Raw genomic sequence first — 47,722 nt, 5'->3', positions numbered from 1 at the left:
AAAGGATTAGATATAGCAAAGGCAGGTCCTTTATTTTGTGGAGGTATAACCGTATTTAACCCCATTGTATTGTCTGGTGTACAACCAACCGATAAAGTTGGTGTGATTGGTGTTGGTGGACTTGGTCATATGGCTATTAAATTTTTAAAAGCATGGGGGTGTGAAGTCACCGCCTTTAGTTCAAACCCAAAGAAAAAAGAGAGTATTTTAAAAATGGGTGCTCATCATGTTGTGGATTCTACAAATCCTGAAGCATTAGAAGGTATTACAGGTACTTTAGATTTTATATTAAATACAACAAATGTTAGTTTAGATTGGAATTCGTTTTTAACTGCCTTAGCTCCACAAGGAAAATTGCATACCGTAGGTGCTGTTTTAGAACCTATGGCAATTCCTGCATTTAGTATGATAATGGGAGAGAAATCTGTTGGAGGAAGTCCTTTGGGAAGCATTGCTTTAACACGAAAAATGTTAGAATTCTGCGTTAGACATAACATTTACCCAACGGTTGAAGAATTTAAGATGGAAGATGTGAATGAAGCTTTGCAACATCTGGAAGAAGGAAAAGCAAGGTTTAGAATTGTTCTTAAAGCATAAAAGTATTCATTAATAAACAATAATTATGGCAAAGTCACTTGATTCAAAAAAAAATGTAAAAAAAGAAGCTGTATTAAGTCCAAAGGAGAAAAAAGCAGCAAAACTAGCTAAGAAGGCGAAGCGCACTTAACTAGTAATGGTATCCATCTACAAATAAAAACCACTTTCTAAAGGTGGTTTTTACTTTATTAAGAGTTCCCTATTAAAATTAGTTATTTTTGCCATTTATTTCTGTATATAAATATATTAAATGCAACACCTAAAAGAATCTTCAAAACATAAATCGAAGCAAAAAGTGACCATGGCGCAGGCCTTTAAAACCATAATCTGGCCAAGAAGGAATTTAGTTTTTATTGGTTTAATCTTAATTATTATAAAAAGCTTAGCTGGTTTAATTTTACCATGGCAAAGTAAAGTATTGTTAGACGAGGTAGTACCAAATAAAGATTATACTCAACTTTATTATTTAATAGCGATTGTAATAGCAGCTATTTCTGTACAAGCGGTGTCGTCATTTTTACTAACGCGAATATTAAGCGTACAAGCACAGTATTTAATTAGTGAATTACGTGCTAAAGTGCAAAAAAAAGTACTGTCTTTACCTATTAGTTTTTTTGATAATTCAAAATCCGGTGCTTTGGTATCTCGTATTATGAGCGATGTAGAAGGTGTTAGAAACTTAATAGGAACGGGTTTAGTGCAATTAGTTGGAGGCTCATTTACTGCCATTATCTCTTTAATTATTTTAATAAATCTAAATCCTTGGATGACCCTTTTCGTGTTTGTACCACTTTCTGTTTTTGGATATATCGCACTTAGGGCGTTCAAATATATTCGACCCATTTTTAGAACAAGAGGAAAAATAAATGCTGAAGTAAAAGGAAGACTTACAGAAACTATTTCGGGCGTAAGGGTTATAAAAGCATTTAATGCTGAGGGGCAAGAGAGTGAAGTATTTGAAGCAGGTGTTGATAGATTATTTCAAAACGTTAAAAAGAGTTTAACGGCTACAGCCTTTATGACGAGTTCATCAACTTTTTTAATTGGGGTTGCAACTACAGGTATTATGGGTATTGGAGGTTATTATATGATGCAAAGCGAAATGACTACAGGAGACTTTTTATTCTTCACATTGATACTTGGTTTTATGATAGCGCCAATAGTGCAAATGAGTAATATTGGGAGTCAACTTACTGAAGCATTAGCTGGTTTAGATCGAACAGAAGAATTAATGAATATGACCGCTGAAGAAGATAATGAAGAACGAATCATAAACTTAGAGCGTATAAAAGGTGAAATAGAATTTAACGATGTATCGTTTGCTTATGAAGAAGGCAAAGAAGTATTACATCATATAAGTTTTAAGGCAGCAGCAGGATCGGTGACGGCCCTAGTAGGAAGTTCGGGTTCAGGAAAATCGACTATTGCCGGGTTATCAGCAACATTTTTAACCCCTAAATCAGGAACAATAACCATTGATAATCAAGACTTATCGAAGGTGAATTTAAATAGTTTCAGGAAGTATTTAGGCGTTGTATTACAAGATGAGTTTTTGTTTGAAGGCACTATAAAAGAAAACATTATGTTTCCTAGACCTAATGCTTCAGAAAAAGATCTACAGAATGCCGTTAAAGCAGCTTATGTAAACGAATTTACAGACCGTTTTGATGACGGTTTAGATACATTAATAGGAGAACGAGGTGTTAAATTATCGGGAGGTCAACGTCAGCGATTGGCAATTGCTAGAGCTATTTTAGCTGATCCGAAAATTATTATTTTAGATGAAGCGACTTCTAGTTTAGATACAGAAAGCGAAGCGTTGATTCAAAAAAGTTTAACCGAATTAATAAAAGATAGAACAACTATAGTGATTGCGCACAGGCTAAGTACGATTAGAAAAGCAGATCAGATTTTAGTGATTGAAGCGGGCCATATTGTTGAACAAGGAAATCATGACGAATTGATAGCAAAAGAAGGAAGATATCATGATTTATATACCTATCAAGCAAAAATTTAAGCAATGATTATAGGAGATTTACAACCAACTGAATTTTCATCATTTTATAGTGGTTACATTAATAAAATAGGAAAAAACACGAGATTAATTGTTGGGTTAGAATCTGGTCTTATTAGAGTGTCAACGTTTTTTAGAGAGATTCCAAAGGATAAATTAAATTACAGATACGCTAACGATAAATGGACTATTAAAGAAGTCTTTCAACATATTATAGATACAGAGCGTGTCTTTATGTATCGATGTTTCAGAATAGCTCGGCATGATAATACGTCTTTGGCTGGTTTTGATGAAAACGATTATGTAGAACCTTCAAATGCTAATCATAAAACAATAGAATTGTTACTGGAAGAATATCAAGTTACTAGGCAAAGTTTTATCGTTTTGCTTAAAAGTTTAAGTGATACCGATTTAAAATGTATGGGCAACGCTGATGGAAATAATTTATCTGCCAGAGCAGCAGCCTTTATAGTCCTTGGCCATGAACTATGGCATGAAGATATCATAAAAGAGCGTTATTTGTAAAGTTTTTGGGCCGTTTGAAAGCCGGGTTTTTTTCTAATAATAATAAAAACGATTAACGACAACACTCCAAAAATTGAAAAGCCAATGAATAATGGTAAAACAGAAGTTTTTACAAAATTACCTATGTAATTAGCAATGGGGACTGCCATAACGGTAGATACAAACCCATTGATAGCCGCTCCAATACCCGCAATATGACCTAAAGGCTGCATCGCCAATGCCCTTAAATTTCCAAATAAAAATCCTATGGCAAAGAACTGCAATGCAAAAAAACTAACTAAAACATAAATACTAGGATTGTTCCCTGACCAAAATAAGATCACATACAAAACGGAAACACAAACATAGGCTATGGTTGAAACAAATGCCATACGCATCATACCGAATTTAACAACAAAAACACTATTTAAATACGTCGCTAGTCCAATAGAAATGGCTAAACTGGCAAAAATATAAGGAAACTTATCAGCCAAATCATATTGGTTTTCAAAGATTTGTTGAGAAGTGCTTAAATATACCATAAACGATCCTGTGATAAAACCAGAAATAAGTGTAAATCCAATGGCGTGTTTATATTTAAAAAACTCTTTAGCTCCATCAATAAACAGGTGTGATGAAAATCGTATTCTCCTTTCTTTTGGTAAGGTTTCAGGTTGTCTTTTCCAAAACCAAACCATCACTATAGATCCAAAAATTAGGTTAAAATAAAAAATAGATTCCCAATTATAGAAATGAAGTAAAAATGTTCCTAAAGACGGCGCAATTACTGGTACTATAATAAACGCCATGACAACTATAGATAATATTTTGGCCATATAATCACCGCTATAGGTGTCTCTAACCATCGAAATACTCAATGTTCTAGGTGATGATAATCCTATGCCTTGAAGAATTCTCCCAAAAATCATCACTTCAAAACTTTTTGTAGTCACACAAATAATGCTGGCAATAATAAATACAAAAAATCCAATAAATACGATGGGTTTCCTACCAAAACTATCAGATAATGGACCAAAAAAAAGTTGACCACAGCCTATACCTAAAAAAATCATGGTAATTATAAGTTGATTGTTAACCACTTTAGTGACACCTAGTGAACGACCTATATCTGGCAAAGCAGGTAACAGAGCATCTATAGTTAATGCTACAATGGCCATTAATGAAGCCATTAAGCCTATAAATTCAAATTCAAAGGTGTCTTTATTTTGCATGCTGCAAATGTAATGGATTCAACAGAGTAATTTTTTTTATAAATATTAAATAAGTCTTAATTATCATTAAATTTGTCAAAAGTCAATAAAAGTTAAATCGCAACAATGAATATCGCTCCACTTTTAAAATACATGAATAATTACATTTCTTTAAGCAAGGAGGAAGAAGACTTTCTTACATCTAAATTAACGTATAGAAAATATTTGAAAGGACAATATATAGTTCAACAGGGCGATATTTGTAAATATGAATGTTTTGTTATAAATGGTTGTACAAAAATGTTTTATATGGATGATGATGGACAAGAACATATTATTATGTTTTCTATTGAAGATTGGTGGACTGCCGATATGGGTAGTTTTATTACACAAACCCCCGCAGATTTTAATATTCAATGTTTAGAGAATACTGAGTTGGTTATGTTTCCATATGATATTATAGAGGAATTGTACGAAAGAATTCCAAAATTAGAACGTTTTTTTAGACAAATTATAGAGAGAGCTTTTGTGGCTTCGCAAAAAAGAATTGTTAGAAATTTTGCACTTACAGCAAAAGACAGATATCTCTATTTTAGAAAACAATACCCAAAAATAGAACAGCGCATTCCGCAATACATGATAGCTTCTTACCTTGGTATTACTAAAGAATTCCTGAGTAAAATAAAAAGTCAGCTTATCTTGGAGCAGTAAATGTTAAACTAGATTAACATGATTTAATAATCTACGTTATTTTTATTCCAACTCTTATTATTCAAATTTGCATTGTAATATTTGATATCAATTGTGAATACATTAATCGAGAAAATTAGCACTGTTAATGATTTGATTTTACAGGGAAAATCCTTGGAAGCTTTTGAAGAATTTTATCATGATGATGTGGTGATGCAAGAAAACGATAACCCAGCATTTATTGGGAAAGACGTTAACAGAAAGAGAGAGAAAGCATTTTTTGAGGCTATAATTGAGTTTAGGTGTGCAAAACCGTTAAATATTGCTATAGGTGAAAAAACCACGATGGTTGAATGGTATTTTGATTATACACATAAAGAATTAGGACTCAAAAAATATACACAAGTAGCTGTTCAACAATGGAAAGATGGGAAAATTATCAAAGAAAAATTTTATTACCAATCATAAATAAAACAATTAAATAAAAAGAAAACAATGAAAAATTTAGTTAAAGCAACATTAGTATTAGTAGCGTTTGTAACATTTTCGTTTACGGCTATGGAAAAAGAAACCAAGGAAGTAAAAGCAGAAGAGAGTAAAGTAGTTTGGAAAGGATATAAAGTGACTGGCTCTCACGAAGGAACTATTGAAATTGAATCAGGTTCATTAGAATTTAGTGAAGACAAATTAGTAGGAGGACAGTTTGTAATAGACATGACGTCTATAGTTTGTACAGATTTAGAAGGTGAATATAAAGGTAAATTAGAAGGACATTTAAAATCTGATGATTTTTTCGGAGTTGCAAATCATACAACTGCTTCTTTGGTATTTACAGATGTTAAAACCTCTGGAAAAAATTCATATGACGTTACAGGAGATTTAACGATTAAAGACATCACAAATACAGTATCATTTAAAATTTCTATTTACGGCAGTAAAGCTACTGCCTCGTTAAAAGTAGATAGAACAAAATATAATGTAAAATATGGTTCTGCGAGTTTCTTTGATGGATTGAAAGATAAAGCTATTTATGATGAATTTGATTTAGTATCAGATTTAGTATTTTAAAAATAGTGACTAATTAATAGCCATAAAAAGCGTTCAGAAATGAACGCTTTTTTGTTTTTAATAAAGGTGTTTTTAAAGTACTACCTTTACAACATATTATTGAAAATATTCTTATGTCATTTAAAAAGCTAATTGAGCCATTAAAGATTATACTTAAAAAAAACGGATTCGAACATCCGTTACCTCTTCAAAAATTAATCCTATCTAAAATAAAAGGCGGGGCTAGTATGTTTTGTATAGCCCCAAAAGGTGCCGGTAAGACAACAAGTATTATTTTAAGTGTTATTCAAAAGTTAAAAGGAGAAGCTTTTGAAGATGCTCCTAGAGCATTAATTTTTGTAAAAGACAAGGAAGCTGCATTAGAACTAGAAATGGCGTTTAAAACCTTTACAAGAGGAACCGATTTAAGAGTGTATTGCGCTTATGATGAACATAATATAGAATTACAGCGTGAAGAAATTTATTTAGGAATAGATATCGTAATTGCAACACCAAAGCGTTTAAATAAGATCTTTTATTTAAATGGTATTAATTTAAATGAACTACAGCTATTTATAGTTGAAGATGCCGAGTTTTTATTCAGGAATAATAATTTTGCCGAAGTGTCAAGAACACCGCAAAGTATTGAAAAATGTCAGTATTTGGTTTTCACAGACACGTTTGATGCACGATTAAAACGTTGGCAGGAATCCTTTATGTATAACGCCCAAGTAATCACACTTAAATAGTCTTTTCTTCGTATTTTTATATTTTTTTCGAATAAATTTTCTTTAATTATTTTAATAATTGGTCAATAATTTGAATCAAATAAGCTAAAATAAAATATCTGTGTATTTAGTTTTTGAAAATTAAGTAAATATGATTTCTATTATGATATAAACAATATAAACAATGCTATGAATAAAATAATTTTCATTTTCTTATTATTCGTTATTAGTATTCATAAAAAAAAGAACCCCAAAAAGAAACAAGAACAACAAGGCTTTTGTATTCATTTTATTTAAGAAATGAATTTAGGGTAAAGGTATTTAAATAACTTATTATTAGAGTGTTAATGTTTTAAATCCAACCAAAATTGATTGCTGGATCAAATATGATAATTAACTACTTTCAGACTTTTAATATTGTTTAATTTTTAAACGAATTTTAAAAAAAAATTAAAGTGGAATATTTCCATGTTTTCTTTGAGGTTTTACAACAACTTTGTTTTCTAGCATGGAGAATGCTTTTATAAGTTTTCGCCTGGTGTCTTTTGGCATAATAACTTCATCTATAAATCCACGTTTTGCAGCGCTATACGGATTGGCGAATGTATCAGCATATTCCATTTCTTTCTCTGCTAATTTTTTTTCTGGATTTTCGGCATTATCAATTTCATTTCTAAAAATAATTTCACTGGCTCCTTTGGCTCCCATAACCGCAATTTCTGCACTTGGCCATGCATAATTTAAATCGGCACCAATATGCTTAGAATTCATAACGTCGTAGGCCCCACCGTAGGCCTTACGAGTAATTACCGTCACTCTTGGTACCGTAGCTTCACTTAGGGCATATAATAGTTTGGCACCGTTTACGATAATTCCATTCCATTCCTGATCTGTACCAGGTAAAAATCCTGGAACATCAACCAATACTAATAAGGGAATATTAAAGCTATCGCAAAAACGTGTAAAACGCGCTGCTTTTTTAGAACTATTAACGTCTAAAACGCCAGCTAAATACATGGGTTGATTTGCTATAATACCAACACTCCTTCCTGCAAGTCTAGAAAATCCAACAATAATATTTTCTGCATAATCTTTATGAATTTCATAAAAAGAATCGATATCAATAATGCCTTTGATTACCTCATGCATATCATAAGGTTTATTCGCATTGTCAGGTATAATATCTGTTAAGACATCTCTTATTTCATCTCCAAGTTTGAAAGTTAGCTGTTGGGTTGTTGTAGTATTGTTTTGCGGCATATAACTCAATAGAGTTTTTACATCTTCCAAGCATTGAATATCATTCGAAGACGTTTTGTGAGCTACTCCAGATTTTGTAGCATGTGTTACCGCACCACCAAGTTCTTCTGAACTTACATTTTCATTGGTAACTGTTTTTACTACGTTAGGGCCTGTAACAAACATGTAACTACTGTTTTCTACCATCAAAGTAAAATCTGTCATAGCCGGTGAATACACGGCACCTCCGGCACATGGACCCATAATAGCGGATATTTGAGGTATAATACCAGACGACTGAACATTTTTATAAAAAATTTCAGCATATCCGCCTAATGACCGAACGCCTTCTTGTATTCGTGCTCCTCCAGAATCATTTAATCCAATTATTGGTGCTCCAACCTTTAGAGCTAAATCCATGATTTTGCATATTTTTTCTGCATGGGTTTCTGACAGTGAACCACCAAATACTGTAAAATCTTGGGCATATATATAGACTAATCTGCCATTGATTGTACCGTAACCGGTCACTACACCATCACCAAAATAGATATCGTTTTGCATTCCGAACTCTGTAGTTCGATGTGTTACTAAAATACCAATTTCTTCAAACGAACTTTCATCTAATATAAAATTAATACGTTCTCTTGCGGTTAATTTTTTCTTAGCGTGCTGTTTTTCGATACGTTTTTGGCCACCACCCAAATGAGCCTGGGCAATGTATTCGTTAAGCTTATTTATTTTTGAATCCATATGTTATTGATTTGGAAGACGTACTAATTTTTGATCTTCTAGATATTGTTTAATGGCTATGACAGCAGCAATTTTTGCTTCAATTTCAGACTGTTTCTTTAAAATTTCAGGGGCATAATGTTTTTTTACAAAATTGGTATCGAAATTGCCTGAACGAAAGGCTTCATGTTCAAAAACATATTTACCAAATGGAAGTGTTGTTTGTACGCCTTCAACATGATATTCGCTAATGGCTTTAATCATTACTTGAATCGCCTCTTCACGTGATTTCCCAAACGTGATTAATTTAGAAAGCATTGGGTCATAATAGATGGGAATATCCATACCTTCTTCAAAACCATTATCAACCCTTATGCCATCACCAACAGGTAGTTTATAAGTATCAAGATGACCAACACTGGGAAGGAAGTCATTTAAAGAATCTTCAGCATACACACGTAGTTCTAGAGCATGGCCATGAATCTTTAAATCCTCTTGTTTCATGTGTAAAGCCTCACCACGGGCAATACGAATTTGAAGTTCAACGAGGTCTACATTTGCAATAATTTCAGAAACAGGATGTTCTACTTGTAACCGTGTGTTCATCTCTAAAAAATAGAAGTTATGATCGGCATCTAGTAAAAACTCAACGGTTCCAGCACCTAGATAATCACATGATTTAGCGACTTTAATGGCAGCATCTCCCATTTTTTTCCTTAATTCTGGTGTTAAGACTGATGAAGGAGCTTCTTCAACTACTTTTTGGTGGCGTCTTTGTATACTGCATTCGCGTTCAAAGAAATGTAAAATATTACCGTGGCTGTCTGCCATAATTTGAATTTCAATATGTCTGGGGGACGTGACATATTTTTCAATAAAAACAGATCCATCACCAAATGCAGATGTTGCTTCACTGATAGCGCGATTCATTTGAGATTCTAAATCACTTTCTTTTTCAACAATCCGCATACCTTTTCCGCCACCACCAGCTGATGCTTTTATTAAAACAGGAAACCCTATATCTTTTGCTATTTTTTTTGCTTTTGAAACATCCGTTATCGATTCGTCAATTCCGGGAACCATTGGGATATTATATTTTTTAACGGCATCCTTAGCTGCTAATTTACTTCCCATAATTTTGATAGCTTTTGAACGTGGTCCAATAAATACAATATTGTTTTGTTCACATAACTCAGCAAAATCAGCATTTTCGCTTAAGAAACCATAACCAGGATGAATAGCATCAACATCTAATTTTTTTGCTACTTCAATGATTTTATCACCCCTTAAATAGGATTGATTTGATGGGGGTTCACCAATACAAACTGCTTCATTAGCAAATTTAACATGGGGTGAGTTCCTATCTGCAGTTGAGAAAACTGCAACAGTCTTGATGCCCATTTTTTGAGCTGTTTTCATAACTCTAATAGCTATCTCACCACGATTTGCAATTAATATTTTTATCATTTAATTAAACTTTTTTTAAAATGAAAAGATTGTATTTTCAAGGGTATATCTATAATGATATGTTTAATCTTTTAATTGATAGACTCTAACATAATCCACAAGCATTGATTGTGGCCAAATAGTTCCGTCTACACCTTGTTTTCCGCCCCAATTTCCACCAACGGCTAAATTCATAATCAAATAAAACGGTTGACTATAAGCCCAATTATCTTTATTTTTTTCTTGTGGATAATAGGTGTTTTTAATATTCTTCGGATGGTCTAAATAAAAGTTAATAGCATCTTTAGTCCAGATGATTCCATACATATGAAATGCTTCTTCTGCTGTTTTTAAATTTAAAGTCGCTTTGTTGTTTGTATACCCATAATCGTTTTGGGTATGAATATTTGAGTTGGTGGTATTAGGTTCATAACCAACATATTCCATAATATCTATTTCACCACATCTTGGCCATCCTACTTCGTCATGATTAGAACCCAACATCCATAGTGCCGGCCAGGTACCTCTACCCGTTGGCATTTTTGCTCTAAACTCTATTCTGCCGTATTTGAATTCATTCTTGCCTTGACTTGATAAACGTGTAGATTCATAACCACCTTTTATATTGCCACCTGTTTTTGTGGCCGTAATTGATAAGATGCCGTTTTCGACTTTATAATTATCTCTATTTTCTACATATTTTTGCCACTCGTTATTAACTCTTCCCTCGTCCCATAAAACGAACGACCAATTATCTAGATTTATGCTGTTACCATCAAACTCGTCAGACCAAACTAATTCATACTGTTCTGATTCATTTTTAGAATGTTTTTTGATTTTACATGCCGATACCAGTAAAAGACTCAAAAATATGGATAGAAGAAAAGGATATCTGTGCTTAAACATCATTAAAACAGAAGTTTAGTTTTTTAATTAGTTATTCAAATTCAATTAATAAGGCATTCTTATCTACGGCATCACCTTTTTTTACAGCTATATATTTTATGATGCCTTGGCGAGGCGAGGACAACACATTTTCCATTTTCATAGCTTCCAGAATAAGTAAGGGGTCATCTTCTTTCACTTCTTGACCAACTTTTATATTAATTTCTAAAATTAATCCTGGCATTGGTGCTTTAATGAAATCGATATGCTTGGTTGATCCTAAAGAAAAACCCATATCTTTTATTAGTAAATCTAGATCGTTAAAAATGTTAATATTAAATGTATTATTATTAACTATTACTTTATATGATTTATCAAGGAAATTTGAGTCGGCAATTTGAGCGTGATACGATGTATTATTGTAAAGAATATGATACGCGGTGTCTGAAATTTTAACAGCATCAAGATTTGAAAGGTCTTTTGAGCAAATATTTAATGCTTCCGAAGCGTTTACTTTTACTTTAAAATTCATGTAAAAAAGAGTTTAGTTTGACATAAATATAAAGATTAAAATGATAAAAACAGAAGCTATAGCTAGTGAAATTAAATTTACTTAAGTCTATAGAACTTACATTGAGCACATAATAGCTTTTAATACAAAATCATAATAGGTTTTATTACTTGGTACAAAGTGATTGTTGTTTTCTCTAATGTTGTCTAAAAGTGTTTTAAAGGTTTCAAACGACACTAATTTTAGAGATTCAACTTCTCCAATTTGAGGAGTTAATTCTGAAATTGAGACTTTTAATTCTGCTATATAGGTATGATGAAACTCATTATCTTTAATACCAGATGGATACGATTGAAAACATTTAAAAATACCAATTTTTTTTAAATCATTAGGGACAAGTTCTAAGTTAATTTCTTCTTTCACTTCTCGAATGGCTCCTTGAATAATTAATTCTCCTGAATCAATATGTCCGGCAACAGAAACATCCCACAATAAGGGACAAATTGATTTATTGGCATCGCGTTGCGCTAATAAAATGTTACCATCTTTGTTATACAACCAGATATGTGCCGTATTATGATAAAAACCTTTTAGGTGAATTATAGACTTTAATTCAGATTTTCCAGTTGGTTTGCCGTCTTGAGTAACAATATCAATGTATTCGTCCATTATGATTCATAAACGTCATTACGAAAAATGTAAGGGCCCGGTTATCTGCTTAAAATTAAATAGATTGCCATAACCTAATGGTTTCGCAATGACGTTTTATTTATTTTTTATTTAAAGTAACTAAAGGTTTCTCCGTCTTTAATGTTTAAAAGGGTTTCGTAAATTAATTTTATCACATTTTCTACATCATCTTTATGAACCATTTCTACGGTTGTATGCATGTATCGTAAAGGTAATGAAATAAGCGCTGATGCTACGCCACCATTACTATACGCAAAAGCATCGGTATCGGTTCCTGTAGCACGAGATAAGGCGGAACGTTGAAAAGGAATTTTCTTTTCTTCGGCGGTTTCTGTAATAAGATCTCTCAGTTTTTGTTGAACAGCTGGCGCATAAGCCACAACAGGACCTAACCCCATTTCTAAATGACCTTCTTTTTTTCTTTCAATCATTGGTGTCGTCGTATCATGAGTAACATCAGTCACAATAGCCACATTAGGCTTTATGGTGTTTGTAATCATTTCAGCACCTCGCAACCCAATTTCTTCCTGAACCGAATTTGTAATATATAGGCCAAAAGGTAACGTTTTATTGTTTTCTTTCAGAAGACGCGCAACTTCAGCAATCATAAATCCACCCATACGGTTATCTAAGGCACGACACACAAATTTATCGCCATTAAGAATATGAAATTCATCAGGATACGTAATTACGCAGCCTACATGAATGCCCATTTTTAAAACTTCGTCTTTATCTTTTGCACCTACGTCAATCGTAATATTTTCAGGCTTTGGCGCTTCTTCTTTTGCCTTATCTCTTGTGTGGATAGCAGGCCAGCCAAAAACACCTTTTACGATGCTATTTTTAGTATGAATATTAACAATTTTACTTGGCGCTATTTGATGGTCACTTCCACCGTTTCTAATTACATATATCAATCCGTTATCAGATATATAATTCACATACCAAGATATTTCATCAGCATGCCCTTCAATAACAACCTTGTATTTTGCTTTAGGGTTAATAATCCCTACTGCCGTTCCATAGGTATCCGTAATAAATTCATCAACATATGGTTTTAAATAATCCATCCATAATTTTTGACCATTCCATTCATAACCCGTAGGTGCTGCATTATTTAAATAGGCTTCTAAAAAAGCCATTGACTTTTTGTTTAAAATTGATTTTTTAGACATGTTATATCGAGGTTTTTATTTTATTAACTTTTGTAAAAATAGTATGATTTATTTAGTTATTACTAGTCATTATTTAATATTTTGTAACAAATTTGACAATTTTAACACCAACTAACCAATAACTAACATTACAAAACCATAAGAATGAAGCTAATCATTAAAAATTTAACCAAAACGTACAAAAATGGTGTCAAAGCCATTGATGATTTAAATATAGAAATAGGAAAAGGCATGTTTGGGCTGCTAGGGCCAAATGGCGCCGGAAAATCGTCTTTAATGAGAACGATAGCAACCTTGCAGAGTCCAGATTCTGGCACTATTACGTTTGGAGACATTAATGTACTTGAAGATAAAATGGCGTTGCGTAAAATATTAGGGTATTTACCACAATCATTTGGTGTTTATCCAAAAATGTCTGCTGAAGATTTATTGGATTATTTTGCAACACTTAAAGGTGTTAAATCGAAAAGTGATAGGGAGAAATTAGTAAAAGAAGTATTAGAAATAACCAATTTATACGATGTAAGAAAAAAAGATGTTGCAGGATATTCTGGTGGGATGAAACAGCGATTTGGGATTGCTCAGTTATTACTTAATAATCCGAAATTAATTATTGTTGATGAACCAACAGCGGGTTTAGATCCAGCAGAGCGTAATAGATTTCTTAACATATTGCGTGAAGTAGGAACCAATTGTACTGTTATTTTTTCAACGCATATTGTAGATGATGTTAAAGAATTATGTAATGAAATGGCTATTTTAAACGGTGGGCAAATTTTAAAGCATATCACACCAATAGAAGCTACAGAAGAGATTAAAGGACAAATTTGGACGAAAGTTATTGAGCGTGACGCGCTAGAAAGTATGGAGGTTACTTACAAAGTGCTTTCTTCAAATTACAATCAAGATAATTCATTGAACATAAGAGTTCATGCCTTAGAGAAACCTTCAGATGATTTTATAGAAGCAAACCCACAATTAGATGACGTGTATTTTATTGCTTTAAAAGAAGAACCTATTCTTATTTAGTTTTTTACCTTTTTTATAACTTAAAAATACATTCATGTTTTCAACAATATATGTTCACGAATTAAAATATTGGTTTAAAAAACCAGCATTTTATATTTATATGGCAATATTTTTAATACTGTCATTATTTCTTTCAGCAAGTGCTGCAGGCGTTTTTGATTTTCTTACGGTTACAACAGGTTCTTCAAAAATAGTGAATTCACCTATTAGTGTTATCGGTTTATTTAATGCCCTAACCACCTTTATTTTCTTTTTGTTTCCGTCTATTATTGGGGTAACTATCTATAGAGATTATAAAAGTGAAATGCATACTATTTTATATTCCTATCCGTTTTCAAAGGCTAATTATCTTTTTGCCAAATTTCTATCGGGGATAACAATCGTTATTGTGATAACTTTAGTGATTGTACTTGGAATGATTCTAGGGTTTAGATTTCCAGGAACCAATCAAGATATTGTGGGGCCTTTTATTGTAATGGCCTATTTGCAAGCCTATACTGTTTATATTATACCGAATATATTTTTATTTGGTTCTATTGTTTTCGCCGTAGTGACTTTTACTCGAAATATTTCAGCAGGGTTTATAACCGTTGTACTTTTATTATTAATTCAAGGTATTGTTGGTAATTTATTATCAGACCCTGAAAACCGCTTAATTTCAGCACTTATCGATCCGTTTGGTGAACTAGCCGCCAATTATTATACGCGGTATTGGACAGTAGCCGAACAAAATGAAATGATGCCACCTGTGAAAGGCATTATTGTTTATAATCGTTTAATATGGTTAGGCGTTGCATCTATGATCTTTGGCTTCGTCTTTAAGTATTTTTCATTTAGTCAAAACGCGTTGACATTTTCCTTGAGAAAAACAAAAGGAGAACGTTCTACAAAAAGTAATTTTGGAGGTATTACTAGGATAAATTTACCGAAGGTTGATTTTGATTTTTCATTTATTCAGAATTTAAAAACCACATGGAGATTATCAAATATCGATTTAAAATATATAGTTAAAAGTTGGCCTTTTATTAGTATTGTACTTGTTGGATTAATTTTTATTTTAATATCGGCCACGGCCTTAGGAGAATTGTTTGGCACTAAAACATTACCAGTAACATGGCAAATGCTTTTAATACCAGGTAATAGTTTTTCTTTGTTTATAAATATCCTTACATTTTTATACGCTGGCATGTTGGTGCATAGGGGTAAGATTGATCATATGAATCATTTGGTTGATGTGACACCAATACCTAATTGGGCCTTATTGTTATCTAAATTATTTGCCTTGCTAAAAATGCAGTTTTTGTTGCTTTTAGTAATTATGATTGGCGGTATGATAATTCAAATTTATAACGGTTATTATAATTTTGAAATTGGTCATTATTTGTACGAGTTATATATATTAAACTTTATTGGGTTTGTTATTTGGGCTTTTTTATCGTTGTTTATACAAATACTTATTGGCAATCCATTTTTAGGGTTGTTTGTTTTACTCATTATTTCAATAGGTCTTCCATTTTTATCTGCAGCAGGAATTGAACAAGCTATTTTTAAATACAATCAAGCACCAGGTTTTCAGTATTCAGACATGAATGGTTACGGGACGTCTTTCACACCTTATATGATGCATAGACTATATTGGTTTTTTTGTGGATTAATACTATTATGTCTGTCTGCATTGTTTTGGGTAAGAGGTTTGCCGTATTCGTTTAAAGAACGATTTTCTATAGCAAAATCGCGTTTTAAAGGGTTTGTGTTAATTAGTTTTGTAGTTTGTTTGGTGGTATTTTTGAGTTTAGGGTTTACTATTTATTACGAAAACAATATCGTTAATGAGCGCACCTCATCAAAAGAAAGAGAATTACAAGCCGTTACTTGGGAGAAGACATATAAGAAGTATGAAAATGCGAATCAACCAAGAATTGTAGCCGTTAACTGTAATGTAAATATTTTTCCAAAGGAGCTCAATTTTGATGCTAACGGAACTTATATAATGGTTAATAAAACTAAGGTGGCCATTGATAGTTTGTTTTTAAACTATAACGATTATCCAAGTACTTTTAAATTTAGCAAGTCTAATGATTTGGTTTTAAAGGACACCGTTTATAATTTCAACATCTATAAACTAAAAGAGGCGTTAATGCCAGGAGATTCTTTAGAATTACGTTTTACAGTTCATAATAAAGAAAACACATGGTTGCGTAAAAATACACCGGTTATAGAAAATGGAACATTTATCAATAACTTTCAAATGTTTCCTTCATTAGGATATAGCAGTGGTTCGGAGTTACAAGATAATGAAGTTAGAAAGAAGTATGACTTACCTGAAAATGATTTAAAACCATCACCAACAGATTCTACAGCTTTAGGCAATACCTATATTTCAAAGGATTCCGACTGGATTGATTTTGAAACAACTGTGAGTACATCAGACGATCAAATAGCCATTGCACCAGGTTATTTGCTGAAAGAATGGACCCAAGATAACAGACGCTATTTCCATTATAAAATGGATAGTAAAATTTTAAATTTCTATGCGTTTAATTCAGCGAGATATGAAGTGAAAAAAGATAAATGGCAAGATGTGAATTTAGAAATTTACTATCACGAAGGCCACGAGTTTAATTTAGATAGAATGCTGAAAGGCATGAAAGCATCATTAGACTATAATTCTAAAAACTTCAGTCCGTATCAGCATAAGCAAGCCCGTATTATTGAGTTTCCTAGAACGGCAGGAAGTTTTGCACAATCCTTTCCTAATACCATTCCGTATTCAGAAGCTGTTGGTTTTATAGCCGATGTTGATGATTCAGACGACACAGGTATCGATTATCCGTTTGCTATCACAGTTCATGAAGTGGCTCACCAGTGGTGGGCACATCAAGTAATTGGTGCCGATGTTCTTGGAGCCACTATGTTGTCTGAAAGTTTATCAGAATATGTCTCTCTTAAAGTTTTAGAACATGAACGTGGAAAGACTGAAATGAGACAGTTTTTAAAGAAAGCTCTAGATGATTATTTAACGCAACGAACTTTTGAGAGTAAGCGGGAGAAACCATTAATGTACAATGACGGACAAGGTTATATACGTTATCAAAAAGGCTCTTTAGTGTTTTATGCATTGAGTGATTATATAGGTGAAGAGGCTTTAAACGGTGCGTTAAAACAATATGTTGATAAAGTAAAATTTCAAGAGCCGCCTTATACAACATCTTTAGAAATGGTTAATTATATTAAGCAAGTAACTCCAGATAGTTTACAATACGTAATTCATGATATGTTTGAAACTATGACCTTGTATTCAAACCGAATAGTTGATGTATCTTCTAAGGAATTAGACAATGGTAAATATCAAGTAGATATTGAATTTAATGTAAGCAAATACCGAAATAATGAACAAGGTAGAAAATACTATGGCTTAAAAGAAGGTGATACTATCAGTTATCAAACAGAAAATATGAAAAAACCAGAGCTGTCGGTTCCATTACGGGATTATATTGATATTGGCGTATTTACGGATGAGGAAGTCGATGGTAAGAAGAAAGAAAAAGAATTGTATTTAAAGAAACATAAGATCACGTCTATTAATAATAAGATTACCCTTATAGTTGATAAAAAGCCAAATGAAGTAGGTGTAGACCCTTATAATAAGTTGATAGATACCAATTCAGAAGATAATAGACGCGAGCTATAAAAGTGGCTTGTTTATTGCATTAAAGCACTCAATAACATAACATGTTTTTGAGTGCTTTTTTTAGTTATGTTTAAGATATTTAGTCTTTAGAAGCATGACAATAATAATTTAAATTATAAGTTTTTAAAGCATGTAATTTATTAATTTTGAATAAATATTTTTAGGACTACGTTATACATGAATCATTTAACCTACATATTCATTTTTATTCCACTGTTTCTTTTTTCCCAAGAAAAAACCGTTGAAAAGGATTCAACAGATTATGATTATTATATTGTTAAAGGCGATTCTATACCAAGAGAAACCATAAATCTTGAAGAAGTTTATTTACTTAATCGATTAAAGTTTGATAGTAAAGCTGACAGAATGCGTTATTTAATTTTAAGACGAAAAACAATTAAAGTGTATCCGTATGCTAAAATGGCAGCAGACCGATTAGATTCTCTAAATATCAGGTTAGAAAAATTAAAAACGAAAGGAGAAAAAAGGCGCTACACCAAGATTATTCAAAAATATATTGAAGGAGAGTTTTCAGAAAAACTTAAAAAATTCTCTCGAACCGAAGGTCAAATTCTTATTAAACTTATTCACAGACAAACAGGAGAAACTACTTTCGATTTGGTAAAAGAACTCAGAAGTGGATGGAGTGCCTTTTGGTTTAATACCACGGCCAGCATGTTTGATTTATCCTTAAAAAAAGGATTCGATCCCTTAAACGTTAAAGAAGATTATTTAATTGAAGATATTTTACAACGTAATTTTATGAGCGGTGTTTTAGAACGTCAAAAAGCTAAAAATGAATATAACTTTTATGACTTAACAGATAAATGGTTAAATCGTAAAGAACCTTAAGATCTCTTATGAGCATGCAATCACAATTTGAAGAAAAATTAAATGCCATAACGCATGCTTTAGGAGCTGTTTTGGGCATTGCAGCATTGGTTTTACTTATTGTTTTTGATACAAACAAAACACCATGGAGTTTATTTAGCGTGATTATTTATGGTATTTCTATCATTGTTTTGTTTTCAGCCTCGACGTTATACCACTCGGTAAAGAGCGAGAAAAAGAAACACTATTTCCGTATTATAGATCACATAAGTATTTATCTATTAATTGCTGGTACGTATACGCCTGTTTTGCTTATTACTTTAGAACAGAGTATGGGGTGGACCTTGTTTTGGGTTGTTTGGGGTATTGCGGCGTTTGGAGTTATTTTAAAGTTATTTTTTACAGGAAAATTTGAAGTATTTTCAACCTTACTCTATTTGGTAATGGGTTGGCTCATTATTTTTGATTTCTCAAATCTATCTGATGCTTTTGGTAATGGTATTTTATGGTTGTTTGCTGGTGGAATGGCCTATACGGTTGGAATTGTTTTCTACGCAATCCACCGTATTCCTTATAATCATGTAATATGGCATCTTTTTGTATTGGCAGGTGCCATCTGTCATTTTTTTATGATTTTTCTCAATGTTATTTAGCATATAATTGTTTAATAAATTATGACAGATATAGTAAAAGCTTCTACCAAAGAACATTTTAAAGATATTGAAATACTGGCTAATATAATTTGGCGTGAACATTATGTGACAATTATTGGAATTGAGCAAGTAGAATATATGCTTAAAAATTTCCAATCGGCTGAAGCGATGTATTTACAATTTACAGATGGTTACCAATATTTTATGCTGTACTTTAATAATCAATTGATTGGTTATCTCTCTGTTATAAAACAAGAAAACAGTTTGTATTTGAGTAAGATTTATATTCTGAAGAAGTATAGAGGACGAAAAATTGGTAAAACAGCCATTGAGTTTGTCGCAAAGAAAGCTATAGAGCAACATTGTGAATCTATTACCTTAGGGGTTAACAAGTATAATGTAAAGTCTATTGCCGCTTATGAAACTATGGGCTTTAAAAGGGTAGGAGAGATGGTGACTGATATTGGTAATGGCTTTGTAATGGACGATTATAAAATGGAGAAGATTTTATAAGTTTTAATCTTCTAAAAAATCTCTGTAGTCTTCAAAAAAACTTTCAAAAAGTATCATGTTCTTGTTGAAGAACTCCATAACATCACCCCAAGTGTTTTTATTATGAATAGAAACCTTTTGTTCTAAGGGAACATAAATTCTTGAGATTTCTTTTTTATTATCTAAAAAATACTCCTCTTTAAAAATAGTATTAGGAAGATACGCTTCTTTTAAAATAGACTGCAAAGATTGCAGTTTATCCCAGTATTTAATACGGTTTTCAAGATCATCTTCTAGGTCTAAAGCCACTAAAGCTGATTTAGTATCAAAATGAAACTTGAAGCTAAACCCTTTAATTTTGGTGTCATATAATATCCATTTTCTGGGAAATGATTTTCCATAACTAGTCCAAAATTCATGTCTTAAAATTCTAGATTCTTCTTTACTAAACATATAAATTGTTTAAATAAAATAGGCAATAGCCACCGCCACTATAATGGTAATAAGCTTGGTTAAATTAAATTTATGATTTTCATTACTTTCAAACAAAATGGTCGTAGAAATATGTAAAAAGATACCAATTACAATGGCAGAAATTTCATAATAATATACTTGAATAATTTCAAAATTTGATGAAAGTAAGACTCCTAATGGCGTCATAACAGCAAATAAAATCAAAAAGAACGCAATCTTATTTTTACTTAATTCAGACGCTAAAAAGTACGTCGATAAAATAATAGCAATGGGTAATTTATGGACTATAATGCCATAAATTAAATTATGATGTGCTTCTATAGGAATGCCTTCCAAAATGGAATGAATACTTAAACTTATAAATAGCAACCACGGAAACAACGTACTTTCCTTGTTTAGATGCACATGTCCGTGTTCGGCACCTTTTGAGAAGAACTCCAAAATGATTTGGAGTAAAATACCAATCATAATAAACAATCCAATAGATTTATCGTTGTTTTGGTAAACCTCTGGTAAAAAATCAAAAACGGTAATAGATAATAAAAACGAGCCACTAAATGCTAATAAAAGCTTTAAGTTTTTCCGTTGAGACGGTTTTAAAACCACTACCACAAAAAAGCCTAGTAGCACACTCAATATTGGAAGTATAATATTCAACATACCAGATTATTTAAAAATTAACACTAAACGTTCAGACGTTTTAGGGTTATATTTATTTAATTTATAATCACCAAAGATATCAAGTAAGTGTACCCCAGCTTTTTCAAATAACTCTTCAAAATCAGATAGAGTAAAAGCCCTTACACGTTCTTGAAATTTATAATTTTTATCTTCATGCACAAACTCTATCTCTTTTACAATATAGCCATTATCAACAGAGCGTTTTAAAAAAAAGGTAATATTATCAATCACTTTCATCTCTTCATGCACCAAATTTTCAATCACATAGTTAGAATTCATAAAGTCAATAACCGCGAACCCTGTTTCATTTAAATCAGCTTTAATAGCTCTTATGGTACTCAAATTATCGGCATCATTTTCAAAATAACCAAAACTAGTAAACAAGTTAAAAACGGCATCAAACCGTTTGTTAAATGGTTTACACATATCATGAACTTTAAAACGCAAATGTTCATTTTCAAACTGTTCGGCAAACTCAATACTATTTTCGGACAAATCAGCACCTGTTACATCATACCCTAAGGTATTTAAATACACAGAATGTCTACCTTTTCCACAAGCTAAATCCAAAATAGTCCCACCTTCAGGGATATTTAAATATTGAGTAAGTGTATCCATAAATACGTGTGCCTCAGCATCATCTCTATCTTTGTAAAGTATATGGTAAAATGGTGTGTCAAACCACGAAGAAAACCATTGCGCACTATCTTTTGTCATACTTTTTTTTTGGGTTCCCACGCTTTGGCGTGGTCAGGTTTTCCGCTATATCTTTCTTGTGCTAGACTAGTTTTAGTATCTCATCAAATTTTCTATTAACATACAAATTAAGTTATCATCAAATTTGATATTTGCACAAAAAAGGATGCCGCTTCAACCCTTAACCTAATTCCTAATAAACATTTAGATTGCCGCAAAATTAAACTATTTTTGTAATCTATTTACGATTAATAATGGAGAAAAATTTTACAATGGTAGCCAAGACCTTATTTGGCTTTGAAGAATTATTAGCAAAAGAGCTTACACAACTAGGGGCACTAGAGGTAAAAACAGGTGTTCGTAACGTTAGTTTCTCGGGTGATAAAGGTTTTATGTATAAGGCAAATTTAGGCTTGCGTACAGCTATAAAAATTTTAAAACCTATTGAGACGTTTAGAGTAACAGGCGAACAAGATTTATACAATAAAATTAAAGAGATGCCATGGGAACATTATTTAAAATCCAGTGGCACTTTGGCTATCGATGCTACCATTCACTCTGATTTGTTTTCACATTCACTATACATTGCCCAAAAAGCCAAAGACGCTATTGTTGATAGGTTTAGAGAGCAAACCGGAGAACGACCAGATGTCGATTTAAAATTCCCCGACTTAAAAGTGAATGTGCACATAGATAGAAAACAATGTACTATTTCTCTAGATTCGTCTGGAGACTCTTTACATAAACGTGGCTATAAAATTGCCACTAATATTGCGCCGATTAATGAAGTGTTGGCGGCAGGAATTATTATGATGTCTGGTTGGGACGGACAGTCGGATTTTATGGACCCTATGTGTGGTAGCGGTACTATACCTATTGAAGCCGCTATGATTGCTTGTAATATTCCACCCAATTTAATGCGTAAGGAATTTGCTTTTGAACGTTGGCAGGATTGGGATGTAGAATTGTTTGAAAAAATTGAAGAGTCATTGCTTGGTAAAACGCGCGATTTCCATCATAAAATTATTGGGTATGACAAAGCGCCAAGTGCAGTTGCCAAAGCCAAAGAGAATGTTAAAAACGCGCAGTTAGATGATTTTATAGAGATAAAGCACGAAGATTTTTTTAAAACCCAAAAAGGTGGCGACGATAAATTACATATGGTATTTAACCCGCCCTATGGGGAACGTTTAGATATTGATATGGAAACCCTTTATAAAAACATTGGGGATACCTTAAAGCAAAACTACCCAGGTACGGACGCTTGGTTTATTACCAGTAATCTTGAAGCCTTAAAGCATGTTGGTTTAAGACCTTCAAGAAAAATACAGTTATACAATGCTAAGCTGGAGGCCCGTTTGGTGAAATACGTGATGTATGAAGGTAGTAAAAAGGGGAAGTATATGAATTAAATTTTTTTACATTTATCGTGTTTGTGTATGATGTCGTTGCGGAAATATCAGTTATAATTTTCCTTATGCTTAGCCAACTATAGCAATGAATTTTTTACGTCTTAAGTTTGTCTTTTGTTATTTTTTATTTTCTGTTCGTTTAATTATTTCTAAAGCTAATGTATCCAATTCTTTGTAATGATTTAGCATAATTGAATTCCAAAACAATTTTCCTTGGTATAAATTCTCAAATTCCAAGTCGTTAAAAACTTTGTAATAACTATCGTTGATAAGTTCCGATCTTTCATCAACTCCCATATTGTTATAAGTGTTTAAGTTTTTCATCGAAACATTTTTGTATAAATATGGAATTAGAAGGGTAGTAGCTTGTAAATCCTGATTTTTAAAATCCTCATCAGCATCTTCGATTAATTGTAGCCAATTAAATAGATTTTCTTTTATAGAATTATTTTTAATCAGTCCCAGCTTTCCAGAACTTATTAATTCATTAATCGTATTATTGGCTGGATTATAATTTCCGTATTTTAAAGACTTACTGAGTATACTATCAATATTAACATCTTGAAGTTTTGTCTTTTCTTTGTTTATTAAACTCAATACGATTCTAACATTGCTATTGGCAATCTTTAAATCTTTGATTCTCTCATTTAAAACGATTCGATTATTGTAAAACTCGGCATTTAATTCTTCCCTGATTTTATTAGTTTCAATGTTGGATTTTCTTTCTTCATTCCAATTATTTACTTGTAATGCAATCAAAATTCCGATAACTACAAGAATGATTTCTCCTATTGCATAAATAAAATATTTACTGAATTTATTTTCAGAGAGTAGTTTTTGGCGAATTTTTCTAAAGAATTTAATCATTTGGTATTATTGCGCTTTTGATCCTGAAAATATTTTATTCATCCATTCAGAAAAATCTTCTGAAAAAGCAAAACCTACCAGGTTCCAATAATCTTTAAAACCAGATGAATCCAAAGCAGATAGGATAAATTTCGCATAATTATTCCAATGATTGTCTGGCATGAGTTTCAACTTATGGTGATGATAATTCGTTTCCGCGTGAAGCAAAAGCATCATATGGTTCCAATTTCTAAACTCTATATCGCCATCACTTAACTCCTTTTCTTTCATTACTTTCTCCCAACGATCTGAATGTTCTGCTCTAAATTTTGTTAATTCTAATGCAAAATGGGATAGTGAATGTCTTGATGCTGCTCTATTTACACGAGTACTCTGTCTTACTTGTTTCGCTAAATAAACCAACGTAATAACAACAGCAATTGAAGCTAACAGTTCACTTATTAATACTATATTTTCTAAGTTCATTTATTTTTAGTCTTTTAGTTGGTCATAATGAAACATAACAATCGGATAAAATTTGTTTTAATTGATTTTATCATATGATAAGCGAAGTTAGAATTTTCATACAAAAAAAGCAAGACGCAATTATGTGTATTTATTAGCATTTATCAACTTTATTTTTAATAATACGATGGAAGTATGACGAATATTAGTTTTTATACAAAAAAAGAAGGAAAGCTTTGTAGTTCCTTTAAAACCTATATGGTTATGGGGCATACTAAAGTGTGCATTATGCGTAAATTACTTTGAGTTACTATCTATGAGATTGCTTCAATCGTTCCTCTTTCGCAATGACGTGTGATAAAATTAATCAAATTTTAGTAACGAAAAGAAGTGCAAAGTAATGTTATACATTGTTAGCAATATGTTACGGGTTAAATAAAAATGATTGGTCACGATTCAAATTGCTTTGTTCCTCAGTGCTATAGCTTCATTAGAAGCATCCTTATCAAACTCGAATACATTTCTATCATATTTGGCATATAAATTTTCAGTTATTTTCATCTCTTTTCCATTTCTTATTATATCCAGTTGGTAATTATCACCAATTTTCATTTTTGTGATACTCTCAAACAGGTTTTGATAAGTCGATTCATTCAATTCCGTACTATTAATGTGAGTAATAATATCTCCTATTTGAACTTTTGCACCCAAATAGTCCGAAGACATTGACACTACTGTGGGTTGATTGTTAGCGCCGGGTCTGATAGTTAATCCCATGGTAGGAAGATGGTCAGGGTTAGGTCGTTTTTTATAATACTTAATACCAAACGGTTTCATTTCTTTTTCGAAATCAAATGGCGTATTATTTTTGATGTGATTATCAACAAAATCTCCTATCTCTGGATAGGTCATATTAACCAGTGTGTCGAAAAATGTGGCATTATCAAATGGCGTTTCTTTACCATATTTTTTTATTAAATCAAGGTATAATCCACGTAATCCCTTATTCCCATTTGAAAGCTGTAACAGTTTAATATCGAGCATTGCTGCAGTAAGTGCCCCCAACTGATAAATATTTCCATATTGTTTATTGCCTTCATCAGTAGACCATTCGCGACTAATGCGTGCAAGACTATATTTGGTGTCATAATTTTCACTATAATTTGCCTTTTCAGATAAATAATTTAAATAGTCTTGTGGAGTCTCTATTCCGGCTTTAACCTGCATGATGTAAGAAACCCATTCAGTGACACCTTCATACAGCCATACATGTTGATCTTCTGAGACCGGGTTGGAATAATCAAAATTAGCTAATACTTCGCTGTGAAGGTTAAGCGGACTTAGAATGTGCATAAACTCATGTGCAATTACATTTTTAAGTAACGGCAAATATTGAGGCATATCTGGTAAGGCATAGGTAGAACTTAAAGAATGCTCTAATGCGCCTCCGCTTTGAAACACGGGCATATCTTGAATATCTTTTTGCGAAGCAAAATACATCAAAAATGTGTATCTGTCTACAGGAGAAAACCCTATAAATTTTTCTGCTGCATCAAGAATATCTAAGGCTTGATCAAGGACCATTTGAGCAGTAATTTCGCCAGAAGGCGAATGCACATATACGTCAACTTGAATACTATCAATCGTTGTATACGCGTAGGATAATTTATTTCCAATTAATACGGGAGAATCTGTTAAATGGTAATATGATTCTATCTCATAATAACCATTATCACCCATATTTAGAGCAGTACCAATTTTTTGTGTTCCTTCCAGCTTAATTTTTAATTTTATTGGGGTGTTTTTAAAATTTTTAAAATAGCCGAAAACACCATGCGTGTTAAGAATAATATAGTCATCATTAATTCCGGTTCCACTCATGGGGTATATCGGGTGATACGCTGTACTCATATCAAAGGAATCGTCAATTTCATATATGATTTTAGAAACCTTCGTTGGTTCAAGAATTCTAAAATCGTTAATAGAAATTTTATTAGTTAAGAGTTCGTTTCCGGATTCATCATAAACTTTGAACATTTTGATGAATCGACCAAAATCTAAAGGTTGATGCACTCCAGGAGCATACGAAACAAAACTATACACGTCATCTATTTGCGATAATTTTGGAACTGTTAGTGTTACATTAAAGGCATCGTTTTTGTTTGTGAGGTCAACTTCGTAGACAAAAGCATTTTTTTGCCCATAAATACTGAAAGAAATGAGAGATAGGATGATTATTTTAAGCATAATATATTTTTTAAAGGTCTCTTATTCGTCGGCAAAGTCTTAGATATAAAATCATTTAAATAATTTTATTAAGCGATAAGCTAAGTTAGAATTTATATAAAAAAAAACAATACGCACGTAAGGGTATTTATTAGCAGTTATCAACTTTATTTTTAATAATACGATTAAAGTATGACCAATATTAGGTTTAATAAGAAATTATAATAATAGTTTTGTTATATAATTAAAACATAAAATTATGAGTCAATCTAAAGTGTGTATTGTGTGTAAAAAAACATCCATGGAAACACCTGTTACTAAATTTTATCATAAAGACAGTGAATTTTATATTTGTCCGCAACATCTTCCCGTGTTAATCCATAACCCACATGAATTGGTCGGTTTATTGGATGGTGCTGACACCTTACAAGGGGGATAAAATGCATTTATAGTATGGATTATTGCGTGCGTCATGCAATGAAGCGAAACAATCTTTTTGTTGTGAGTATGAAAGAGAATTTGGAATTATTGTTTTAGAGATTATTTCAATCGTTTCTCATTCATAAGAACGTTTCGCAAAATACTCTATGTATGCAGGTAACAAAAAATGCAAGTATTTAAATAGATTTTTTTTGTTATGCTTACGTTTAAAGGTAGTTGCGCGTCTGAGTAGCTAACTTACCAAAAATGGAACGAACCAGTGGGAAATCTAGGGTTTTTGCAAGCAGGCTTGAACCAAGCGATTAATTATAAATACTATGCGTTCTTATTTAACTGTATTAAGAGCCTGCAAATGGAGTTCCGAATATTCCAACTGCTAGTTCCGCCCAAATAAGTAAGAATACAATAAGTATTACCGCTATGAGCACTATACGATTATTCTTCTTTGGAACTTTCCTCAATACAACTTCAAACATTAATCCAACGCCAAGTAATAACGCTCCCATAACAAGGAAGTCTAATAATGACCAATTTACTTCTGTTGACAATTGCATCGCAATTAATGGAATCAGCAAAATTAGAGGTATAATGATGAGGATTGGAATTAGTCTTTTATTTTTTCCCATAATATTTATTTATTTTAAAGTCATACACCTTTGAAGATGCATTCATTTCAGGTTTTACTAGGCCACTATTAGTAATGATAGGTCGTATATCTTGGGTTTTATGTTTCTGACAAAAACCAACTTTCGTAAAAATAATGGCACAAATGGGCTTGTTTTGCTTAAAATCTATAGAAATTACTACTACTCAAAAAAAAACCGTAAGACTCCTGTATTTTTTATTGAAATACAACAATCAACCTTTTAATTAGCTGTTTGAACCTGCGGTACATTATGTTTTTGAACACTAATATCCTTTAATTTTCTCGAATAGCGTCTGCCGTTTAGGAATTTACCAATAAAGGTGTTTCTTACCAGATAATGGTAGGTTACAAAGCAAACAAACGCAGTGCCTAGCATTACTATTAAAAACTTAACAAATGCTGGAGCTACAAACCCCATTAAGAAACCAGGCAGTAAGGCTGTTAAGGGTAAATGCAATAAATAAACCCAATAGGATGAATCTGAAACATAGCGCATGATAGCCGAATGTGTACTGGCATACCTAATAAAAAGTCCCGTAAAACCAAATATAAATAGCCATACATTTACTGACTTTATAACCATAATCACTTGTAATGATAAGGTACTCGTATCCATTAAAAAGTAGACTGTAAATAGGATTAAGCCTAAAATGGTAAAAGCCCAATCATAAGTCATAAAACTACTTAATAACGATTTTGATTTGAATAGTACCCATCCAAAGAAATAAAAGAAGGCATAAAAAATAAAGGTGTTAAAATCTGGAGTAAAGCTTAATGATGTTGCAACCCAAGTGCGATTCATTGTTAACAACAGTAAAAAGGTAATGACCGAAAACACGACTATTTTTAATAACGGACGTTGGATAATAAAACTTACTAATTGACTAGATTTAGATGTAAACCAAGGCAGTTTTTTAAAAGCTAATCCCACCAAAAATGAAGTAATAGAAAACATGACTAAATAATACAAAAACCAAAGGTGCATTGTATGTTGAGGAATAAAGGCAGATGGCTCAGAAAACGCAGCTAAAGAGATTGATAAAGGATTACTTCCTAGAGTAAAAACAACATTCGAATAGCTAAAACTTATCCTTACCAACGGCCATAGAACTACTACAAAAGCAATAAATGGTATTAATATACGGTTGACTCTATTTTTTATCATTTTCGCAGAAGACCTTTCATGAAAGAGGAGTGAGGCGAAAAAACCAGCTACAACAAAGAAGATGGGCATTCTAAAAGCATGAACGAAACTCGATATCCAATCTAAAAGCAGTCCAGTACTGTTGGGATCCTTCAATGGCCAAGAGGCGCCATAATCTGCAATAACATAGGTATTTGCCGAATGTAAAACAATGCCCAGCATCATCATAATGGCTCTTAAGGAATCTAAAGCGTGAAGACGCTCCGTTTTTTGTGGATTCATGGTTGGTTGGTTGGTTTCGGTTAGTATAATTTTTTACTAAAATAGTAAATAAAGATTATTTAGCTAAAAAAGTTCGAAATAAAAATTTATCTATATCTACAACCCCTTATTCTGATTTAAAACAAAAAAATTATAAAAACGAGGAATATGTCTTGAATAATTAATTTTTATCCTTTTTGTAAAGCGGAATTAAGTATGAAATGGTATAGCCATATCCTACGCCAATACCACTACTATCATAGGTTTTGTTAAATCCAGGAATGTAGATATTTTCAAAGCCTACAGGAACAGTTTCACTAACTAAACCCTTAAGTTGAGCGTTTAAACCTAAATAAAGATTATTAACAAGTTCTACTTTAATACCGATAATCAGTTCAATCCAAAAAGCTGTTAAATCATTGAATTTTTGAGACTCCGAAGACGTAAATTGTGGAGACCAATATTGATCTGTATTATAAATAGCATAACTATTAATATTTTGACTAAAAGCGGATGCTCCTACACGAAAACCAGTGTAAATCATATTATCCATATCTAACCAGTTTTTGTAAAGATTATAGTCTATACCAGCTTTTAAATACGTACCGCTCGTGGTGACATCTAAATAATCATTGGTGGTTATTTTTTCCTCTATCCCTAATTCGGCTGCTATATACAACGCTTTTTTTATTCGGTAATCGGCATTTACTTCAAAACCAGTGTAATCATCATCAGTAAAAGAACGAATGAGTTTTCCAACATCACCGCCAATTCTAAGCCCGTATTTTAGCTTTACTTTTAACGAGTCATTAACCGGACTTACAATGCTGTCATTTTGGGCATATGATGATACACAAAACAGCATTAATATTAATAGACTAATGAAATAACTTGAAATGTGCTGATGTCTCATCTTCTACAGATTGGTTATCGTTTAATGATTCTTTTGATTGAATCCAATTGTCGGTGTCAGATTCTATGGTAAGGGTCACATTTTTATAAATGGTTTTGTAACCACAGGCTCTTGATACATAGACCTCCTCAGTGGTATAATTTATGGTAATAATATCTTCATTGCCCTCAATGGTGTCATCAGTATTGTCGTCTGGTGTATTATTATCCTTATAAGCGTATTCTTGATGAAGTTTATACTGAGTAGAAAAATCACCAGTTTTCAAGGGCAGAACGATAGAATCGGCAGTTACAACATTGTAATCGGTTAAAGGGTTGTCATTATCTACACCTTGAATGCGAAACTTAAAGACATTTTTTTTATTTTCAGGTATGGAAATATCATAGAATCTTATAATCAAACTAGGGGTTGTTGGTGTACTTGCAGGACAAATATCATCTGGCTCACAACCCATTGAAAAAATGGTGATAATTCCAAAAAGTATGGCTAATAATTTATAATATTTCATTTAATCTTAATACTAAAAAATTCATTGTTTTATTCTCAACGTTTCTTCAAAAGTACAACATTTTCTACATGAAACGTTTGAGGAAACATATCAACTGCCTGCGTTTTTATAACCTTGTATAAATGATTCATTAAAGCTAAATCTCTCGCTTGGGTTGCGCTATTACAACTTACATAAACCACTTTTTTCGGGGCTATATTTAATATTTGTTCAACCACATCTTTGTGCATACCGTCACGTGGTGGGTCTGTAATGATGATATCTGGTTGCCCGTGGGCCGATATAAACTCATTGTTAAACACCTGTTTCATATCACCAACAAAGAATTCAACGTTTTTAATACCGTTTAATTGTGCATTCTCTTTAGCGGCAATAATAGCATCCGGCACAGCTTCAACACCAACCACTCTCCTTGCTCGTTTGGCAATAAATTGTGCAATTGTACCGGTCCCGGTATACAAATCATACACTAATTCATCACCTGTTAATCCGGCAAAATCCCTGGTGATTTTATAAAGCTCATAAGCTTGGTTAGAGTTAGTTTGATAAAAAGATTTAGCATTTATTTTAAACTTTAAGCCTTCCATCTCTTCAAAAATATGATCTGAACCTTTGTAGCAAATAACTAACTGGTCGTAAATAGTATCATTGGCTTTACCATTAATCACATATTGTAAGGATGTTATCTGTGGAAATTCTGCAGCAATAAAATCTAATAATAATTCGCGTTTCACTTTGTCTTCTTTATAAAATTGAATCATCACCATAATATCACCAATACTAGAGGTGCGAATCATCATGGTGCGTAAAAATCCGGTTTGATTACGTGTGTTGAAAAATTCAAGTTTATTGTTTATGGCAAATTGCTTCACAGCATTGCGAATAGCATTGGATGGATCTTCCTGTAAATGGCATGTTTTTAAGTCGAGTATTTTATCCCACATGCCAGGTATATGAAACCCTAGTGCATTTTTATCACCCAAGTCTTCATCAGACTGAATTTCTTCTACGGTCAACCAGCGAGAATCACTAAACGAAAACTCCATTTTATTTCTATAAAAATATTGTTTTTCACAACCTAAAATAGGTGTCGCTTCTGGTAATTCGATGTGTCCAATTCTGGTTAAGTTATTAAGTACTTCCTTTTGCTTGTAATAGAGTTGATGTTCATAAGCCATGTCTTGCCATTTGCAACCTCCGCAAACACCAAAATGTTCGCATTCAGGCTCTGTTCGCTTTTCAGAAAGCTTAAGAAATTCAATGGCCTTCCCCTCATAATACGCCTTGCGCTTTTTAAAAGTTTGTACATCAACAACATCGCCAGGCACAGCATTGGATAAAAAAATAACCTTTCCGTCCGGGGCTTTTGCTATGGTTTTTCCTTTAGCACCTGCATCAATAACCTCAATATTTTTAAAAACTTGTTTTTTTGTTCTTCTAGACATGCTGCAAAAGTAATTTTTTTCATTAAAAAACGCCTAAATAGTTTTAGGCGTTTAAAAATATTTAAAAAAATGAAGTTATTTTACACTTATCATATAAGCTTTAATGGCTCGTAATTCATCATCTTTTAAATTTTTTACAAAACTATCTAAATTGGCTTTCATTATAGTAACTTGCCCGGGGTCTGTATCTACAATGGGTGATAATTCACCTTTTAAAAAAGCGATAATATCAGCATTCTTTTCTTTGTAAACTTTGTTTATATCTATAATTGATGGACCAATAATTTTAGTATTTGGCTGATGACAAGCAAAACAGGTTTTATCTTTAAATAACTGTTGTCCTTTTGCTATTAATGCGGTCTCTGCAGCGGACAGTTTAGCAGTTTTTAAGGATTCCTTTTTTTCTTCACTTTTGGTTTTAATGGTTATAGTTTCAGGAGTTTTATCAGATTTCTTTTTTCCGCAGTTATAAAAAGAAATAATAAAAATTAATACGATGAGTGATAAAAGTTTTTTCATAGGAAGATTAATTAATAATGCATGTTAAAAGTAAATGTTTATTATGAAATGAATAGTAACCGAGGTTACAGAATTTATTCAAAATTTATGTTTTTGTAAAGTTCGTAAATATTTTTGTTAGATTTTATCAAACAACTAATATTTAGTACCTTGCAAGTCGTAGGGATGATTTCTCTCCCACGCTGAATTTTCGATACTTCGAAAGGATAAAGGTACAGTAGGAATGGTTATTTTATTAATTAAAAACAAATTAAAATGGCTGTTTTAGAACAATTAACATCTCAGCAAGCAATTGAATTAGAAAACAAGTATGGTGCTCATAATTATCATCCACTACCAGTAGTACTTTCTCGTGGAGAAGGTGTGTATGTATGGGACGTAGATGGGAAAAAATATTATGATTTTTTATCGGCATATTCTGCTGTAAACCAAGGCCATTGTCACCCAAAAATTGTAAAGGCACTTATCAATCAATCTCAAACACTTGCATTAACTTCCAGAGCGTTTTATAATGATATGCTTGGAAAGTATGAAAAATTTGCCTGTGAATTCTTTGGATTTGATAAGTTATTACCAATGAATACCGGCGCAGAAGCTGTAGAAACGGCTTTGAAAATATGTAGAAAATGGGCCTATGAAGTAAAAGGAATAGATGAGAATAAAGCAGACATAATTGTTTGTGAAAATAATTTCCATGGAAGAACAACAACCATTATTTCCTTTTCAAATGATCCGGTAGCCCGTAAACATTTTGGACCATTTACTAATGGGTTTATAAAAATTGAATATGATAATTTAATAGCTTTAGAAGAAGCATTAAAAAGCAACCCTAATGTAGCTGGTTTTTTAGTGGAACCTATACAAGGGGAAGCAGGTGTTTATGTTCCTAGCGTTGATTATTTAACAAAAGCAAAGGCGTTATGCGAACAATATAATGTATTGTTTATTGCAGATGAAGTCCAAACGGGAATAGCAAGAACAGGACGTTTATTAGCGACTTGTGGCAATTGCACCTGTGAAGATAAAAATTGTTCGAATCAACCAGATGTCAAACCAGATGTTCTTATTTTAGGAAAAGCCATTAGTGGCGGTGTATATCCAATTTCTGCTGTCTTGGCAAATGATGCCATTATGAATGTTATTAAACCGGGAAACCACGGAAGTACTTTTGGTGGTAATCCAGTGGCTGCTGCTGTAGCTATGGCAGCTCTTGAAGTTGTAAGAGATGAGAAATTAGCAGAAAATGCATTTAAACTTGGAAATTTGTTTAGAAGTGAATTGCAAAAATATATTGATTCAAGTAGTTTGGTGAAACTAGTTAGAGGAAAAGGTTTACTTAACGCCATCGTGATTAATGATGATGAGGAGAGCGATACGGCTTGGAATATATGTTTAGCATTGAGAGATAATGGGTTGTTAGCAAAGCCTACTCACGGTAATATTATTCGTTTTGCACCACCTTTAGTAATGACCAAAGAGGAGTTATTAGACTGCGTTAGTATTATTATTAAAACACTTAAACAATTTGAATAATAAACAGACATTATAAAATAAAAGAGCGACCCAATCGGGTCGCTTTTTTTATATAATCAATAAGACTATTCTTATTGATTTTGCATTTGTTCCATCCATTGTTGTTGCATTTCTTGAATACCTTCAGACCCGATAGTAACATAAAAATAAATAGTTGCAATAACATATATTGAACTAAGAATTACACCAATAATAGCAAGGGTTTTTCCTGTTTTTACATTAGAGAAACCAGAATATTCATTAGGATTTTGTGCATATATAGCCGTTGCTTTATTAGCTAGAACAATGGCAATTATACCAAGTGCTAAACCAATGATTCCATAGCAACAGCATGTTAAAATTGAAAGGATTCCGAAAACTAAAATGAGTGTTGAATTTGGTAATTTCTGTTTTTCCATGTTGAAAGTTTTAGTGATTAATTTTGATAAAATAGCTGACAACAATTATAATGACATTGAGAATAATGAGTCCCATTTTTACTTTATAATCGTGTTTAAATTTAAAGAATAGATTAAATAAAAGAAATATGCTTAACAATAAAAGTGTGTAAATAGCAGGATACATTTTAAAAGCAGCTATAAATTGCCCTTGAAAAATTAAAGAAATGGATCTCTGAATTCCGCAACCTAAACACTCCATTCCAAAAAGTGTTTTGTTTAAACAGGGTAGCATATAATCTTCAACTCCTGACATTTAGTTCTAATTAAGGGGCTAATATAGTAAAAGGATATAATTTTATATTTCTCAAGATCCAAAATATAATAATAATAAATAAGATGATATTCGTAGTTCTTGGTTTGTGCAAAAGGTTGTTTGTTTTTTTGTTATACAATTTTTTTAAAACGAAAATAGTTGCATCATACACTAAAACAAATACTAATAATAAGATGAGAGGATTATGCTTTAAACCTCCTACAATACGTCCATGTAAAAGTCCATGTATAGCCCGTTGACTGCCGCAACCAGGACAATAGAATCCAGTTATTGAATAAAATGGACATCTTGGAAAAATACGATTTTCACTTGGGTTATAATTAAAATAAAAATATATAAAACCAAATAAAATTAAGGAAACAATGATATATATGATAAGTTTAAGCTTAATACTCACTTGCTACAATTCCTAAAAATGCTAATCCAAAAATTAAGGCATATATAATCCAACCAAAAAGTGCAATAACGACAGAAACTATACCCCAAGTTTTAGCATTTTTGGAAGCTTTTATAGCTTCATCATAATTTCCATTGTCATAATGGCTATTAACTTTTGCAGCATAGATAATACTTACAATACCTGCTGGTAAGCAACATAAAATGGTACTAATAATGGCTAGTGCTAAATAACTACTTGGTCTTACTGGCTTGGTTTCCATCTAATATTAAGTTAAAATAATAACATAAATATATATAAATGATTTATTTTATTTACCATTTACACTTTATAATATATTTATTAATGTAATTTTGATCATTAATTTTTAGATGTTTATTTCATGAAATATTTAAATTATGTACTTATTGTAATAGGTTCAATAGTTGCTGTTTATGCAAAAACTGGTACGGAACAAAATGAATATATCTTAATAGGTGGGATAGCAATACTTATGTTAGGTATTTATAGAATTTCTAAAGACATACCAAGTCGAAATGATAAAGATGATTCTAATGATTTTATAGAACGTGAATAAGGATGGATTTTAAAGTAGGAGATTCTGTATTGGTTATTGACGAAGATTTATCGGGTGTTATTAAAAACATAAAAGGCAATTTAATAACGATTGAAACCAAGGATGGTTTTTTATTAGATTTTAATTCAATTGAAATCGTGCAAAACAAGTCAACACACCATTTTAAAAAGAATTTGTTTTCGCATACAGATGTTAATGACCTACTTTCTGAAAAAGAAAAACCAGCAAAAAGAAACAAACCCGTTAAAAGAGCAAAAGATAGATATGAACCAACGATGGAAGTTGACTTGCATATCCATCACTTAGTTAATTCTACAAAAGGAATGACTAAACATGAGATGCTCAAATTACAATTAGATACGGCCCAAAGACAACTAGATTTTGCCATTAAAAAGCGTATCCAAAAAGTGGTATTTATCCATGGAGTAGGAGAAGGAATTTTAAAAATTGAACTAGAATATCTGTTTGGAAGGTATAATAATGTGAAATTCTACGATGCCAATTATCAAAAATATGGATTAGGTGCTACCGAAGTTTATATTTATCAAAATATCTCACCAAACGATTAGAAGTCTGGAGTAAACGAAGTAGAACTAGATAATGCACTATTTTGCAAGGTTCCAAAATCTAAAAGATCTTGAGAAACATTCGGTAACGCAAAATTGGTTATTGTTAAAGTTACGACATAGGTTTTAGATATAGTATGAACTCTAAAGGACGTTGCAGGCGTTGTATTGGCTACTTCAGCGTTTAAATAATCTGCTCCTTTATCACTATTAGTAACATCATTGGCAGGGTTTTGGTCTTGAGAACTATTTTCTTCATCGCGTGTTAATACAGTATCACCATCATCATCATCATCTAAATAATCAGGAACACCATCTTCATCAGTATCTTGTGCATCACTAATGTCACCGTCGCCGTTGTCGTCTGGGTTTTCGTTTTTGGTAAGTATATTATCACCATCATCATCAACATCTAAGTAGTTTGGAATTCCATCTCCGTCAGTATCATCATCAGTTAAATCGCCATTGCCATTAATATCCTCCAACGCTGCCAGAATATCATCGTTATCATCTTCCGTTAGTACTGTTGTGAAAATAGCTGTTCCAGACGTGCTTTCTAAATCATTTGTAATTTTAATATCTGAAGGCGGAATATCATTACAAAATATATTCGAAGGTAAATCAACATAGCTTCTGTAATTGAATGTATTACTCGAACCATTTATGGTTCTTGTCGTAATCAATGTATTATCTTCATCAACCTCAAGTAAATTCTCGAGTGTTAAAGCAGGTGAGGTGATTTGAAGCGATAAAGATTCTGCAGGATCACTTTTAGTTTTAAAAAAAACGATGTCTCCACAACTCTCAAAAGTATCATCAAAATCAAATTCAACCGTAATAATATCACCATCATTACATGATGAAGCGATAAATAAACTTAATATAATGATAATTAAAAATTTGTTACGCATTGCATTTGGGTTTTGACAAAAATAATGGAATTGTTATTTATAACGCAGCATAATGATAATAATTTTATTTCAAGTATTTTTGAAGCTTAAAGGACTATTTAATATCGTGAGTTTGTTTTTATTTAGTTTTTAAAACAATAATTATAATCAGATGAAACCAATTTATTTAGATAATGCTGCCACTACTCAAATAAGAGATGAGGTGATAATAAGTATGACTGATGTGATGAAACGTCATTACGGTAATGCATCATCAACACATAGTTTCGGTAGATCTTCAAAAGCGCTTGTTGAACAGTCTAGAAAGACAATCGCTGGCTATTTGAATGTTTCTGAAGGGGAAATTTTATTTACTTCTGGCGGAACAGAAGCTGATAATTTAGTTTTAAGAAGTGCTGTACGCGATTTGAATGTTGAACATGTTATAACGTCTAAAATTGAACATCATGCTGTTTTACATACGGTTGAGCAGCTAAAAAAAGAATACGATATTGAGATTAGTTACGTAGATATTGATTCGAAAGGGCAAATAGATTACAATCATTTAGAAGCCCTATTGGATTCAGATCTTAAAACATTGGTAAGTTTAATGCATGTTAATAATGAAATAGGTAATCTTTTAGATTTGAAGCGTATTGCCCTTTTGTGTAAAACCAAAAACACTTTGTTTCACAGTGATACTGTGCAATCTGTAGGACATTTTCCTTTAGATCTTCAAGATATACCAATTGATTTTTTAGCAGCTAGTGCTCATAAGTTTCATGGGCCTAAAGGTGTAGGTTTTGTTTTTATTAGAAAAAAATCTGGTTTAAAACCATTAATTTTTGGAGGCGAGCAGGAGCGTGGGTTTAGAGCAGGTACTGAAAGTGTTCATAATATTGTTGGTATTGAAGAGGCCTTAAAATATGCCTATAACAATCTTGAAAGTGAACGTGTTTATATTCAAAATTTAAAACAATATTTTATTACTAAAATAAAGCAGGAGATTCCATTGGTTACATTTAATGGATGTTCTGGTGATTTAGAAAAAAGCACATATACTTTGGTAAATGTATGTTTACCGGTCTCTGCAGAAAAATCGGCTATGCTCTTATTTCAATTGGATTTAAAGGGAATAGCTTGCTCAAAAGGAAGTGCCTGCCAAAGTGGAAGCACACAATCATCACATGTATTGGCCGAATTGTTAAGCGATAGTGATTTACAAAAACCATCAATTCGCTTTTCTTTTAGTATTTACAATACAAAGGAAGAAATTGATTTTGTAATAGACCAGTTGAGTGCGTTAGTTTTAGATAATTAATTTTTAGCTCTTTCTTCGAGTTCTTTTCTATCAATTTTTAATGACCTTCCTATAGCAATACCGTTTTTAAAAGTTTGTGTTTGAAGACTTAAATCTCCTTCAGGTATTACAAATGGTTTGGTATATTTTAAACCGAAGTTTACAGGATAGGTATTATTGATTGTGTAAAAAATTTCAGTGTTTGGTAATGAGTTTTTTAGTTCACAAATTAATTTATTGTCTTTTTTGTAAACTGTTATGATGGGATCTAATACTGCTTTTGAAATATTAATTTGAGCATTATCAAATCTGGTAAAATGATTTTCAACCCTTCCGATAAAACCATCCCAATTTTTTAATGCTTTTGGGCTCCATAATGTTTCAGATAAGGCCAAGGCCCTTGGGTATGTCATATAAAAAGCAAAAGGCAATGTAGGTACTTTTTCGGCCCACAAATTACCTTGACCACCTAAAATATATTTTGGGTCTACTGAATCTGGAACAGGTTCGAAACTATAACATTTTTCTAAACTTAAGCTGGCATAAATTTTATTTTCAACACTGTAATCCCCTTGGGTATAATCCAAATAGGCAAAGGTAGTAGGCGACATAACAACGTTATGTCCAAGGTGGGCAGCTTCAATACCACCTTTCATACCTCTCCAACTCATAACGGTGGCATCTTGGGCTAAACCACCTTCTAAAATTTCATCCCAACCGATTAATTTTTTCCCTTTAGATTGAATGATTTTTTCAACACGTTTTACAAAATAACTTTGAAGCTCATTACTGTCTTTTAAATTGTTTTCTTTCATAAAAGCCTGAACATTGGCGTCCTGTTCCCAATAGCCATGGTATGCTTCATCACCTCCCATATGTATATAGTCGCCAGGGAATAACTCGGCAACCTCAGTAAATACTTTATCCACAAAATCATATACGTTTTCATCAACCGGATTTAGGGTATTTTCAATAAGCATTTTAAATTTTCCGTTACCATACCATTCTGAAAATTTAACACCAGGACTTACAAATTTGGGTTCTTTTTTGGTTGATAATTCCGGGTATGCAGCCAAGGCAGCCATACTATGTCCAGGTATATCAATTTCTGGAACGATGGTTATATTTCTGTCTAAGGCATATTGGACTACATCTTTAATTTCCTCATGGCTATAAAACCCACCATAAGTAGCCTTTTCATCAGGTTTTGGATATGGTCTGCTTGAGCCAAACGAGCCAAATCGTTCCACTCTCCAAGCACCAACTTCAGTTAATTTTGGTAAGGATTTAATCTCAATACGCCAACCTTGATCATCAGTAAGGTGCCAATGAAACACATTAAGTTTATATTGAGACATTTTATCTATGTAGGCCTTTACCTCTTCAACAGTAAAAAAATGTCGGCTTACATCCAGCATCAAACCTCTCCATTTAAAACGCGGATAATCTATTATTTTGCAACCGTTAATATTGAATGATGTTTGTTTTATAGTGTTCTTTTCAAATTCAGGAGGAAATAATTGTCTTAATGTTTGAAATCCGTTGAAAATTCCAGAAGCTTTGTTCGCACTCAAGATTATTTTGTTTTTATTAACGTTTAGAACATAGCCTTCATTTCCTATTTCAGAATCAAAGTTTTTCAAAATACTAACGTCAAGAGTTTTATTAGATTTCTTGTTATTTAGTTCAAATTCAAAGCCTTTTTCTTTTAATAGCGCCAAAAAACTTTCGGTATGATGTATTACTTGCTCATCTGTAGATTGAATTTTAATTTGAACCGTATTATCAAACGTGAAGAACGAATCATTGGGTTTATAACTGACTGGAACAGGAATAATATTATTTTGAGTGAATGAGATTTGAAAACAAAACATCATTATTAAAAGGAAGCATCTTTTCATCATCAATAAATTTAAATATTAATAAATATAATAAGTTCGTCTAAAGAAAAACGAATTTTATAAAGTTACATTTTATAACTCGAAGACACAATGGTCATTTAAAATTTCATCGTAGTTCTTACATTAAACACTCTTGGCGTTAAGTAGTTAGGAATAGCATATTGACGTTTACTATAAACATCTCTTACCCATGTATTAGTAATAGAGTTTTGAACATCAAACATATTAAAGATTTCAAACCCAAAAGACAGTTCTTTAAATGGTTTTTTCCAACCTATTTTAAATTGTTTTTTTGCATCAACAAGTACAAATTGTAAACCAAGGTCGGCTCTTTTGTAAGCGGGTAATCTGTTTAGATATTGATAGGGATCGGCATAACTAGGTGAACCGCCAGGAAGACCTGTATTATAAACCAAATTCAAGTACATTTTCATACTTGGAATATTGGGTACATAATCTTGAAATAAAGCAGCAAATTTTAAACGTTGGTCTGTTGGTCTTGCTATATACCCTCTATTATCGATATTCTCTTCAGTTTTTAAATAGCCAAAGCTAAACCACGATTCGGTACCTGGTACAAACTCTCCATTTAGTCTCATATCCAATCCATATGAATATGCTTTTGCATTATTATCTGCTCTATAGCGAATGCGAACATTTTCTAAGGTATAAGGATTAACATTACTTAAGTTTTTGTAATATACTTCCGTAGTAAGCTTAAAAGGTCTGTCCCACATTTTAAAACTATAATCATTTCCCGCGACAATATGAAATGACTGTTGTGCTTTTACATTTGGTTGAACGGTTCCGGTTGCATCGCGAAGTTCTCTGTAAAACGGCGGCTGGTAATAAAGTCCGGCTGCAATTCTAAAAAGCATGTCTTTTTCCCAATAGGGTTTGATGGCGAATTGAGCTCTTGGACTAAATACAGTTTGATTAGACGATACTATATTTTCCCCAGAAACACTCCAGTTATGCACTCGAACACCAGCATTATACCAAACATCACTGGCCCCAAGCGTCGAACGCTTGCTCCATTGCCCGTAAGCTTGTAGTCTGTTTATTTTAGCTTTGTTAATGGCTCTTACATTTTGAAAGGCTTCCAATGGCCCTTGATATGGTGTGTAAGGTTGTTCGTTAAAATTCTCTGATCTTGGTGGGTTTATTGAAAATCCGGCAGAATCTATTACTTCCCATTCAACTAAACGGTCACGAATATCTTCATGCGTGTATTTTACAGACCATTCAATTTTATTTTCATTGATATTATAAGACCCTTTGTGTTCAAGATTAGTTATTAAGGCATCCAAATCATTTCTACCATGATTTAACTGACTCCCAATACCTTCACTAAATTCTACCTCGCCTAAATTCTCGTCCCCAATATTAGAGTTAACTTGCCCGAGATTATATTGTGCCAAAATATCAAAATACTCTTCTTCTGTAGTATGATAGGTTGAGGCAATGAGATTCATAGTCAAATTATCATTTGCATAATAGGTGCCTTTAAAGGCACCAAATAATGTTTGATATTGATCTTTTTCTTGACCTTCATAGAATACCAATAAGGCTAAAGGATCACTAAGTGTTCCAAAGTTTGTTTGTCTGGTTTCAGGTTGATAATTGTACCTATTTAAAGAGGCATTCCCTAAAAAACTTAAATGAAACTTATCCGTGAATTTATAGGTTAAAAACGTTTGAATATCAGCAAAAACAGGATCATAATTTGTTTGAGTTTCTTTTGCATTAACCAACAAGCTGTTATCTCTATATCGCAACCCAATAATTCCTGTAAGCTTAGAATCTTTACTAATACCTTCTACAGAAATGCTGCCACCTAATAAACTTAAATCTACGTTAGATTCATATTGATAAGGATTTTTATAGGTAATATCTAAAACAGACGATAATTTATCACCAAATTTGGCCTGAAACCCTCCGGCAGAAAATTCTACATTTCTAACTAAATCTGTATTAACAAAACTCAACCCTTCTTGTTGTCCGGAACGAATTAAAAAAGGCCTGTAAATTTCAATACCATTTACATAAACCAAATTTTCATCAAAATTCCCTCCTCTAACAGCATATTGCGTACTTAGCTCATTATTATTACTTACACCTGGCAAGGACATTAATAGGTTTTCAACACCAGCATTTGCTCCAGGTATTTTTCTAATGGTTTCAGGATCCAGTGTTAAAACCCCTTCAACATTTCTTTTATTTTTCCCAGATATAACAATCGTTCCTATTTGTTCAACAGAAATCTTCATTAAGGGATTAAACTCATACGTTTCACCATTTTTAAGATTAAAGGTGCTCTCGACTTTTTTATGTGAAATATGAGTGAATTCAACTGTGATATTTTGGTTTGAAGGAATTTTTAATAAATAAAAACCATTATCATTGCTTATAGTTCCTGTTAAACCCGATTTGATGTTAACATTAGAAATAGGTAATTTATTATCATCTAAAATAATTCCTTTAATGGTTGCTGTTTGAGAATGACTTATAAAAATCATTAAAAAAAGCAGCAGGGTAACATATAAAGATTTTGTGTTCAAGAGCTATGACATTTATTTTCTGTAAAACAGCGCTTCAAAAGTAGAACTATTTCCAACATTATCCGTAACTATTACTTTTAAATTGTTTTTTGTATCCGTAACAACATGGTCGTTAAAATCATGTGTTAATGTTTTGGTTTTATAATCATACTCCATTAAAATCCATTTTCCATTTACTGTTGCGCGGTAATTTGAAATGCCAGAAAGCTCATCATCAATTTTAAGTTTTAAGTATCTAAAATTACTTAACCATTGCCCGTCTTTAAAGTTGATAGGGTTAATAGTTGGGGTAATATTATCTGAAGTGAGGGCATAAGTACCCAATGTTTTCGTATAGGTATAAAGCGTATTATCTTGTCTTTTTGTAAAAGAATACGACGGGTAATTTTTATAACCTAACAATTCTGCAATATAAAGTTTCTTTTTGTCCTCATCAGAAAATTTACTCACATCAAAATTAATTTTGATACTTCTCTGTAATGGAATGATATCTTTATGAAGTATTAAAGTATCATTTGAAACTTTAAAATCAATAAAAAAGTCATCATAAAAGGTGTTAGGAAAAATATCAACCGAAATATCACCTTCTTTTAAGTTTGTGGTTTGATCAGCATAAATATAATAAGGTGACGTTTCATTTAATTTACTTTCAATAGAGCCACTTTGCTTTCCTTTAATATTTACGGTTACCCAAGTGTCATTGTTCTCGTAGTCTCTCACTCTTATTTTATAAACTGAATAGGTGCTGTCACTAATTTTTAAATAACCATCATTTACAACAGATTTAAATAGGCTTAATGGATTGTTATCATTAAATAATTTTTGAACACGCTTTTTTTTAGTTTTATAAATTTCATAATCTATTAACCTGTTAATATGTCTTGATTCATCAAAGGAAAATGTTGTAAAATCTAATTCAAAATTTCGATTACCGTTTAAAAAGGATTGTATTTTAAAAACTCCATTTTTGTTAGCAGATAGGCTCTGTCTGTCATTCGTTTCAATAGCAAAGCCAATGATTCCGAATGCTTCAATACTTTCTGATATATAATCACCACTTTCTATAGGAATTAATCTTAATTCTTGTTTGTTGTTTGATTTTTTAGCATGCGAATTATTTCCGACAGGGTATACGTATAATGAATTTACTATAGGTTTAACAGCATCTTTTACTGGCATACCAAAGAGCATTGGGTTTATAGGTTTTTCTTCTTTATCACGAATTTCAAAATGAAGATGTGGTCCACCAGAACCACCTGTGTTTCCGCTATAAGCAACAATATCACCCTGATTAATACTTAATTCACCGGCTTTTGGGAATAACTCAATCTCGAAGGATTCTTTTTTATATTGACGTTTTTTTATATAGGCTTCAATCGCAGGGTTGAAATGTTGTAAATGACCATAAACAGTAGTATACCCATTTGGGTGTGTAATGTATAAAGCTTTGCCATAACCAAAATGAGAGATTTTAATTCTACTTACAAACCCCTTCGCAGCAGCAAGAACTTCTAAGCCTTCTCTTTGCTGTGTTTTTATATCGAGACCGCCGTGAAAATGATTGGACCTAAGTTCTGCAAATGTGCCAGCAAGTATTAACGGAATTTCTAATGGACTCTCAAAATAATCTTGCGGAAAGCTATTTTGAGAAAAAGAGAAAGTAGATAAAAATAAGATAGAAATAAGGATCAATCGCATAAATACGTTTTTATACTAAAAGTCAATTAAATTAATTGTTTAAGTGACTTGAATGGGGGTGCTAAAATATTAATTTGTCTTGAATACACCAAGAATTAAACAATAATCAAGCCATTACCTTGATTATGAGTTGTTATAAAGCATTTTAAAATTTTATGAAAAAACAATTGTAATTTATGGCAATGTATGTTAACTTTGTGGAATACCTATTGAATTTTGTAAATGAGTAACATTGAAGATATTGTAGATTCTCTAGAAAATAAAATAAGTAAAATTTTACATAAACTAGAGGTTTTAAAACAATCTAATTTAAAATTAAAAGACGAATTAGAAAGTGTAAAACAAAATCTTCAAGACCAAAAGCAGGAAACTGCAGCTTGGGAAGAAAAATATGAATCTCTTAAAATTGCAAATTCAATATTAGGTAGTGACGACAGTAAAAGAGAAACTAAGCTTAAAATAAATACGTTAATTCGCGATATTGACCATTGTATTGCTCAACTTGCTGATTAATGTAACATAAATCAATGTCAGAAAAGCTTAAAATAAAGCTATCTATAGCGAACAGAGTTTATCCTTTAACAATTGATGCAAGTCAAGAAGAAGGACTGCGAAAAGCGGCTAAGAACATTGAAGCCATGATTAAACAATTTGAGCAAAGTTATTCTGTTAGAGATAAGCAAGATGTGTTGGCCATGTGTGCTTTGCAGTTTGCATCTCAAGTAGAACAGAAAACTATAGATAAAGAAAATGTTAATGAACATGTTGAGGAAAAATTAGAGGCCTTAAACAATTTGTTACATTCACATTTAATCTCTTAACGTTCTTTAAAATAAAAGTTACTGCCTACATTGGTTATTTTTTTTGATAAACTCAACGTTAATTCTTTAAAAAGGGTGAGTTTAAGTTGTAAAAGCATGCTGCCTTAGTCGCAGATCCTTGATCAGCTTGTTAGCCCTAAACTTGTTTTTAAGGAGTTTATACAAAACTTTATGCTGGTGTAGGCTTTTTTATATACACAAATCAACTAAACAAGAATGGATAACTCAATTATATTTGCAGTAGGAGGAGTGGTTTTAGGGCTAATAATTGGCTTTATAATAGCAAAAACACTCGAAAAAAATAATGCTTCAAAACTTGTAAAGGAAGCAAAAAGAACTGCCACATCAATACTTAAATCGGCTAACAGTGAAGGAGAATCAATTAAAAAAGATAAAATATTACAAGCGAAAGAAAAGTTTTTAGAGCTTAAAGCAGAGCATGAAAAAGTCATTTTATCTCGCGATAAAAAGATGGCTGAAGCAGAAAAACGGACACGCGATAAAGAATCTCAAATATCAAGCGAACTTTCTAAAACTAATAAGTTAAATCAAAGTTTAGAAGATAAAACAAAGGACTACAATCATAGGCTTAATGTTCTAGAAAAGAAGCAAGAAGAACTTGATAAACTTCATAAAAGTCAGGTGCAACAATTAGAAGTTATTTCTAGTTTATCGGCTGAAGAAGCGAAAGAACAACTTATAGAATCTTTAAAGGGCGAAGCGAAAAATGACGCGATGTCGTTCATTCAAAGCGCTGCAGAAGAAGCGAAATTAACTGCAGAACAAGATGCCAAGAAAATAATAATAAATACGATTCAACGCATTGGAACAGAAGAAGCAGTTGATAACTGTGTATCAGTTTTTAATATCGAATCGGATGATGTTAAAGGACGTATTATTGGTCGTGAAGGTCGAAACATTCGTGCTTTAGAAGCGGCTACAGGTGTTGAGATTATTGTAGATGATACACCTGAAGCTATTATACTTTCATGCTTTGATTCTGTAAGACGTGAAATTGCACGTTTATCATTGCACAAGTTAGTAACTGATGGAAGAATACATCCTGCAAGAATTGAAGAGATTGTAAATAAGACTCAAAAACAAATTGAACAAGAAATTATAGAAGTAGGTAAACGCACGGTAATTGATTTAGGAATTCACAACCTCCACCCAGAGCTTATTAAAATGGTAGGTAGAATGAAATACCGTTCATCTTACGGGCAAAACTTATTGCAACACTCGCGTGAGGTGGCCAAGCTTTGCGGCGTAATGGCTGCTGAATTAGGACTGAATCCTAAATTAGCAAAGCGAGCAGGTTTACTGCATGATATTGGAAAAGTACCAGATGCTGAAGCAGACATGGAAACACCACACGCTATTTTAGGTATGCAATGGGCTGAGAAATTTGGTGAGAAAGATGAAGTTTGTAATGCTATCGGAGCGCATCATGATGAAGTTGAAATGAAATTTTTAATATCACCTATTATTCAAGTTTGTGATGCTATCTCTGGGGCACGTCCAGGAGCGCGTCGTCAAGTTTTAGATAGTTATATTCAACGTTTAAAAGATTTAGAAGATATTGCTTTTGGTTTTAATGGTGTAAAGAAAGCCTATGCTATTCAAGCCGGTAGAGAATTACGTGTTATTGTTGAAAGTGAAAAAGTAGACGATCAAAAAGCAGCAGAATTATCTTTTAGTATTTCTCAAAAAGTACAGACGGACATGACCTATCCTGGCCAAGTAAAAGTTACAGTGATTAGAGAAACTAGAGCGGTAAATATTGCCAAATAATAGTTCTGCGAAGGCATAAATATTACTATATATGACATTCAAGTATTAAAAATCCAGTTAGCGCTGGATTTTTTTTTTTTATTTTCTAGGATGATATTTATCTACAACTTTGGTTAAATGACTTTTATCTA

48 protein-coding genes and 1 other RNA gene are annotated in these 47,722 nt (G+C 32.2%); 22 read left to right on the top strand and 27 right to left on the bottom strand.

What is annotated here, in order from left to right; all coding sequences use genetic code 11:
* From AC15TD_RS08700 to AC15TD_RS08690, 3 genes are all read left to right on the top strand, one after another.
* Positions 1-597: zinc-binding dehydrogenase (locus AC15TD_RS08700; protein WP_484451752.1), on the top strand; the 597-nt coding region annotated here is incomplete at its 5' end.
* A gap of 250 nt (positions 598-847) precedes the next feature.
* Positions 848-2,614 (top strand): ABC transporter ATP-binding protein, encoded by a 1,767-nt coding sequence (locus AC15TD_RS08695; protein ID WP_484451751.1) that lies wholly within the window; start codon positions 848-850, stop codon positions 2,612-2,614.
* A 3-nt stretch (positions 2,615-2,617) separates the two neighbouring features.
* The gene (locus tag AC15TD_RS08690; protein WP_484451750.1) at positions 2,618-3,136 is read left to right on the top strand and encodes a DinB family protein; all 519 of its coding nucleotides are present in this window, start codon (positions 2,618-2,620) and stop codon (positions 3,134-3,136) included.
* On the opposite strand, the gene AC15TD_RS08685 is transcribed toward AC15TD_RS08690, so the two are convergent.
* Positions 3,127-4,347, bottom strand: coding sequence for a multidrug effflux MFS transporter (locus AC15TD_RS08685; protein WP_484451749.1), 1,221 nt, complete (start codon positions 4,345-4,347; stop codon positions 3,127-3,129). The genes AC15TD_RS08690 and AC15TD_RS08685 overlap by 10 nt on opposite strands.
* A 132-nt stretch (positions 4,348-4,479) precedes the next feature.
* Between AC15TD_RS08685 and AC15TD_RS08680 the strand changes: the two genes are divergently transcribed.
* The 4 genes from AC15TD_RS08680 (at position 4,480) to AC15TD_RS08665 (ending at position 6,812) form a co-directional block, all read left to right on the top strand.
* On the top strand, positions 4,480-5,037 hold the full coding sequence (locus AC15TD_RS08680) for a Crp/Fnr family transcriptional regulator (RefSeq protein WP_484451748.1): 558 nt from the start codon (positions 4,480-4,482) through the stop codon (positions 5,035-5,037).
* Positions 5,038-5,130: 93 nt separating this feature from the next.
* Positions 5,131-5,484, top strand: coding sequence for a nuclear transport factor 2 family protein (locus AC15TD_RS08675; RefSeq protein WP_484451747.1), 354 nt, complete (start codon positions 5,131-5,133; stop codon positions 5,482-5,484).
* 27 nt (positions 5,485-5,511) lie between these two features.
* Positions 5,512-6,084, top strand: coding sequence for a YceI family protein (locus AC15TD_RS08670; protein WP_484451746.1), 573 nt, complete (start codon positions 5,512-5,514; stop codon positions 6,082-6,084).
* Positions 6,085-6,197: 113 nt separating this feature from the next.
* Complete coding sequence (locus AC15TD_RS08665) at positions 6,198-6,812, top strand: DEAD/DEAH box helicase (RefSeq protein ID WP_484451745.1); 615 nt, start codon at positions 6,198-6,200, stop codon at positions 6,810-6,812.
* Positions 6,813-7,241: 429 nt separating this feature from the next.
* Here the strand turns inward: AC15TD_RS08665 and AC15TD_RS08660 are convergent, their stop codons facing one another.
* The 6 genes from AC15TD_RS08660 to AC15TD_RS08635 form a co-directional block, all read right to left on the bottom strand.
* The gene (locus tag AC15TD_RS08660) at positions 7,242-8,783 is read right to left on the bottom strand and encodes an acyl-CoA carboxylase subunit beta (protein ID WP_484451744.1); all 1,542 of its coding nucleotides are present in this window, start codon (positions 8,781-8,783) and stop codon (positions 7,242-7,244) included.
* Between the two features lie 3 nt (positions 8,784-8,786).
* Positions 8,787-10,229, bottom strand: coding sequence for an acetyl-CoA carboxylase biotin carboxylase subunit (gene accC, locus AC15TD_RS08655; protein WP_484451743.1), 1,443 nt, complete (start codon positions 10,227-10,229; stop codon positions 8,787-8,789).
* A 63-nt stretch (positions 10,230-10,292) separates the two neighbouring features.
* Positions 10,293-11,117 (bottom strand): glycoside hydrolase family 16 protein, encoded by an 825-nt coding sequence (locus tag AC15TD_RS08650; RefSeq protein ID WP_484451742.1) that lies wholly within the window; start codon positions 11,115-11,117, stop codon positions 10,293-10,295.
* A gap of 28 nt (positions 11,118-11,145) precedes the next feature.
* Positions 11,146-11,625, bottom strand: a complete 480-nt coding sequence (locus tag AC15TD_RS08645; RefSeq protein ID WP_484451741.1) for an acyl-CoA carboxylase biotin carboxyl carrier protein subunit — start codon at positions 11,623-11,625, stop codon at positions 11,146-11,148.
* Positions 11,626-11,721: 96 nt separating this feature from the next.
* Complete coding sequence (locus AC15TD_RS08640; RefSeq protein WP_484451740.1) at positions 11,722-12,273, bottom strand: NUDIX hydrolase; 552 nt, start codon at positions 12,271-12,273, stop codon at positions 11,722-11,724.
* Positions 12,274-12,380: 107 nt separating this feature from the next.
* Positions 12,381-13,469, bottom strand: coding sequence for a M42 family metallopeptidase (locus AC15TD_RS08635; RefSeq protein WP_484451739.1), 1,089 nt, complete (start codon positions 13,467-13,469; stop codon positions 12,381-12,383).
* A 144-nt stretch (positions 13,470-13,613) separates the two neighbouring features.
* Here AC15TD_RS08635 and AC15TD_RS08630 point away from each other — a divergent pair, with 144 nt between their 5' ends.
* From AC15TD_RS08630 to AC15TD_RS08610, 5 genes are all read left to right on the top strand, one after another.
* The gene (locus AC15TD_RS08630; protein WP_484451738.1) at positions 13,614-14,498 is read left to right on the top strand and encodes an ABC transporter ATP-binding protein; all 885 of its coding nucleotides are present in this window, start codon (positions 13,614-13,616) and stop codon (positions 14,496-14,498) included.
* 34 nt (positions 14,499-14,532) lie between these two features.
* Positions 14,533-18,189 carry an ABC transporter permease/M1 family aminopeptidase gene (locus AC15TD_RS08625; protein WP_484451737.1) on the top strand — a complete coding sequence of 1,219 codons (3,657 nt, stop codon included), beginning with the start codon at positions 14,533-14,535 and terminating at the stop codon, positions 18,187-18,189.
* A 177-nt stretch (positions 18,190-18,366) separates the two neighbouring features.
* The gene (locus AC15TD_RS08620) at positions 18,367-19,041 is read left to right on the top strand and encodes a DUF4294 domain-containing protein (RefSeq protein WP_484451736.1); all 675 of its coding nucleotides are present in this window, start codon (positions 18,367-18,369) and stop codon (positions 19,039-19,041) included.
* Positions 19,042-19,049: 8 nt separating this feature from the next.
* Positions 19,050-19,673, top strand: a complete 624-nt coding sequence (trhA, locus tag AC15TD_RS08615) for a PAQR family membrane homeostasis protein TrhA (RefSeq protein ID WP_484451735.1) — start codon at positions 19,050-19,052, stop codon at positions 19,671-19,673.
* A 21-nt stretch (positions 19,674-19,694) separates the two neighbouring features.
* Positions 19,695-20,186 (top strand): GNAT family N-acetyltransferase, encoded by a 492-nt coding sequence (locus AC15TD_RS08610; RefSeq protein WP_484451734.1) that lies wholly within the window; start codon positions 19,695-19,697, stop codon positions 20,184-20,186.
* A gap of 3 nt (positions 20,187-20,189) precedes the next feature.
* On the opposite strand, the gene AC15TD_RS08605 is transcribed toward AC15TD_RS08610, so the two are convergent.
* From AC15TD_RS08605 to AC15TD_RS08595, 3 genes are read right to left on the bottom strand one after another with little or no spacing between them, the layout of a single operon-like run.
* Positions 20,190-20,618, bottom strand: a complete 429-nt coding sequence (locus tag AC15TD_RS08605) for a DUF4268 domain-containing protein (RefSeq protein ID WP_484451733.1) — start codon at positions 20,616-20,618, stop codon at positions 20,190-20,192.
* A gap of 9 nt (positions 20,619-20,627) precedes the next feature.
* Positions 20,628-21,299, bottom strand: a complete 672-nt coding sequence (locus tag AC15TD_RS08600) for a ZIP family metal transporter (protein WP_484451732.1) — start codon at positions 21,297-21,299, stop codon at positions 20,628-20,630.
* Between the two features lie 6 nt (positions 21,300-21,305).
* Complete coding sequence (locus tag AC15TD_RS08595; RefSeq protein WP_484451731.1) at positions 21,306-22,037, bottom strand: class I SAM-dependent methyltransferase; 732 nt, start codon at positions 22,035-22,037, stop codon at positions 21,306-21,308.
* Between the two features lie 233 nt (positions 22,038-22,270).
* Between AC15TD_RS08595 and AC15TD_RS08590 the strand changes: the two genes are divergently transcribed.
* Positions 22,271-23,428, top strand: coding sequence for a THUMP domain-containing class I SAM-dependent RNA methyltransferase (locus AC15TD_RS08590; protein WP_484451730.1), 1,158 nt, complete (start codon positions 22,271-22,273; stop codon positions 23,426-23,428).
* 117 nt (positions 23,429-23,545) lie between these two features.
* Here AC15TD_RS08590 and AC15TD_RS08585 read toward each other — a convergent pair whose 3' ends face one another.
* From AC15TD_RS08585 to AC15TD_RS08575, 3 genes are all read right to left on the bottom strand, one after another.
* Entirely contained in the window at positions 23,546-24,295 is a 750-nt protein-coding gene (locus AC15TD_RS08585) for a DUF6090 family protein (protein WP_484451729.1), read from the bottom strand.
* Between the two features lie 6 nt (positions 24,296-24,301).
* Positions 24,302-24,760, bottom strand: a complete 459-nt coding sequence (locus AC15TD_RS08580) for a hypothetical protein (RefSeq protein WP_484451728.1) — start codon at positions 24,758-24,760, stop codon at positions 24,302-24,304.
* Between the two features lie 435 nt (positions 24,761-25,195).
* On the bottom strand, positions 25,196-26,986 hold the full coding sequence (locus tag AC15TD_RS08575) for a M61 family metallopeptidase (protein ID WP_484451727.1): 1,791 nt from the start codon (positions 26,984-26,986) through the stop codon (positions 25,196-25,198).
* Positions 26,987-27,224: 238 nt separating this feature from the next.
* Between AC15TD_RS08575 and AC15TD_RS08570 the strand changes: the two genes are divergently transcribed.
* Positions 27,225-27,404, top strand: a complete 180-nt coding sequence (locus AC15TD_RS08570; protein ID WP_484451726.1) for a hypothetical protein — start codon at positions 27,225-27,227, stop codon at positions 27,402-27,404.
* 340 nt (positions 27,405-27,744) lie between these two features.
* Here AC15TD_RS08570 and AC15TD_RS08565 read toward each other — a convergent pair whose 3' ends face one another.
* The 6 genes from AC15TD_RS08565 to AC15TD_RS08540 form a co-directional block, all read right to left on the bottom strand.
* Complete coding sequence (locus AC15TD_RS08565) at positions 27,745-28,032, bottom strand: hypothetical protein (protein WP_484451725.1); 288 nt, start codon at positions 28,030-28,032, stop codon at positions 27,745-27,747.
* Between the two features lie 240 nt (positions 28,033-28,272).
* A complete protein-coding gene (locus tag AC15TD_RS08560; protein WP_484451724.1) occupies positions 28,273-29,478 on the bottom strand; it encodes an acyltransferase family protein in 1,206 nt (401 codons plus the stop codon).
* 160 nt (positions 29,479-29,638) lie between these two features.
* Positions 29,639-30,370 carry a DUF6048 family protein gene (locus AC15TD_RS08555; protein ID WP_484451723.1) on the bottom strand — a complete coding sequence of 244 codons (732 nt, stop codon included), beginning with the start codon at positions 30,368-30,370 and terminating at the stop codon, positions 29,639-29,641.
* Positions 30,336-30,878 carry a DUF6452 family protein gene (locus AC15TD_RS08550; protein WP_484451722.1) on the bottom strand — a complete coding sequence of 181 codons (543 nt, stop codon included), beginning with the start codon at positions 30,876-30,878 and terminating at the stop codon, positions 30,336-30,338. Before AC15TD_RS08550 ends, AC15TD_RS08555 begins: the two co-directional genes overlap by 35 nt.
* 35 nt (positions 30,879-30,913) lie before the next feature.
* Entirely contained in the window at positions 30,914-32,323 is a 1,410-nt protein-coding gene (gene rlmD / locus AC15TD_RS08545) for a 23S rRNA (uracil(1939)-C(5))-methyltransferase RlmD (RefSeq protein ID WP_484451721.1), read from the bottom strand.
* Between the two features lie 75 nt (positions 32,324-32,398).
* A complete protein-coding gene (locus tag AC15TD_RS08540; protein WP_484451720.1) occupies positions 32,399-32,842 on the bottom strand; it encodes a c-type cytochrome in 444 nt (147 codons plus the stop codon).
* A gap of 255 nt (positions 32,843-33,097) precedes the next feature.
* On the opposite strand from AC15TD_RS08540, the gene rocD reads away from it, so the two are divergent.
* Positions 33,098-34,375 (top strand): ornithine--oxo-acid transaminase, encoded by a 1,278-nt coding sequence (rocD, locus tag AC15TD_RS08535; RefSeq protein ID WP_484451719.1) that lies wholly within the window; start codon positions 33,098-33,100, stop codon positions 34,373-34,375.
* Positions 34,376-34,446: 71 nt separating this feature from the next.
* Here the strand turns inward: rocD and AC15TD_RS08530 are convergent, their stop codons facing one another.
* The 4 genes from AC15TD_RS08530 to AC15TD_RS08515 are packed head-to-tail and all read right to left on the bottom strand — an operon-like array spanning position 34,447 to position 35,748.
* Positions 34,447-34,773, bottom strand: coding sequence for a CCC motif membrane protein (locus AC15TD_RS08530; protein WP_484451718.1), 327 nt, complete (start codon positions 34,771-34,773; stop codon positions 34,447-34,449).
* 10 nt (positions 34,774-34,783) lie between these two features.
* Positions 34,784-35,068, bottom strand: a complete 285-nt coding sequence (locus tag AC15TD_RS08525; RefSeq protein ID WP_484451717.1) for a DUF2752 domain-containing protein — start codon at positions 35,066-35,068, stop codon at positions 34,784-34,786.
* Between the two features lie 10 nt (positions 35,069-35,078).
* Positions 35,079-35,486: a DUF2752 domain-containing protein gene (locus AC15TD_RS08520; protein WP_484451716.1), complete on the bottom strand. Its 408-nt coding sequence runs from the start codon at positions 35,484-35,486 to the stop codon at positions 35,079-35,081.
* A complete protein-coding gene (locus tag AC15TD_RS08515; protein ID WP_484451715.1) occupies positions 35,476-35,748 on the bottom strand; it encodes a CD225/dispanin family protein in 273 nt (90 codons plus the stop codon). Before AC15TD_RS08515 ends, AC15TD_RS08520 begins: the two co-directional genes overlap by 11 nt.
* Before the next feature lie 120 nt (positions 35,749-35,868).
* On the opposite strand from AC15TD_RS08515, the gene AC15TD_RS08510 reads away from it, so the two are divergent.
* Complete coding sequence (locus tag AC15TD_RS08510) at positions 35,869-36,063, top strand: hypothetical protein (protein ID WP_484451714.1); 195 nt, start codon at positions 35,869-35,871, stop codon at positions 36,061-36,063.
* Positions 36,064-36,065: 2 nt separating this feature from the next.
* Entirely contained in the window at positions 36,066-36,632 is a 567-nt protein-coding gene (locus AC15TD_RS08505; RefSeq protein ID WP_484451713.1) for a Smr/MutS family protein, read from the top strand.
* On the opposite strand, the gene AC15TD_RS08500 is transcribed toward AC15TD_RS08505, so the two are convergent.
* Positions 36,629-37,540 carry a hypothetical protein gene (locus AC15TD_RS08500; RefSeq protein ID WP_484451712.1) on the bottom strand — a complete coding sequence of 304 codons (912 nt, stop codon included), beginning with the start codon at positions 37,538-37,540 and terminating at the stop codon, positions 36,629-36,631. The genes AC15TD_RS08505 and AC15TD_RS08500 overlap by 4 nt on opposite strands.
* Before the next feature lie 151 nt (positions 37,541-37,691).
* Between AC15TD_RS08500 and AC15TD_RS08495 the strand changes: the two genes are divergently transcribed.
* Positions 37,692-38,840 (top strand): cysteine desulfurase family protein, encoded by a 1,149-nt coding sequence (locus AC15TD_RS08495; protein ID WP_484451711.1) that lies wholly within the window; start codon positions 37,692-37,694, stop codon positions 38,838-38,840.
* Here AC15TD_RS08495 and AC15TD_RS08490 read toward each other — a convergent pair.
* The 3 genes from AC15TD_RS08490 to AC15TD_RS08480 form a co-directional block, all read right to left on the bottom strand.
* Positions 38,837-40,720 (bottom strand): beta-N-acetylhexosaminidase, encoded by a 1,884-nt coding sequence (locus AC15TD_RS08490; RefSeq protein WP_484451710.1) that lies wholly within the window; start codon positions 40,718-40,720, stop codon positions 38,837-38,839. The genes AC15TD_RS08495 and AC15TD_RS08490 overlap by 4 nt on opposite strands.
* Positions 40,721-40,818: 98 nt before the next feature.
* On the bottom strand, positions 40,819-43,239 hold the full coding sequence (locus AC15TD_RS08485; protein ID WP_484451709.1) for a TonB-dependent receptor: 2,421 nt from the start codon (positions 43,237-43,239) through the stop codon (positions 40,819-40,821).
* A gap of 54 nt (positions 43,240-43,293) precedes the next feature.
* Positions 43,294-44,979, bottom strand: a complete 1,686-nt coding sequence (locus AC15TD_RS08480; RefSeq protein WP_484451708.1) for a M23 family metallopeptidase — start codon at positions 44,977-44,979, stop codon at positions 43,294-43,296.
* A gap of 222 nt (positions 44,980-45,201) precedes the next feature.
* Between AC15TD_RS08480 and AC15TD_RS08475 the strand changes: the two genes are divergently transcribed.
* From AC15TD_RS08475 to rny, 4 genes are all read left to right on the top strand, one after another.
* On the top strand, positions 45,202-45,492 hold the full coding sequence (locus AC15TD_RS08475; RefSeq protein ID WP_484451707.1) for a hypothetical protein: 291 nt from the start codon (positions 45,202-45,204) through the stop codon (positions 45,490-45,492).
* Between the two features lie 14 nt (positions 45,493-45,506).
* Positions 45,507-45,800 (top strand): cell division protein ZapA, encoded by a 294-nt coding sequence (locus AC15TD_RS08470; protein WP_484451706.1) that lies wholly within the window; start codon positions 45,507-45,509, stop codon positions 45,798-45,800.
* Between the two features lie 50 nt (positions 45,801-45,850).
* A non-coding RNA gene (ssrS, locus tag AC15TD_RS08465) (6S RNA) lies at positions 45,851-45,959 on the top strand.
* A 57-nt stretch (positions 45,960-46,016) separates the two neighbouring features.
* Positions 46,017-47,591, top strand: coding sequence for a ribonuclease Y (gene rny, locus AC15TD_RS08460; RefSeq protein WP_484451705.1), 1,575 nt, complete (start codon positions 46,017-46,019; stop codon positions 47,589-47,591).
* Positions 47,592-47,722 lie beyond the last annotated feature (131 nt).

The organism is Yeosuana sp., assembly GCF_057126245.1.
Note: the sequence above shows the minus strand (reverse complement) of the source record. Positions and strands in the feature narration are given on the sequence as shown.

Coding starts and splice junctions, on each gene's coding strand:
- AC15TD_RS08695 (WP_484451751.1), top strand. CDS start 848: ATGCAACACCTAAAAGAATCTTCAAAACATAAATCGAAGCAAAAAGTG.
- AC15TD_RS08690 (WP_484451750.1), top strand. CDS start 2,618: ATGATTATAGGAGATTTACAACCAACTGAATTTTCATCATTTTATAGT.
- AC15TD_RS08685 (WP_484451749.1), bottom strand. CDS start 4,347: ATGCAAAATAAAGACACCTTTGAATTTGAATTTATAGGCTTAATGGCT.
- AC15TD_RS08680 (WP_484451748.1), top strand. CDS start 4,480: ATGAATAATTACATTTCTTTAAGCAAGGAGGAAGAAGACTTTCTTACA.
- AC15TD_RS08670 (WP_484451746.1), top strand. CDS start 5,512: ATGAAAAATTTAGTTAAAGCAACATTAGTATTAGTAGCGTTTGTAACA.
- AC15TD_RS08665 (WP_484451745.1), top strand. CDS start 6,198: ATGTCATTTAAAAAGCTAATTGAGCCATTAAAGATTATACTTAAAAAA.
- AC15TD_RS08660 (WP_484451744.1), bottom strand. CDS start 8,783: ATGGATTCAAAAATAAATAAGCTTAACGAATACATTGCCCAGGCTCAT.
- accC (WP_484451743.1), bottom strand. CDS start 10,229: ATGATAAAAATATTAATTGCAAATCGTGGTGAGATAGCTATTAGAGTT.
- AC15TD_RS08650 (WP_484451742.1), bottom strand. CDS start 11,117: ATGATGTTTAAGCACAGATATCCTTTTCTTCTATCCATATTTTTGAGT.
- AC15TD_RS08645 (WP_484451741.1), bottom strand. CDS start 11,625: ATGAATTTTAAAGTAAAAGTAAACGCTTCGGAAGCATTAAATATTTGC.
- AC15TD_RS08640 (WP_484451740.1), bottom strand. CDS start 12,273: ATGGACGAATACATTGATATTGTTACTCAAGACGGCAAACCAACTGGA.
- AC15TD_RS08635 (WP_484451739.1), bottom strand. CDS start 13,469: ATGTCTAAAAAATCAATTTTAAACAAAAAGTCAATGGCTTTTTTAGAA.
- AC15TD_RS08630 (WP_484451738.1), top strand. CDS start 13,614: ATGAAGCTAATCATTAAAAATTTAACCAAAACGTACAAAAATGGTGTC.
- AC15TD_RS08625 (WP_484451737.1), top strand. CDS start 14,533: ATGTTTTCAACAATATATGTTCACGAATTAAAATATTGGTTTAAAAAA.
- AC15TD_RS08620 (WP_484451736.1), top strand. CDS start 18,367: ATGAATCATTTAACCTACATATTCATTTTTATTCCACTGTTTCTTTTT.
- trhA (WP_484451735.1), top strand. CDS start 19,050: ATGAGCATGCAATCACAATTTGAAGAAAAATTAAATGCCATAACGCAT.
- AC15TD_RS08610 (WP_484451734.1), top strand. CDS start 19,695: ATGACAGATATAGTAAAAGCTTCTACCAAAGAACATTTTAAAGATATT.
- AC15TD_RS08605 (WP_484451733.1), bottom strand. CDS start 20,618: ATGTTTAGTAAAGAAGAATCTAGAATTTTAAGACATGAATTTTGGACT.
- AC15TD_RS08600 (WP_484451732.1), bottom strand. CDS start 21,299: ATGTTGAATATTATACTTCCAATATTGAGTGTGCTACTAGGCTTTTTT.
- AC15TD_RS08595 (WP_484451731.1), bottom strand. CDS start 22,037: ATGACAAAAGATAGTGCGCAATGGTTTTCTTCGTGGTTTGACACACCA.
- AC15TD_RS08590 (WP_484451730.1), top strand. CDS start 22,271: ATGGAGAAAAATTTTACAATGGTAGCCAAGACCTTATTTGGCTTTGAA.
- AC15TD_RS08585 (WP_484451729.1), bottom strand. CDS start 24,295: ATGATTAAATTCTTTAGAAAAATTCGCCAAAAACTACTCTCTGAAAAT.
- AC15TD_RS08580 (WP_484451728.1), bottom strand. CDS start 24,760: ATGAACTTAGAAAATATAGTATTAATAAGTGAACTGTTAGCTTCAATT.
- AC15TD_RS08575 (WP_484451727.1), bottom strand. CDS start 26,986: ATGCTTAAAATAATCATCCTATCTCTCATTTCTTTCAGTATTTATGGG.
- AC15TD_RS08570 (WP_484451726.1), top strand. CDS start 27,225: ATGAGTCAATCTAAAGTGTGTATTGTGTGTAAAAAAACATCCATGGAA.
- AC15TD_RS08565 (WP_484451725.1), bottom strand. CDS start 28,032: ATGGGAAAAAATAAAAGACTAATTCCAATCCTCATCATTATACCTCTA.
- AC15TD_RS08560 (WP_484451724.1), bottom strand. CDS start 29,478: ATGAATCCACAAAAAACGGAGCGTCTTCACGCTTTAGATTCCTTAAGA.
- AC15TD_RS08555 (WP_484451723.1), bottom strand. CDS start 30,370: ATGAGACATCAGCACATTTCAAGTTATTTCATTAGTCTATTAATATTA.
- AC15TD_RS08550 (WP_484451722.1), bottom strand. CDS start 30,878: ATGAAATATTATAAATTATTAGCCATACTTTTTGGAATTATCACCATT.
- rlmD (WP_484451721.1), bottom strand. CDS start 32,323: ATGTCTAGAAGAACAAAAAAACAAGTTTTTAAAAATATTGAGGTTATT.
- AC15TD_RS08540 (WP_484451720.1), bottom strand. CDS start 32,842: ATGAAAAAACTTTTATCACTCATCGTATTAATTTTTATTATTTCTTTT.
- rocD (WP_484451719.1), top strand. CDS start 33,098: ATGGCTGTTTTAGAACAATTAACATCTCAGCAAGCAATTGAATTAGAA.
- AC15TD_RS08530 (WP_484451718.1), bottom strand. CDS start 34,773: ATGGAAAAACAGAAATTACCAAATTCAACACTCATTTTAGTTTTCGGA.
- AC15TD_RS08525 (WP_484451717.1), bottom strand. CDS start 35,068: ATGTCAGGAGTTGAAGATTATATGCTACCCTGTTTAAACAAAACACTT.
- AC15TD_RS08515 (WP_484451715.1), bottom strand. CDS start 35,748: ATGGAAACCAAGCCAGTAAGACCAAGTAGTTATTTAGCACTAGCCATT.
- AC15TD_RS08510 (WP_484451714.1), top strand. CDS start 35,869: ATGAAATATTTAAATTATGTACTTATTGTAATAGGTTCAATAGTTGCT.
- AC15TD_RS08505 (WP_484451713.1), top strand. CDS start 36,066: ATGGATTTTAAAGTAGGAGATTCTGTATTGGTTATTGACGAAGATTTA.
- AC15TD_RS08500 (WP_484451712.1), bottom strand. CDS start 37,540: ATGCGTAACAAATTTTTAATTATCATTATATTAAGTTTATTTATCGCT.
- AC15TD_RS08495 (WP_484451711.1), top strand. CDS start 37,692: ATGAAACCAATTTATTTAGATAATGCTGCCACTACTCAAATAAGAGAT.
- AC15TD_RS08490 (WP_484451710.1), bottom strand. CDS start 40,720: ATGAAAAGATGCTTCCTTTTAATAATGATGTTTTGTTTTCAAATCTCA.
- AC15TD_RS08485 (WP_484451709.1), bottom strand. CDS start 43,239: ATGATTTTTATAAGTCATTCTCAAACAGCAACCATTAAAGGAATTATT.
- AC15TD_RS08480 (WP_484451708.1), bottom strand. CDS start 44,979: ATGCGATTGATCCTTATTTCTATCTTATTTTTATCTACTTTCTCTTTT.
- AC15TD_RS08475 (WP_484451707.1), top strand. CDS start 45,202: ATGAGTAACATTGAAGATATTGTAGATTCTCTAGAAAATAAAATAAGT.
- AC15TD_RS08470 (WP_484451706.1), top strand. CDS start 45,507: ATGTCAGAAAAGCTTAAAATAAAGCTATCTATAGCGAACAGAGTTTAT.
- rny (WP_484451705.1), top strand. CDS start 46,017: ATGGATAACTCAATTATATTTGCAGTAGGAGGAGTGGTTTTAGGGCTA.